This window comes from Kocuria soli, from assembly GCF_003797835.1.
Lineage (GTDB): Bacteria > Actinomycetota > Actinomycetes > Actinomycetales > Micrococcaceae > Kocuria > Kocuria soli.
Genome location: NZ_RKMF01000010.1, coordinates 1 through 56,696, shown reverse-complemented (window position 1 = coordinate 56,696; position 56,696 = coordinate 1). Strand labels below are relative to the sequence as shown.

The 56,696-nt window shown below is 67.0% G+C and carries 56 protein-coding genes and 1 tRNA gene (1 of these 57 running past the window's edge); 42 read left to right on the top strand and 15 right to left on the bottom strand.

The window, feature by feature from the left end; genetic code table 11:
* A protein-coding gene (locus tag EDL96_RS08550; protein WP_123825379.1) for an ATP-binding cassette domain-containing protein crosses the window boundary here: on the top strand, positions 1-384 show its end. 2,064 nt of this gene lie to the left of the window's left edge; only the last 384 of its 2,448 coding nucleotides appear in the window; the start codon falls outside the window, past its left edge; it ends in the stop codon at positions 382-384.
* On the opposite strand, the gene EDL96_RS08545 is transcribed toward EDL96_RS08550, so the two are convergent.
* A complete protein-coding gene (locus EDL96_RS08545) occupies positions 374-700 on the bottom strand; it encodes an ArsR/SmtB family transcription factor (RefSeq protein ID WP_233568785.1) in 327 nt (108 codons plus the stop codon). The genes EDL96_RS08550 and EDL96_RS08545 overlap by 11 nt on opposite strands.
* Positions 701-832: 132 nt before the next feature.
* Here EDL96_RS08545 and EDL96_RS08540 point away from each other — a divergent pair, with 132 nt between their 5' ends.
* From EDL96_RS08540 to EDL96_RS08530, 3 genes are all read left to right on the top strand, one after another.
* Positions 833-1,168, top strand: a complete 336-nt coding sequence (locus tag EDL96_RS08540) for a rhodanese-like domain-containing protein (protein WP_123825378.1) — start codon at positions 833-835, stop codon at positions 1,166-1,168.
* Positions 1,169-1,181: 13 nt separating this feature from the next.
* Positions 1,182-2,108 (top strand): prephenate dehydratase, encoded by a 927-nt coding sequence (gene pheA, locus EDL96_RS08535; RefSeq protein WP_123825377.1) that lies wholly within the window; start codon positions 1,182-1,184, stop codon positions 2,106-2,108.
* Between the two features lie 75 nt (positions 2,109-2,183).
* Entirely contained in the window at positions 2,184-3,584 is a 1,401-nt protein-coding gene (locus EDL96_RS08530; RefSeq protein WP_123825376.1) for a GntP family permease, read from the top strand.
* Positions 3,585-3,649: 65 nt separating this feature from the next.
* On the opposite strand, the gene EDL96_RS08525 is transcribed toward EDL96_RS08530, so the two are convergent.
* Complete coding sequence (locus EDL96_RS08525) at positions 3,650-4,609, bottom strand: diacylglycerol/lipid kinase family protein (protein ID WP_123825375.1); 960 nt, start codon at positions 4,607-4,609, stop codon at positions 3,650-3,652.
* Positions 4,610-4,794: 185 nt separating this feature from the next.
* Here EDL96_RS08525 and serS point away from each other — a divergent pair, with 185 nt between their 5' ends.
* The 6 genes from serS (at position 4,795) to EDL96_RS08495 (ending at position 11,360) form a co-directional block, all read left to right on the top strand.
* Complete coding sequence (gene serS / locus EDL96_RS08520) at positions 4,795-6,096, top strand: serine--tRNA ligase (RefSeq protein ID WP_123825374.1); 1,302 nt, start codon at positions 4,795-4,797, stop codon at positions 6,094-6,096.
* Positions 6,097-6,248: 152 nt separating this feature from the next.
* Complete coding sequence (locus EDL96_RS08515) at positions 6,249-7,250, top strand: HAD family hydrolase (protein ID WP_407656936.1); 1,002 nt, start codon at positions 6,249-6,251, stop codon at positions 7,248-7,250.
* A gap of 296 nt (positions 7,251-7,546) precedes the next feature.
* Entirely contained in the window at positions 7,547-8,185 is a 639-nt protein-coding gene (locus tag EDL96_RS08510; protein ID WP_123825372.1) for an ABC transporter permease, read from the top strand.
* Positions 8,178-9,548, top strand: coding sequence for an ABC transporter ATP-binding protein (locus EDL96_RS08505; RefSeq protein ID WP_123825371.1), 1,371 nt, complete (start codon positions 8,178-8,180; stop codon positions 9,546-9,548). The genes EDL96_RS08510 and EDL96_RS08505 overlap by 8 nt, the downstream gene beginning before the upstream one ends.
* Positions 9,545-10,339: an ABC transporter permease gene (locus EDL96_RS08500; RefSeq protein ID WP_123825370.1), complete on the top strand. Its 795-nt coding sequence runs from the start codon at positions 9,545-9,547 to the stop codon at positions 10,337-10,339. The genes EDL96_RS08505 and EDL96_RS08500 overlap by 4 nt, the downstream gene beginning before the upstream one ends.
* 25 nt (positions 10,340-10,364) lie before the next feature.
* Positions 10,365-11,360, top strand: coding sequence for a glycine betaine ABC transporter substrate-binding protein (locus EDL96_RS08495; protein ID WP_123825369.1), 996 nt, complete (start codon positions 10,365-10,367; stop codon positions 11,358-11,360).
* Between the two features lie 99 nt (positions 11,361-11,459).
* Here EDL96_RS08495 and EDL96_RS08490 read toward each other — a convergent pair whose 3' ends face one another.
* The 3 genes from EDL96_RS08490 to EDL96_RS08480 form a co-directional block, all read right to left on the bottom strand.
* Positions 11,460-12,107, bottom strand: coding sequence for a PIN domain-containing protein (locus tag EDL96_RS08490; RefSeq protein WP_123825368.1), 648 nt, complete (start codon positions 12,105-12,107; stop codon positions 11,460-11,462).
* A 140-nt stretch (positions 12,108-12,247) separates the two neighbouring features.
* The gene (locus tag EDL96_RS08485; protein WP_123825367.1) at positions 12,248-12,949 is read right to left on the bottom strand and encodes a hypothetical protein; all 702 of its coding nucleotides are present in this window, start codon (positions 12,947-12,949) and stop codon (positions 12,248-12,250) included.
* Between the two features lie 183 nt (positions 12,950-13,132).
* Positions 13,133-13,648, bottom strand: a complete 516-nt coding sequence (locus EDL96_RS08480) for an inorganic diphosphatase (RefSeq protein WP_123825366.1) — start codon at positions 13,646-13,648, stop codon at positions 13,133-13,135.
* Positions 13,649-13,840: 192 nt separating this feature from the next.
* Here EDL96_RS08480 and EDL96_RS08475 point away from each other — a divergent pair, with 192 nt between their 5' ends.
* From EDL96_RS08475 to EDL96_RS08385, 19 genes are all read left to right on the top strand, one after another.
* The gene (locus tag EDL96_RS08475; protein WP_158609562.1) at positions 13,841-15,328 is read left to right on the top strand and encodes a D-alanyl-D-alanine carboxypeptidase/D-alanyl-D-alanine-endopeptidase; all 1,488 of its coding nucleotides are present in this window, start codon (positions 13,841-13,843) and stop codon (positions 15,326-15,328) included.
* Between the two features lie 63 nt (positions 15,329-15,391).
* Positions 15,392-16,531, top strand: a complete 1,140-nt coding sequence (locus tag EDL96_RS08470; RefSeq protein ID WP_123825364.1) for a zinc-dependent metalloprotease — start codon at positions 15,392-15,394, stop codon at positions 16,529-16,531.
* 105 nt (positions 16,532-16,636) lie between these two features.
* Positions 16,637-17,098 (top strand): DNA-binding protein, encoded by a 462-nt coding sequence (locus tag EDL96_RS08465; protein ID WP_123825363.1) that lies wholly within the window; start codon positions 16,637-16,639, stop codon positions 17,096-17,098.
* Positions 17,099-17,142: 44 nt separating this feature from the next.
* Positions 17,143-18,249 carry a tRNA lysidine(34) synthetase TilS gene (gene tilS, locus EDL96_RS08460; protein ID WP_123825362.1) on the top strand — a complete coding sequence of 369 codons (1,107 nt, stop codon included), beginning with the start codon at positions 17,143-17,145 and terminating at the stop codon, positions 18,247-18,249.
* 51 nt (positions 18,250-18,300) lie between these two features.
* Positions 18,301-18,852 carry a hypoxanthine phosphoribosyltransferase gene (gene hpt, locus EDL96_RS08455; RefSeq protein ID WP_123825361.1) on the top strand — a complete coding sequence of 184 codons (552 nt, stop codon included), beginning with the start codon at positions 18,301-18,303 and terminating at the stop codon, positions 18,850-18,852.
* A gap of 213 nt (positions 18,853-19,065) precedes the next feature.
* Positions 19,066-21,180, top strand: a complete 2,115-nt coding sequence (gene ftsH, locus EDL96_RS08450) for an ATP-dependent zinc metalloprotease FtsH (protein ID WP_123825360.1) — start codon at positions 19,066-19,068, stop codon at positions 21,178-21,180.
* Positions 21,174-21,734 (top strand): GTP cyclohydrolase I FolE, encoded by a 561-nt coding sequence (folE, locus tag EDL96_RS08445; protein WP_123825359.1) that lies wholly within the window; start codon positions 21,174-21,176, stop codon positions 21,732-21,734. The genes ftsH and folE overlap by 7 nt, the downstream gene beginning before the upstream one ends.
* A 10-nt stretch (positions 21,735-21,744) precedes the next feature.
* The gene (gene folP, locus EDL96_RS08440) at positions 21,745-22,686 is read left to right on the top strand and encodes a dihydropteroate synthase (protein ID WP_123825358.1); all 942 of its coding nucleotides are present in this window, start codon (positions 21,745-21,747) and stop codon (positions 22,684-22,686) included.
* Entirely contained in the window at positions 22,683-23,054 is a 372-nt protein-coding gene (gene folB, locus EDL96_RS08435) for a dihydroneopterin aldolase (RefSeq protein WP_123825357.1), read from the top strand. The genes folP and folB overlap by 4 nt, the downstream gene beginning before the upstream one ends.
* The gene (folK, locus tag EDL96_RS08430; protein WP_123825356.1) at positions 23,051-23,587 is read left to right on the top strand and encodes a 2-amino-4-hydroxy-6-hydroxymethyldihydropteridine diphosphokinase; all 537 of its coding nucleotides are present in this window, start codon (positions 23,051-23,053) and stop codon (positions 23,585-23,587) included. Before folB ends, folK begins: the two co-directional genes overlap by 4 nt.
* A complete protein-coding gene (locus tag EDL96_RS08425) occupies positions 23,584-24,189 on the top strand; it encodes a DUF3180 domain-containing protein (protein WP_123825355.1) in 606 nt (201 codons plus the stop codon). Before folK ends, EDL96_RS08425 begins: the two co-directional genes overlap by 4 nt.
* Positions 24,182-24,754 carry a PH domain-containing protein gene (locus EDL96_RS08420; RefSeq protein ID WP_233568784.1) on the top strand — a complete coding sequence of 191 codons (573 nt, stop codon included), beginning with the start codon at positions 24,182-24,184 and terminating at the stop codon, positions 24,752-24,754. Before EDL96_RS08425 ends, EDL96_RS08420 begins: the two co-directional genes overlap by 8 nt.
* Positions 24,751-26,301 (top strand): PH domain-containing protein, encoded by a 1,551-nt coding sequence (locus tag EDL96_RS08415; protein ID WP_123825354.1) that lies wholly within the window; start codon positions 24,751-24,753, stop codon positions 26,299-26,301. Before EDL96_RS08420 ends, EDL96_RS08415 begins: the two co-directional genes overlap by 4 nt.
* Complete coding sequence (gene panC / locus EDL96_RS14040; protein WP_407656932.1) at positions 26,298-28,169, top strand: pantoate--beta-alanine ligase; 1,872 nt, start codon at positions 26,298-26,300, stop codon at positions 28,167-28,169. Before EDL96_RS08415 ends, panC begins: the two co-directional genes overlap by 4 nt.
* A gap of 183 nt (positions 28,170-28,352) precedes the next feature.
* On the top strand, positions 28,353-29,816 hold the full coding sequence (gene lysS, locus EDL96_RS08405) for a lysine--tRNA ligase (RefSeq protein WP_123825449.1): 1,464 nt from the start codon (positions 28,353-28,355) through the stop codon (positions 29,814-29,816).
* 2 nt (positions 29,817-29,818) lie between these two features.
* Positions 29,819-30,091 (top strand): hypothetical protein, encoded by a 273-nt coding sequence (locus EDL96_RS08400; RefSeq protein ID WP_123825353.1) that lies wholly within the window; start codon positions 29,819-29,821, stop codon positions 30,089-30,091.
* A gap of 230 nt (positions 30,092-30,321) precedes the next feature.
* On the top strand, positions 30,322-30,660 hold the full coding sequence (locus tag EDL96_RS08395) for a histone-like nucleoid-structuring protein Lsr2 (protein WP_123825352.1): 339 nt from the start codon (positions 30,322-30,324) through the stop codon (positions 30,658-30,660).
* Positions 30,661-30,893: 233 nt separating this feature from the next.
* Positions 30,894-33,524, top strand: a complete 2,631-nt coding sequence (locus tag EDL96_RS08390; protein ID WP_123825351.1) for an ATP-dependent Clp protease ATP-binding subunit — start codon at positions 30,894-30,896, stop codon at positions 33,522-33,524.
* A 104-nt stretch (positions 33,525-33,628) separates the two neighbouring features.
* On the top strand, positions 33,629-34,150 hold the full coding sequence (locus EDL96_RS08385) for an amino-acid N-acetyltransferase (protein ID WP_123825350.1): 522 nt from the start codon (positions 33,629-33,631) through the stop codon (positions 34,148-34,150).
* A 76-nt stretch (positions 34,151-34,226) separates the two neighbouring features.
* On the opposite strand, the gene EDL96_RS08380 is transcribed toward EDL96_RS08385, so the two are convergent.
* On the bottom strand, positions 34,227-35,201 hold the full coding sequence (locus tag EDL96_RS08380; protein ID WP_123825349.1) for an HhH-GPD family protein: 975 nt from the start codon (positions 35,199-35,201) through the stop codon (positions 34,227-34,229).
* Positions 35,202-35,225: 24 nt separating this feature from the next.
* On the opposite strand from EDL96_RS08380, the gene EDL96_RS08375 reads away from it, so the two are divergent.
* Positions 35,226-36,104 (top strand): hypothetical protein, encoded by an 879-nt coding sequence (locus EDL96_RS08375; RefSeq protein ID WP_123825348.1) that lies wholly within the window; start codon positions 35,226-35,228, stop codon positions 36,102-36,104.
* Between the two features lie 31 nt (positions 36,105-36,135).
* On the opposite strand, the gene radA is transcribed toward EDL96_RS08375, so the two are convergent.
* The gene (gene radA, locus EDL96_RS08370) at positions 36,136-37,521 is read right to left on the bottom strand and encodes a DNA repair protein RadA (RefSeq protein WP_123825347.1); all 1,386 of its coding nucleotides are present in this window, start codon (positions 37,519-37,521) and stop codon (positions 36,136-36,138) included.
* Positions 37,522-37,581: 60 nt separating this feature from the next.
* On the bottom strand, positions 37,582-38,739 hold the full coding sequence (locus tag EDL96_RS08365; RefSeq protein WP_123825346.1) for an FUSC family protein: 1,158 nt from the start codon (positions 38,737-38,739) through the stop codon (positions 37,582-37,584).
* 290 nt (positions 38,740-39,029) lie between these two features.
* Between EDL96_RS08365 and pstS the strand changes: the two genes are divergently transcribed.
* The 4 genes from pstS (at position 39,030) to pstB (ending at position 43,210) form a co-directional block, all read left to right on the top strand.
* Positions 39,030-40,103: a phosphate ABC transporter substrate-binding protein PstS gene (gene pstS, locus EDL96_RS08360; RefSeq protein ID WP_123825345.1), complete on the top strand. Its 1,074-nt coding sequence runs from the start codon at positions 39,030-39,032 to the stop codon at positions 40,101-40,103.
* Between the two features lie 195 nt (positions 40,104-40,298).
* A complete protein-coding gene (gene pstC, locus EDL96_RS08355) occupies positions 40,299-41,279 on the top strand; it encodes a phosphate ABC transporter permease subunit PstC (RefSeq protein ID WP_123825344.1) in 981 nt (326 codons plus the stop codon).
* Positions 41,279-42,397, top strand: a complete 1,119-nt coding sequence (pstA, locus tag EDL96_RS08350) for a phosphate ABC transporter permease PstA (RefSeq protein WP_123825343.1) — start codon at positions 41,279-41,281, stop codon at positions 42,395-42,397. The genes pstC and pstA overlap by 1 nt, the downstream gene beginning before the upstream one ends.
* Before the next feature lie 33 nt (positions 42,398-42,430).
* On the top strand, positions 42,431-43,210 hold the full coding sequence (pstB, locus tag EDL96_RS08345; RefSeq protein WP_123825342.1) for a phosphate ABC transporter ATP-binding protein PstB: 780 nt from the start codon (positions 42,431-42,433) through the stop codon (positions 43,208-43,210).
* Between the two features lie 91 nt (positions 43,211-43,301).
* On the opposite strand, the gene EDL96_RS08340 is transcribed toward pstB, so the two are convergent.
* The 6 genes from EDL96_RS08340 to EDL96_RS08315 all read right to left on the bottom strand — a co-directional run bounded on the left by EDL96_RS08340 (position 43,302) and on the right by EDL96_RS08315 (position 48,919).
* Positions 43,302-43,502, bottom strand: coding sequence for a hypothetical protein (locus EDL96_RS08340; RefSeq protein ID WP_123825341.1), 201 nt, complete (start codon positions 43,500-43,502; stop codon positions 43,302-43,304).
* 53 nt (positions 43,503-43,555) lie between these two features.
* Positions 43,556-44,581, bottom strand: coding sequence for an inorganic phosphate transporter (locus EDL96_RS08335; protein ID WP_158609561.1), 1,026 nt, complete (start codon positions 44,579-44,581; stop codon positions 43,556-43,558).
* 5 nt (positions 44,582-44,586) lie between these two features.
* On the bottom strand, positions 44,587-45,204 hold the full coding sequence (locus EDL96_RS08330) for a hypothetical protein (protein ID WP_123825339.1): 618 nt from the start codon (positions 45,202-45,204) through the stop codon (positions 44,587-44,589).
* Between the two features lie 351 nt (positions 45,205-45,555).
* Positions 45,556-46,167, bottom strand: coding sequence for a hypothetical protein (locus EDL96_RS08325; RefSeq protein WP_123825338.1), 612 nt, complete (start codon positions 46,165-46,167; stop codon positions 45,556-45,558).
* A gap of 21 nt (positions 46,168-46,188) precedes the next feature.
* Complete coding sequence (gene glsA / locus EDL96_RS08320) at positions 46,189-48,093, bottom strand: glutaminase A (protein ID WP_123825337.1); 1,905 nt, start codon at positions 48,091-48,093, stop codon at positions 46,189-46,191.
* A gap of 55 nt (positions 48,094-48,148) precedes the next feature.
* Entirely contained in the window at positions 48,149-48,919 is a 771-nt protein-coding gene (locus EDL96_RS08315) for an ABC transporter permease (protein WP_123825336.1), read from the bottom strand.
* Between the two features lie 129 nt (positions 48,920-49,048).
* Here EDL96_RS08315 and EDL96_RS08310 point away from each other — a divergent pair.
* The 8 genes from EDL96_RS08310 (at position 49,049) to EDL96_RS08270 (ending at position 55,932) form a co-directional block, all read left to right on the top strand.
* Positions 49,049-49,121 (top strand) — tRNA-Lys (locus tag EDL96_RS08310).
* Between the two features lie 394 nt (positions 49,122-49,515).
* On the top strand, positions 49,516-49,740 hold the full coding sequence (locus EDL96_RS08300) for a helix-turn-helix domain-containing protein (RefSeq protein ID WP_158609559.1): 225 nt from the start codon (positions 49,516-49,518) through the stop codon (positions 49,738-49,740).
* Positions 49,737-50,657: a hypothetical protein gene (locus EDL96_RS08295; protein WP_123825334.1), complete on the top strand. Its 921-nt coding sequence runs from the start codon at positions 49,737-49,739 to the stop codon at positions 50,655-50,657. Before EDL96_RS08300 ends, EDL96_RS08295 begins: the two co-directional genes overlap by 4 nt.
* Before the next feature lie 160 nt (positions 50,658-50,817).
* Positions 50,818-51,675 carry a DUF2637 domain-containing protein gene (locus EDL96_RS08290; RefSeq protein ID WP_158609557.1) on the top strand — a complete coding sequence of 286 codons (858 nt, stop codon included), beginning with the start codon at positions 50,818-50,820 and terminating at the stop codon, positions 51,673-51,675.
* Positions 51,672-52,745 (top strand): helix-turn-helix domain-containing protein, encoded by a 1,074-nt coding sequence (locus EDL96_RS08285; protein ID WP_123825332.1) that lies wholly within the window; start codon positions 51,672-51,674, stop codon positions 52,743-52,745. Before EDL96_RS08290 ends, EDL96_RS08285 begins: the two co-directional genes overlap by 4 nt.
* A gap of 3 nt (positions 52,746-52,748) precedes the next feature.
* On the top strand, positions 52,749-53,666 hold the full coding sequence (locus tag EDL96_RS08280; RefSeq protein ID WP_123825331.1) for an RNA polymerase sigma factor: 918 nt from the start codon (positions 52,749-52,751) through the stop codon (positions 53,664-53,666).
* Positions 53,667-53,684: 18 nt separating this feature from the next.
* Entirely contained in the window at positions 53,685-54,029 is a 345-nt protein-coding gene (locus EDL96_RS08275; RefSeq protein WP_123825330.1) for a hypothetical protein, read from the top strand.
* A gap of 994 nt (positions 54,030-55,023) precedes the next feature.
* Positions 55,024-55,932: a DUF3800 domain-containing protein gene (locus EDL96_RS08270; protein WP_123825329.1), complete on the top strand. Its 909-nt coding sequence runs from the start codon at positions 55,024-55,026 to the stop codon at positions 55,930-55,932.
* A 658-nt stretch (positions 55,933-56,590) separates the two neighbouring features.
* Here the strand turns inward: EDL96_RS08270 and EDL96_RS08265 are convergent.
* The coding region (locus tag EDL96_RS08265; protein WP_148079891.1) for an integrase core domain-containing protein at positions 56,591-56,696 on the bottom strand (106 nt) is incomplete at its 5' end.

Genomic DNA, 56,696 nt, shown 5'->3' with positions numbered 1-56,696 from the left:
CTGGACGACGTGGGGCTGGGGTACATCACCCTGGGCCAGCCGCTGACCACGCTCTCCGGGGGCGAGCGGCAACGCCTCAAACTGGCCACGAACATGGCTGAGAAGGGCGCGATCTACGTCCTGGACGAGCCCACCACGGGTTTGCACTTGGCCGACGTCGAACAACTGCTGGCCCTGCTGGACAAACTCGTGGACTCGGGGAAGTCCGTGATCGTGATCGAGCACCATCAGGCGGTCATGGCCCACGCGGACTGGATCATCGACCTGGGCCCGGGAGCCGGTTCCGACGGCGGGCGGGTGGTGTTCGAAGGCACTCCCACCGACCTGGTCGATTCGGCGCAGACGCTGACCGGTCAGCATCTGGCCGAGTACGTCAGCGGCTGAACGCCGGGGGCGTTTCCGAGTGCTCCTGGGTGTGGTGCAGGGCGTCCAGGAACAGGTGGGTAACGTGCTCGTCCGTGAGCTGGTAGCGGCTCTGCCGCCCCTGCCGGACCGCCTGCACCAGGTGTGCTTCCCGGAGGACCTTGAGGTGCTGGGAGACCAGTGGTTGCGCGAGTTCCAGGTGCTCGACCAACTCGCCCACGAAACACGGCGACTGCGTCAGGCGGTGCACGATGGCCGAACGCGCCGGGTTGGACAGTGCGGAGAACATGGGGGACACCGCGGCGTAGGGTGCAAGGTGCGGGTTGTCGTCGATCACGAATGTTCCTCCGGGGTCAGCTCACACTAGGCTAAGCGCCGCCCCGGTGTATTGCCGCTCATGCGCCACCGAATGCGTACCCTGAGTGCGGTGGGCGAAGCGTTCACCAGATCGATCAGAAGGAGTCTCAGCGTGGACAACGTCGACAACCTCCCCAGCGCCTCCGTGGACGAGGTCCCGGCCGACGCCAAGATCCTGGACGTGCGTGAGGACTTCGAATGGGAAGCGGGGCACATCGACGGCGCCCAACACATCCCGCTGGGTGAGCTCTCCGCCCGCTACGGAGAGGTCCCCGTGGACGAGGACGTCTACGTCATCTGCCGCTCCGGGGGACGATCCCTGCGTGCAACCGCCTTCCTGGCCGGCACGGGATTCGACCCCGTCAACGTGCTGGGCGGCATGGGGGCCTGGGCCGACGCCGAGAAGCCCATGGTCTCCGAGTCCGGCGACGAACCGACCGTGAAGTGACGGCCCGCCGCCCATGACCATCGCCTACCTGGGTCCCGCCGGGACCTTCACCGAGGCTGCCCTGCGCCAGGTCGACCCCGACGGCACCGACCACCTTCCCGCCAGCTCGGTCCCCGCCGCGCTCGCGGCGTTGCGCGACGGGCGTGTGAGTTCCGCCGTCGTACCGATCGAGAACTCCGTGGAGGGTGGGGTTTCCGCCACCCTGGACGCCGTGGCCGTGGGCCCGGAGGTCCGCATCCTCGCCGAGATGCTCGTGCCGATCCGGTTCAACCTGGTGGCCACGCAGGACAAGCCTCTGAGCGAGATCAAGGCCGTGTCCACCCACTCGCACGCCTGGGCCCAGGTCCGGGACTGGGCCGAAACCCACGTTCCGCAGGCCGAGTACATCCCCGCCTCCTCGACCGCGGCCGGTGCCCTGGGACTGCTCGGTGACGAAACGGTGCCCTACGACGCCGCGATCTGCGCACCCACGGTGTGCGAGACGCATCCCGAACTTCTGGTGCTGGCCGAGAACATCGGCGACAACCCGGAAGCCGTGACCCGCTTCGTCCACCTGGGCGGCCCGGAGTCTCCGCTGCCCGAACGGACGGGCGCGGACCGGACCACCCTGGTCATTCCCCTCTGGGAGGACCGCGCCGGCGCCCTGATGGAGATCCTGGAGCAGTTCGCCACCCGCGGGGTCAACCTGAGCCGAATCGAATCCCGGCCCACGGGCAACTACCTGGGGGACTACTTCTTCTCGGTGGACATCGACGGCCACGTCCAGGACGAACGAGTGGCAGAGGCCCTGGTCGGTCTGCGCCGGATCTGCCCCACCACACGCTTCCTGGGCTCATACGCCCGGGCGGACCACAAGCCCGCCGTCGTCGCCGGTCACCACACCGACGGTGCCTTCACCCAAGCCAGGGACTGGGTGGCGGACTTGCGCAACCCGCGATAACGGGTCTGCACCCCCATACGTCCCTGGTGTGCGAGGCGTCCCGGCAACGGAGCCGTGACGCGGAAATGAGTTGCCATGGTTGAACAACTCGAAGGCTGGGAGCAGACACTCACGGCCGGGCCCCTGCTGGGAATCGCGGCGGCGGCCATCGTGGCCCTGCTGGTGTTGATCATCAAGTTCAAGGTCCACGCGTTCGTGGCCCTGATCGTGATCAGCGGGCTCACCGCGGTGGCCGCGGGAATCCCGATGGATGCAGTGGTCCCCGTACTCACGGACGGATTCGGTGGCACCTTGGCCAGCGTGGCCCTCCTGGTCGGGCTCGGCGCCATGCTGGGGCGTCTGCTGGAAACCTCCGGTGGGGCGCAGGTTCTCGCCGACAAGCTCATCAGCGTGTTCGGGGAGAAGCGGGCACCGTTGGCCCTGGGCATCGCGTCCCTGCTGTTCGGCTTCCCGATCTTCTTCGACGCCGGTCTGGTGGTCATGCTCCCCGTGGTGTTCTCCGTGGCGCGGAGGCTGGGCGGGTCCGTACTCCGCTATGCGCTGCCCGCGGTGGGCGCGTTCTCCGTGATGCACATCTTCCTGCCCCCGCACCCGGGCCCCGTGGCCGCCTCGGCGTTCTTCGAAGCCAACGTGGGAATCGTGCTGCTGCTCGGCGTGCTGGTCGCGCTGCCCGCCTGGTACCTGAGCTCCTACCTCTTCGGCCTGAACTCCGGGCGGAGGATCAACCTGCCGGTGCCCACCATCCTGGGCGAGGCGGAGGAGGTGCAGAACCCGCCGAAGACCGGAACCGTGGTCTTCGTCCTGCTGCTGCCGCTGATCCTGATCTTCCTCAACACGGGTCTCACCACGTTGCTGGACTCCGGTGTGATCGCCGAGTCCGTGGGAGACGCGCTGTGGTACCAGATTCTGGTGGCCGTCGGTCAGACTCCGATTGCCTTGACCATCACGCTGATCGTGGCGGCCTTGCTGATCGGGACCGCGCGCGGGGTCAGCGGATCGGCGATCGAGAAGACCTTCGAGTCGGCGCTGGGCCCCGTGTGCTCGGTCATCCTGATCACCGGTGCCGGTGGCATGTTCGGCGGGGTGCTGCGCGCCTCCGGCATCGGGGACGCCCTGGCAGATGTCCTCTCCGACCTGGGTGTTCCGGTGATCCTGGCCGGATTCCTGATCTCCCTGGTCCTGCGCGTCGCCCAGGGCTCGGCCACCGTGGCCCTCACGACGGCGGCAGGCCTGATCGCACCCGCGTTGGCGGCCGGTGACTTCAACCAGGTGCAGGTGGCCGCCCTGGTCCTGGCCGTCGCGGCCGGTTCGGTCGCACTGTCCCACGTCAACGACTCCGGCTTCTGGCTGGTCGGACGCCTCCTGGAGATGGACGTCAAGACCACGTTCCGCACCTGGACCGTTCTGGAGACCCTGATCGGCGTCATCGGCTTCGCCCTCTCGGCCGTGATCTTCGCCCTGGCCGGAGCGTTCTAGCGCGCAACAACAACGAGCCGGCCCGGCAAGGACGCGGGTACGGCGGGTGCGTCGGTACTTGCGGCTCAGGTGAGGATGTCGTGCGCGTCGTCCCCTTGCGACGGCGGGACGCGCAGGGCCAGTGCCTCCGGCATGATGTTGGCCTCGAATGCGGTGATGCGGCCCAGTCCGTCGCCGTCGATCTGCGCCTCGGTCGGCTTGTGGAACTCGGCGCGCAGCTTCTTGCACATGTGGTGTTCCATGGCGGGCAGGTCGTGCCGCTGTTTGAAGATGATCTTGCTGGTCAGGATCACCCAGCCCAGCGGCCCGCGGGGCGCGATGACCACGGCGTCCATCCGCCCGTCGTTCAACTTGGCGCCGGGCACCAGGACCAAACCTCCGGTCAGCACGCCGCAGTTGGCGGCCATGATGGAGCGCAGGCGCTTGGTCTGCCAGGGGCCGTCGTCGATGCTGTACCGCGTCCAGGCGGGTTCCGCGGTCAGGCGGCGCATCCCGGCCTCCGTGTAGGCCATCCACCCGATCTGTCGTTTGAGCTCGTCGCGGGTGTTGGACATGATCTCGGCGTCGAACCCGGCCCCGCCCATTACGCACAGGGCGTGTTCGAAGCGCTCACCCCGCATGTTCTCCGTGCTGAAGGACACCATGTCGATCAGGCGCTGGTCACCGAACAGTGCGATGTCCACGGAATGATGCACGTCGTCCAGGTGGGCACCCAGGTTGCGGGCCAGGAGGTTGCCAGTACCCAGGGGAATCAGGCCGAGGGGGGTGCCCGAATTCGCCAGGACCTCGGCCACGGTGCGCACCGTCCCGTCGCCGCCGGCGGCCAGGACGACGTCGGCCCCCGACTTGAGCGCGGCCTGGGCCATTGAGGTCCCCGGATCGTCCACGGTGGTGGGCAGGAACACGGGGTCCGGCCACCCGGCCTTGCGGCAGGCGACCACGACGGTGTCGCGCGCCGAGTCGGCGTCGTACTTGGAGGGGTTGATCACGACCGCCACGCGTTGTGGGGTTGGCGTTGATGCCACGGTTGGCTCCTAGCCGCGGTGACGGGGGATGTCTGCGGTAGATGACGGGAAAAATCATGGGAAGACCGTCGAGGTCTTCGACGGGATGCGGCGGGCACAGTGTGTTCCGCCCACTCGAGGATAGCCATTACCCGGGCCGCTCCGGGCTGCTCCGGGTGGGGCGGAACCTCGGATACCCTGGCCTGGTGATCGACATCAATCTTCTTCGCGAACATCCTGACCAGTTCCGCGCCTCCCAGACCGCCCGCGGCCTGTCGCCCGAGAGCGTCGACGACGTCCTTGCGGCCGATGCGGCGCGCCGGTCCGCGATCACTGAGTACGAGAACCTTCGTGCGGAGCAGAAGGTGTTCGGCAAGAAGGTGGCTCAGGCGCAGGGCGAGGAGAAACAGCAGCTCCTCTCAGAGGTCAAGGAACTGGCCAACCGCGTCAAGGACGCGGACAACCGCGCAGTCGAGGCGCAGAGCGCGATCGACGAGCTGCTCAAGACCATGCCCAACCTGATCATCGACGGCGTCCCCACCGGCGGCGAGGACGACTACGAAGTGGTCAAGCACGTCGGAACCCCGCGGGACTTCACTGTGGAGGGTTTCGAACCGCGCGACCACCTGGCCATCGGCGAGCTGGTGGACGGCATCGACATGGAACGCGGCGCCAAGGTCGGCGGCTCCCGGTTCTACTTCCTCAAGCGCGACATCGCGCGCCTGGAGACCGCCTTGCTGCGCATGGGCCAGGACCTGGCGGTGGACAACAACTTCATCTCCCTGACCACCCCCACGCTGGTGCGCCCGGAGATCATGGCCGGCACGGGCTTCGACGTCGAACACGACGCCGAGATCTACCGCCTGGAGAAGGACGACCTCTACCTGGTCGGCACGTCCGAGGTGGCGATCGCCGGGTACCACGCCGACGAGATCCTGGACCTGACCACCGGACCCCTGCGCTACGCGGGCTGGTCCTCGTGCTACCGCCGTGAGGCCGGGTCGGCGGGCAAGGACACCCGCGGCATCATCCGCGTGCACCAGTTCAACAAGCTCGAGATGTTCGTCTACTGCGACGTGGACCAGGCCGAGGCCGAGCACGCCCGCATGCTCGAATGGGAAGAGCAGATGCTGCAGGCTTGCGGGCTGGCCTACCGCGTGATCGATACCGCCGCCGGTGACCTGGGGACCTCCGCGGCCCGCAAGTTCGACTGCGAGGCCTGGATCCCCACGCAGGGGCGGTATCGCGAGCTCACCTCGACCTCCAACTGCACCACCTACCAGGCCCGCCGCCTCAACATCCGCGAGCGGCTGGCCGACACCACGGTGGACGGCAAGGTCAAGAAGGGTGGCACCCGCACCGTGGCGACCCTCAACGGCACGTTGGCGACCACCCGCTGGCTGGTCGCGATCCTGGAGACGCACCAGCAGGCCGACGGCTCGGTCATTATCCCCGAGGCCCTCCGCCCGTACATGCGCAACCAGGAACGCATCGACGTCATCGCCTGACCCCATTCCTCCCGCCGAGTTCGGGGTTGTTCCGCCTATTTCGCCGAATAGGCGGAACAACCCCGAACTCGGCGTCAAGGTGTCAGGCGCCGTTCATCTCTCGGTTCGTCTGTGGTCCACCGAACGGAAGCGTGTCGTGGTGGTGTGACAGCATGACGACCATGACGACGCAGAAGAACACCGGCAGCGACGACCGGTTCGAGAACGCAGACCTCTTGGAAGAATTCGACGGCGAGTACAGCGCCGACCGCACCGGCGAATACGACGACGCCGTGGAGACCCCCGAGTTCCTCCAGCCCGGCACCTCGCCCTTCCCGGAACCCGACAGGGATCCGGTGGGCAGCGACTGGGAGCTCGAGAAGGGCGTCAAGTACCTGGTCGCCCTGGACGTGGACGGCACCCTGGTCGACCACGACGGTGCGATGTCCGACGAGGTCAAGGAGGCCGCCCTGGCGGCCGCCGCCGCAGGGCACCACCTGGTCATTTCCACCGGGCGCTCCCGTGGGGCCACGCTGCCCGTGTGCGAACAGCTGGGACTCGAGAGCGGCTTTGCGGTGTGTTCCAACGGCGGCGTGACACTCCAGCTGGACCCGAGCCTGCCGGACTATCACCGCGTGATCGACGCCGTGACCTTCAACCCCGGTGCCGCCCTGGACGCTCTCAAGGACGCGCTGCCCACCGCCAAGTTCGCGCTGGAGACGGCCGACGGGCACTTCTTCGCGACCGAACGCTTCCAAGACCGGTCCTTCGGGATCCAGGCCATCGGCACGGACATCCACCAGCTGGCGGACCTGGATGCCGTCCGCCTGGTGGTCTACAGCTCGGAGGAGACCCCGGAGGACTTCGCCCGGGCCATCGACGCCGCCGGTCTGCACGGTGTCGCCTACTCAGTCGGCTGGACCGCCTGGCTGGACGTGGCCGCTGCCGGCGTGTCCAAGGCCAGCGCGCTCGAACAGGTCCGCCGCTACCTCCACGTGGACCCCGCGCACACGGTGGCCATCGGTGACGGCCGCAACGACGTGGAGATGCTGGACTGGGCCGCGCGAGGCGTGGCCATGGGGCAGGCCCCCGACGAGGTCGTGGCCGTTGCACGGGAAGTCACCACCAGCGTCTACGAAGACGGCGCGGCCAGGATCCTTCGCAGCCTGGTCTGAGCCGACCGGAGCACCCCGCCCGGCCCGTGATCCACTGGACGAGTCGCACTGCGTGCCTGGGGCCACGCCGGTACGCGGTCATTGCTGCGTAATACTCATGCCTGCTCTGGCCAGGTGAAATGTCATTGAAAATCGCCAGTCGGAGGTCGATGCCGACTCATCAGTGAACTGTCGGAGTATGGTGGAGAGTGATCCCGGGCACGTCCCGGGGTGGCCTCCGGGAGTCCCGCCTCGGGCGCTGCATCCGTCCGAATGACGACATCGCCCGATGTCAAGCGACCGAGGGGGCATCGACCATGGACTATGTCACTGACCGGTGGCAACAGATCCTGTTCGCCAGCTGGCAGCACTTCTCACTGGTTGTCCAGTGCCTGCTGCTGGCAACGGTGATCGCCGTGGGACTGGCCATGGTCTCCTACCGCTCCGAAAGGTTGAGCAACCTGGCCAACAGCTTCACGGCCATCGGCTTGACCATCCCGTCCTTCGCGATGATCGGCCTGTTGATCGCGCCGTTGGGCTTCGGTGTGCTGCCCGCCGTCGTGGTGGTGACCTTCTACGCCGTGCTCCCGATCCTGCGCAACGCGGTGGTCGGGCTGAACTCGGTCCCGGGAGGCGTCGTCGAATCCGCCCGAGGCATCGGGATGAGCCGCATGGCCACGTTCTTCCGCGTGGAACTGCCCATGGCCTGGCCCGTGATCCTGACGGGCATGCGGGTCTCGGCCCAGATGGTCATGGGCATCGCGGCCATCGCCGCCTTCGTGCTGGGCCCGGGTCTGGGCGGCTTCATCTTCTCCGGGCTCTCACGTCTGGGCGGTGCCAACTCCCTGGCCTCCGTGATCACGGGCATTGTCGCCGTGATCGTGGTGGCCACCATCCTTGACGCCTTGCTGATCCTGCTGGGCCGACTCACAACCTCGCGAGGTCTCCGTGTCTGAATCCACCACTGCGCCCACAGAGCCCGGACGTATCACGGGCGTCCCCATCCTGCTCGACGGCGTCACCAAGCGTTACGGGTCCAAGTCCGCTCCCGCCGTCGATCACCTCACGCTCGAGATCCCGGCGGGCTCGACCGTCATGTTCGTGGGGCCCTCCGGCTGTGGCAAGACCACGACCATGAAGATGATCAACCGTCTGATCGAACCCACCGAAGGCTCGATCGTGATCGACGGCGAGGACGTGACCACCATGAACGGCGACGACCTGCGCCGCCGGATGGGATACGTGATCCAGGCCGGTGGCCTGTTTCCGCACATGACGGTTGCCGCCAACATCGGGCTGGTGCCCAAGATGCTCGGCTGGGACAAGCAGCGCATCGCGGAACGCGTGGACGAACTGCTCGAACTGGTGTCCCTTGACCCGGACAGCTACCGGGACCGCTACCCCAAGCAGCTCTCGGGTGGTCAGCAGCAGCGTGTGGGCGTTGCCCGCGCCCTGGCCGCGGACCCGCCCGTGCTGCTCATGGACGAACCCTTCGGAGCGGTGGACCCGATCACCCGCCAGCGGTTGCAGGACGAGATGATCTCGATCCAGAACGAACTGCGTAAGACGATCGTGATCGTCACGCACGACATCGACGAGGCCGTGAAGCTCGGCGACTGGGTGGTGGTCTTCGACGAGGGCGCACGGATCCAGCAGTACGACAGCCCCGAACGCATCCTGGCGGAACCGGCCAACGATTTCGTCTCCGACTTCGTGGGAAGTGGCGCAGGGCTGAAGGCGCTCGGTCTGACGCGCGTCAACGAGATGCCGATCCTGGACGCCGTCGTCGTGACCCCGGAGGACTCGCCCACCACTGCCGTGCAGAAGGCGGAAGCGGCCGGGCACGGTCACGTGGTGGTCCTGGACCGCGCCAGGCGGCCGATCGCCTGGCCGAGCGTGGCGCAGTTGCGCCGCGCCACCGCGCTGCCCACCCGCTACGAACCCGACCTGCCGATCGTGGGCATGGGCGCCACCCTGGAGGACGCGCTGGACACCATGCTGGTCTCCCGCGCCGGTGCCGCTCTGGTGGTGGGGCCCCGCGGCCGGTTCGAGGGTGTGGTGGACATCGACACCGTCATGCAGTCCTTGCGTGACAACCGGGGCGCCGCCGACACGGGTCGTTCACCCGTGGGGACCAACGACGCCGAGGCCAGGATCGAGGTGGCACCGGACACCGGCGAGATCACGTTGATCACCCCGGACCAGGTCGGCACCGGTCGCGGCCGCTACGACGACGGCGCCGCTGAACCCTCCCGTTCGGATGCCGACGAGGGATCCGACTCAACCGCGCTGCCGCAGACGAGTGGTGAGCGGCCATGAGCCAGCTGGACACCGAAAAGACACCGACGGAAGCGGCCTCCAAGACCGACACCGGACTCGAGGTCGACCGTGGCGGACGGGCGTCCCTGCTGCTGTATCCGGTCATCCTGCTGGCGATTCTGGGCGCGCTGTTCGCCTGGCTGTACACGCGGGACCTCAGCGACACCGAGATGGTTACCCTGACCCCGGGTGAGTTGTGGTCGATGACCTTGGAACACCTCTACCTGACGGCCATCGCCACGGTCGTGGTCCTGGTGATCGCCATCCCGCTCGGCATCCTGCTCACGCGGCCGCCCATGCGGCGTTTCACCACACCGGTGACGGCCCTGGTCAACTTCGGTCAGGCCGCACCCGCCGTGGGTCTGATCGTGGTGTTCGCGTTCTGGATGGGCTTCGGACCGACCGCGGCCATCGTGGCCCTGGTGGTCTACGCCGTCCTTCCGGTCCTCCGGAACACCATGGCGGGTCTGGACGCCGTGGACCAGTCCTTGGTCGAGGCGGGCCGGGGAATGGGGATGTCCGCGGCCGCGGTTCTATGGCGCGTGGAACTGCCCCTTGCCGTCCCGCTGATCCTGGCCGGGGTGCGAACCGCCCTCGTGTTGGTGGTCGGCACGGCAACGCTCGGGACCTTCATCAACGCGGGCGGGTTGGGGCTGCTAATCACCTCGGGCGTGAACCTGAGTCTGCCGCGCGTCCTGATCACGGGCTCGGTCCTGGTCGCCGTCCTGGCCCTGGCCGTGGACTGGCTGGGGCGCGTCGTCGAACACATTGCCCGCCCCCGTGGCCTGTGACGCCCCGACTGTGAGGAATTGACCCATGAGTGAGCACAAAACCTCCCACCGCGTCACGGCGGTCCTTGCCATGCTGGGCGCGGGCATGCTGACCATCACCGGCTGCGGGTTGCAGTCCTCGACCGCCTACACACCGGAATTCGGCCCGGGCTCCATCCAGGAAATCGACGGCGCCAACGACGAACCCGTCCGCGTGGTCTCCAAGAACTTCACGGAACAGCTCATCCTCGGCAAGATCCTGGTCCTAGCCGTGGACGCCGCGGGATTCAACGCTCAGGACATGACCAACGTCCCCGGATCCCAGCCCGTGCGCCAGATGATGATGAACCACGACGCCGACGTCACGATCGAATACACCGGCACGGCCTGGCTGACCTACATGGGTCAGGAAGAAGGCATCAACGACCCCCAGAAGCAATGGCAGGCCGTGCACGACGAGGACCTGAACAACGGCCTGGTGTGGGGCGAAGCGGGCCCGTTCAACAACACCTACGCGTTCGCCGTTCGGGAGGACTTCGCCAAGGAGCACAACCTGACCAAGGTCTCCGACATCCAGAACCTTCCGGTCGAGGACCGGACCTTCTGCGTGGAGGCGGAGTTCAACTCGCGCGCCGACGGCATGACCCCCATGCTCGAGCACTACGACCTGCCCCGCGGCGAGGAAGTCCCGGACGACAACATCGGTCTCTACGACACTGGTGCGATCTACGCGGCCACTGCGGACGGGTCGTGCAACTTCGGCGAGGTCTTCACCACCGACGGCCGCATCCTTTCCCTGAACCTGACGGTCCTGGAGGACGACAAGCACTACTTCCCGGCCTACAACGGCTCGCCCGTGTTCAACCAGGAATTCTTGGACCAGCACCCCGAGCTGGAGGAAACCCTGGCGCCCGTCATGGCCAAGTTGGACAACGAGACCCTGCAGGAACTCAACGCCCAGGTGGACGTGGAGGGCAAGGACCCCGCGGACGTCGCCTTCGACTGGATGGTGGACGAAGGGTTCATCTCAGAACCGCACTAGTCCACACGCGGTTGGGCAAGAAAAAACCTGGCCCCCAATGGGGACCAGGTGAGTCATGGTTTCAGTGTAGCAGCGCGAGCGGCAAGATCGCACACGTGGTCACCACTGGGCCGGGCGATGGATGTCCCCGACCTGGTCCGGCATCTGGTGCTCCGTGAAGACGTCCAATGGCAGCTTGAAGTACCAACAACCCTTGTTGCCCAGAACGGCATCCTTCAGTTCGCCAGCCACCGGTCGGCCGCTGGGATTCACAACTCCCACGGGAATCCTGTTCGCGGCGACCTCAATTGGCAGTTTGAGGTCAGTGTCGTTGGAGAAGACCACGGCAGCGTCGATCCGAGACTCGAAGGTGTCGTGCAACAAGTGAGTGGCGATGTTCACGTCACTACCCTTTTCCTCATTGTGTAGGTACGAAACGACGAACCGGGCATCGGGCACAGGCTCACCCGCGGCGTCCTGAACCATGAGAGGCCAGTGCGCTGAGACCAGCTGGGGGCCTGACTGCCATTCAGTTGGTTTGATCGCCAACGGGGCATGCTTGACGCGAGCGACGTACCGCCCGAGCTCGAGGTGGTCGATGTAGCCTCCCCGTTTGACGGCCTCGAAGAAGGCGTCCTGGTCTGCAACGGCATGTGGATCACCGTGTGCCGCAATTCGAGCAGAGCAGAAGATCACTCGTGCTATGGAGGCCTTTTCCCAGAGGGTGCGTACCTCGCCGGTATCCGCAACGAAGCCAGTGGCGAGCATCCGGTCCAGAGTCCCCCGAGCTACACCTCGAGGGTCGTACCACTTCCATCCAGATGCGCCCCGTCCCGCCTGACGTCGCCCTCCGTAGTAGACGTTGAAACCATCGAAATAGACCCCTACTCGCATAATCTCCTCATGCCTCAGTCCACGCGCGGCCAGAACCGCGGTTCGATGTCCACGCTGCGGGCGATCAACTCGTCCTCCAGGACCTCACGGCAGATCAGGGGCAGCCGCAGCGAACCGGGCCGTTCGAACTCGTCGAAACAAACACCCAGCTCCCGGAACCCACGGCGGTAGCGGGCAAGGTCCAGGGCCAGCAGGCGTACCTCCACCAAGTCCTCCGTGGAGGCGAGCACCCAGAAGGTCTCCTGGTCCATGAGCTGGAAGAGACCCACCGAACCGGCGTACCGGGACGTGTCGAAACCCGCGAACCCCGGGCTGTGCAGCCACCCGCCGGGCTCCTCGAGCCTGGTGCTCTCCACCGCCGGAAGAACCGGCGCGACGGGGTCGTACTCCCAGCACCGGGCAGCGGCCAGCCAGGCGGGAGGCTCGGGCACGGTCACAGGGGAGTCGTCGGCGGGCCACGGGGCGTCGTCGAATGCGGCGGACTGCACCTGTTCCCAGAACCGGGGGATCGGCAGGTCCACGGACACGCTGTTGAGCAGCACCCCGTCCAACTGGGTGCCACCGGTGCCGGAAACAGTGGTGGTCGTCGAGACGTGGGAGCGGGTCAGCATGCGATCCAGCTCCGCGAGGTGGAACGGTTCGCCCAGGACCACCGTGCGGCCCTGGTACTCCAGGACGTAGGGAACCCGCTGAGGTACCTCGTCAGAGCGGGGCATGGTTACCGGGCACCTCCCGACGTTCTCCAACGTTCATCGCCGTCCGTCGTCGTTGTTCCATCACCGTTTTTCCATGGTCTCACCGCCAACTCAACCACAGGCCGCGGACATCGCAACGCACGAGCAAGGGCCCGCACCGCTTTGCAGCGGTGCGGGCCCTTGAGCAGCGGCGAGCAGGTGCGCTCAGTCCTCCTGCTCCGCCTCGGCAGCGGATTCGTAGTGGGACTGCTTGAAGCGTTCGATCGCCTCGGAGACCAGACGCTCGGCCTCGTCTTTCCCGGCCCAGCCCTCGCCCTTGACCCACTTGTTGGGCTCCAGGTCCTTGTAGCGCTCGAAGAAGTGCTGGATCTCCTTCTGCTTGAACTCGTCGATGTCCTCGAGACCCTGGATGTGGTCGTAACGCTTGTCCGTGGACACGCAGAGGACCTTGGCGTCGCCACCGGCCTCGTCCGTCATGTTGAACACGGCGATGGGGCGGGACTCGACGATCACGCCGGGCATGACGTCGACGTCGAGCAGCACCAGGGCGTCGAGCGGGTCCCCGTCCTCGCCCAGAGTGTCCTCGAAGTAGCCGTAGTGTGTCGGGTAGCCCATCGACGTGAACAGGACACGGTCCAGGCGAATGCGTCCCGTCTCGTGGTCGATCTCGTACTTGACGCGCGATCCCTTGGGGATCTCGATGGTGACGTCCATCTCCATGGCAACTCCTTCGATCTGAGGATGTGGTGCGGGCGGTCCCGCGAGTGCGCCGGTCCGAAGCCCGTGTTCGGTGGCCGGATGCGGCGCATTGTCCGGGGCAAGCCTAGCGGGCGCGGGCTTCTGTGACCTCGATCGTGGTGCGGTGTTCCGTACTTTCGGGGCCGCCTCACGTTTCACGGCACAATGGTCCACGTGGCCAGCCAGGACGCGCCCCGGCCGGAGGGTGATCGAAGCTCCTCCGGAACCGGCGGGTACCCGAGGCGCCCCCGCAGATGGGTGGGGGCGCTCGTCGCCGTCCTGGTGGCGGCCCTGGTCCTGATCCTGGCGTTGGCCCTTCCGAGATTCCTCGGCGATCGGTCCCAGGACCCGGGTGCCGAGCCCGAGGCGGTGGACACCTCCGGCGACCCGGCGACCCCCACACCGACAGCAACCCCGGTGAAATTGCCCGGATCGACCGTGACCGCCATCGACGGTGTGCTGGACGGAGCCCCCGCGCAGAACACCGGTGCCGTCGTGGCCGACCCCGCAACGGGTGACCTGCTCTACGAACGCAACCCCGACCAACCCGTCACCCCCGCCTCCAACCAGAAGATCCTCACGGAACTCTCCCTGTTCCACCACGCGGACGTCGAGGACCGGCTGGCCACCACCGTGGTGGCCGGGAAGACCCCTTCCTCCGTCGTGCTCGTGGCCGGCGGGGACACCTTGCTCTCCCCGGGTGAGAGCAACCCGAAGGCCGTCATGGGCCACGCGGGGGTGGCCACCCTGGCCGAGGAGACGGCGCGGAGCATGGCCCGGGAAACGGACCGGGACGACTTCCCTGACCGGATCGAGGTCGACCTGGACACCAGCGTCTTCGAGGGGCCCGCGACCAACGACGCCTGGCTCCCGGGCGACGTCGCGGCGGGCGAGGTGGGCCCCGTGGCCCCCATAGCCTTCGGGTCACACACCGTTCCCGGCCCGGACGGCCGCCCCACGGACACCCACGACGACGACGCAGCCCGCACCGTGGCCGAGGTTTTCGCCGGCGAGCTCTCCGCCGAACTCTCGGAGCGAACCGGGCAACCGGTCTCGGTCGAGGTGGGGCAACCGGTGAAGGCCGCCGAGGGACGTGAACTCGGGCGCGTTGAATCCGCCACGCTCGAGGAACAGGCAACCGTGATGATGCAGGACTCCGACAACCGCCTGGCGGAGGTCCTGGGGCGGATGGCGGCGGTGAAGTCCGGGCACCCCGGCAGCGTGCAGGGCGCACGGAAGGCCACCGAGGAAGCCCTGCGCGAGGCCCTCGGCCGGGACGTGACCGCGGAGGACGGTGTGGTGGTGGGCGACAACTGCGGCATGGCCCCGACCAACCGGGTCACGGCCCGGGTGCTCGCGGGGATCCTGCTGTTGGGCGAACAAGATGCACCGAACCGGTACACGCCCATGATTTCCACCTTTCCGGTCAGCGGGGACTCCGGGACCCTGGAGGACCGTTTCGACGACCCCACGGAAGCCGCGGGTCGCGGCGTCGTGCGAGCCAAGACGGGCACCCTCAACACGGTGACCGCATTGTCCGGGAGAGTGACCCGGGACGACGGTGAACGGATGATCGCCGTGGTCCTGTTCGACGGGGTTCAGGACACCGGGGTCGCCCGGAACAGGGCCGACGAGTTCTTCGCGACGCTCGCGCAGAGCTGATGGGGGACTGATCGTTGCGGCCTTCGATGCGGTGTACGGCCCGCCCTGTGGTTGCATGGCTTCATGACCACGCCCCACAGCACCCCCGGCACCACGGACTCCGGTCTGATCAAGTGGAGCTTCGCTGCCGCCGTCGCAGCCAGGACCACCCCTGCCGGACCCACCCCTCCCGCGCGGGCGATGCAGGAGGCCGTTGCCTCGATGCGTCATCATGCCGAGACCTCCGTGGACCACGTCCACCGAATCTCCGGTTTGGAGGCCGCGCGTGACCTGCGTGATGCGCCCGTCGTCGTGGTGGACCGTGCCGGATGGGCGAAGGCCAACGCGGCCACCTTCGCAGCGCTGCTGGAACCGGCCATGAACGAGCTGGCAGGAAGGTACCGGGCCCGTGGGCGCGGTTCGAACGAACTCACCCAATGGATCGGCAGCCGCGCGACCGCAGCAGAGGCCGGCGCGATCCTGGCGTTCCTGTCGACCAAGGTCCTGGGCCAGTACGACCCTTACGCGGGGCTCACCTCCCCGGAGGCGGCCAGGCGTAACCCCGGCGGCCGTCTCATGATCGTGGCGCCGAACGTGCTCGAGGTCGAGCGGGAACTCAACGTGGAGCCCGAGGACTTCCGGTTGTGGGTCTGCCTGCACGAACAAACGCACCGGGTCCAGTTCGCGGCCGCGCCCTGGCTGCGTGATCACATGTTGGGCACCATCCAGGAGTTGTCGAGCTCCATGACCGGGGACGTGGACCAGCTCAAGGCGCGGATGGGCCGGGCCGTGGCCGCGGTGGGCGGTCAGGTCAGGGGCCGGCATCGCGAGGACGACCTCCTGGGCCCGATGTCCGTGGTCCTGGGGGACCGGGAACGGGAACTCATGTCCTCGGCCGTGGCCACGATGTCCCTGCTCGAGGGGCACGCCAACTGGGTCATGGACAACGTGGACTCTTCGGTGGTCTCCTCGGTCAAGACCATCCGCCGTCGTTTCGACCGACGCCGTGATCTCCAGAGCCCGGGGCAAAGGGTGATCCGGAAGTTCCTGGGACTGGATGCTAAGGCGAAACAGTACGTTCAGGGGCAGAAGTTCGTCACGGAGGTGATCGAGGCGGCGGGACTGGAAGGCTTCAACCGGGTCTGGGACAACGCGGCGAACCTGCCCACCGAAGCCGAGATCCGTGACCCGCAAACGTGGGTGCATCGAGTGCTCAAGCCCTAATTCACCCCACAACCATCCGTTCTGGGGCGAGTTCTGGGCGTGCTCCCAGTTGAGGTGGCCGTGCAGGGCCCCTCGCAGCCGCACCCGTGTGACACAATTGCAAACGTGACTTCCGAGAACATCGAACAGCAGATCAGGCTTTACGGCCAGCCGCTCTCTGAGCGTTTTGGCGCAGTGGTCAGCGCCTACAACATCACCCAGCGTCGCCTGGCTGAGGTACTCGGACTGTCCGCACCCATGCTCTCCCAGCTCAACTCCGGGCGTCGGATCAAGATCGGCAACCCTGCGGTTTACGAACGCCTGGTCATGTTGGAACAGCGCGCGGGTACGGAGGACATCGACGCGACCCTGAATGACGTCGAGCAGTCCCAGCCCGTGCTGACCACCACCCAGATCCAGGCAGGGATCCATGGTGAGACGAACGCCGTGTCCGCGCTGGCCTCGGTCATCCCGCCGGTCGAACTCAGCCACGCCGTCCAGGCACTGGGTAACTCCGCCCCCACACTGGTCAAGGTCCTGACCCTGGCCCTGCGCGAAACCAACGGCGACCCCAACGGCCGCCAGTGAACCGTGAGTTCCGTTCCTGACCTCCGCCGCCACTGCGTGCACGCATGACGCAGTTCGGTCGCCGAGGGCGGTTGCATCCCCAAGTCGCTGCAGCCCGCCGCGCGGTCGAGAACTGCCTGACTGATTCCCTCGGAAGGCCACCGCAGCCCGAGGACCTGGTGCTCGTCGCGCTGTCAGGCGGCCCCGACTCCTTGGCCCTGGCCGCAGGCGCCGCCCATTTCGCCCGGCGCCGCCACTTCCGGGTGGGCGCCGTCGTCGTCGACCACCAACTCCAACCGGGCTCCGCCCGGGTCGCGGAACGTGCCGCTGAGCAGGCGCGGGCCCTGGGGCTGAACCCGGTGGACGTGCTGCCCGTGACGGTCGAACGCGGTGACGACGGGCCCGAAGCCGCCGCGCGCACCGCCCGGTACGCCGCCCTGCGACGGGCCGCGCGGAACCACGGGGCGCACGCCGTTCTGCTGGGTCACACCCGGGACGACCAGGCCGAGACGGTCCTGCTGGGGCTGGCCCGAGGCTCCGGGACGCGTTCGCTGGGTGGCATGGCGCGGATCTCCACCCGAGACAGTCTGCGTCTGCTCCGCCCCCTGCTGGACATTGCCCGGGAGGCGACGGCGGCCGTGTGCGAGGCCGAACAGCTGGAACCCTGGATCGACCCCACCAACACGGACGAAACCTTCCTCCGCGCCAAGGTGCGGCACACCGTCCTGCCGATGCTCGAACGCGAGCTCGGTCCGGGCGTGGCAGCATCCCTGGCGCGCTCCGCGGCGATCCTGGGACCGGATGCCGAACTCCTGGACCACCAGGCGCAACGCCTGCTGGAAGAGGCGCGGGACCGGGCCCGGGATGAGATGGAGGCGGGGTGTGCCCCACGGCTGGCACCGACATGCGTCGGGCTCTCCCTCGAGGTGCTCCAGGAAGCCCCGGCCCCCCTTGCACGGCGGGCGCTCGCGGCCGCATGCGTGGAAGCCGGAGGCGAGGCCGTGTCCTTCGAGCGGATGGAGGCGTTGGCGGACCTGGCGGCAGGCACCGGCCAGGCAGGTCCCGTCCAGATGGCGGGTAAAGTGGCCGTGTACAGGCGTCGCCCGATCCGCACCGGTCGCAAGGACAACTCATGTGGCCGGGGGATCCTGGAACTTCGCCCCTCGGGTTGAACCCGTCGAGCCCGGAGCTTCCAAGACACAAGCCGAGAACTTAGGAGCATCGTGAAGGCCGAGGACGTTTCAGGCGAACTCAAGGAGATCCTGCATACCAAGGCGGACATCGACCGCCGTGTGGTGGAGCTCGCCGCTGAGATCGACGCCGATTACAAGGACAAGGATGTCCTGTTGGTCGGTGTACTCAAGGGCGCGATCATGGTCATGGCGGACCTCTCCCGTGCCCTGTCCGGGCAGTACCCGATGGACTGGATGGCGGTCTCCTCCTACGGATCGGGGACCAAGTCCTCCGGCGTGGTGCGCATCCTCAAGGACCTGGACACGGACCTCACCGGTCGGGACGTTCTGATCGTGGAGGACATCATCGACTCCGGGCTGACCCTCTCCTGGTTGCTGTCCAACCTCAAGTCACGCGGTGCGAACTCCGTGGAGATCTGCACCCTCCTACGCAAGCCGGAAGCCCTCAAGGTCGAGATCGACGTCAAGTACGTCGGGTGGGACATTCCCAACGAGTTCGTGGTGGGTTACGGGCTGGACTGGGCCGAGCAGTACCGCAACCTGGACTGCATCGCGATCCTGTCCCCGCACGTCTACTCCTGATGCGGTGACTCCCACCCACCCGGGACGTGGTGTTCCCGGGGCGAGGATTCACCGTGTCTGGAGGTTCCCCCGGAATGTTTCCGCCAGGGGGTGAACCGTGGAGCTCGACTCCGACGGATCGTCCGCGGCGCGTTACATTGACCTTTCGACTTCTGCGGCGCTGCGTCATGCGTCGATCTCAGGTTCGTGTCGCGCGAGAGAGGACCATCGGACTTGGCCACCGCTAAAAAGAAACAGGGCTTCTTCGGAGGGCCCTTCTTCTGGATTCTCCTTGCCATGCTCGTGCTGGTGCCCGTGATCACCACGCTGACCTCCGGGGACGGCAGTCGCGTGGACACCAACGTGGGTCTCCAGCTGCTGCAGGACGACAAGGCCACAGAGGCCAAGATCTACGACGGCGAACAGCGGGTGGAACTCACGCTGGCCGATGACTACTCGGCCGACGGCAAGGACTACGGCAAGAATGTCGAGTTCTACTACGTCGAACCGCGCGGCCAACAGGTGGTCAACGCCGTCGACGAGGCAGGCCTGGACAGTTACACGGACCAGCCCGTGCAGAACAACTGGCTGCTGTCCATGATCCAGTTCCTGCTGCCGTTCCTGATCATCCTGGCGATCTTCTGGTTCGTGTTCTCCCGCATGCAGGGCGGCGGGTCCCAGCTCATGAAGTTCGGGCGGTCCAAGGCCAAGCAGTTCGACAAGGACAACCCCCAGGTCACCTTTGCCGACGTCGCCGGCGCGGACGAGGCGGTCCAGGAGCTGGACGAGATCAAGCAGTTCCTGGTCGAACGCGACCGCTTCACCGCACTGGGGGCCTCCGTGCCCAAGGGTGTGCTGCTCTACGGACCTCCCGGCACGGGCAAGACCCTGTTGGCCAAGGCCGTGGCCGGTGAGGCCTCCGTTCCGTTCTTCTCGATCTCGGGTTCCGATTTCGTCGAGATGTTCGTAGGCGTGGGTGCCTCCCGCGTGCGTGACCTGTTCCAGACGGCCAAGGAGAACGCCCCGGCGATCATCTTCGTGGACGAGATCGACGCCGTCGGCCGCCAGCGCGGTGCCGGCATGGGCGGTGGCAACGACGAACGCGAACAGACCCTCAACCAGTTGCTCGTGGAGATGGACGGGTTCGACGCGAACACCAACATCATCCTGATCGCGGCGACCAACCGGCCGGACGTCCTGGACCCGGCCCTGTTGCGCCCGGGGCGCTTCGACCGGCAGATCGGTGTGGAGGCCCCGGACATGAAGGGCCGGGAGCAGATTCTGCGCGTGCACTCCAAGGGCAAGCCGCTGCACGAATCCGTCGACCTGGCCTCCGTGGCCAAGCGGACCCCCGGCTTCACGGGTGCGGAACTGGCCAACGTGATGAACGAGGCCGCCCTGCTCACCGCGCGTTCCCACGCGCAGCTCATCGACGACCGCGCCGTGGACGAAGCGATCGACCGCGTGATCGCGGGCCCGCAGAAGCGATCGCGCCTCATGAAGGAACACGAACGCAAGGTCACTGCCTACCACGAGGGCGGTCACGCGCTGGTGGCGGCGGCCCTGCGGAACACGGACCCGGTCACCAAGATCACGATCCTGCCCCGCGGGCGGGCGCTCGGTTATACGATGGTGATGCCGGCCGACGACAAGTACTCGACCACCCGCAACGAGCTGCTGGACCAGATGGCCTACGCCATGGGTGGGCGCGCGGCCGAGGAGATCGTGTTCAAGGATCCGTCCTCGGGTGCTTCGAACGACATCCAGAAGGCCACGGACACCGCCCGGAACATGGTCACCCAGTTCGGCATGTCCACGCGGGTGGGCTCGGTCAAGCTCGGCGGGGACAACTCGGAGCCGTTCATGGGCCGCGGCGGTGCCCAGGACCGCGGCTACTCTGAGGCCACCGCCGCCGTCGTCGACACCGAGGTGCGCGCCTTGCTGGAGAACGCGCAGGACGAGGCCCACCGCATCCTGATCGAGAACCGCGAGATCCTGGACCGGTTGGCCCTGGAACTGCTCGAGCGGGAGACGTTGAACGAGGCCGAGATCGCGGAGATCTTCAAGGACATCGTCCGTCAGCCCGAGCGTGAGCAGTGGATCTCCGGTGACACCCGGATCCAGTCCGACCTGCCGCCGGTGACGACCAGCCGGGAGAAGGAAGAACTCGCGCAGGCCTCCGAGGCAGAACGCAAGCAGTTCGAGCGCCTCCCCGGCGAAGGCGAACCCGAGGAGAATCCGCAAAGCCCCGAGGACGTCCGACAGGACTCCGGAGAAGAGCAGACGGACGAGCGCGACTCCGATCAGGGCGGGTCCACCCGGTACGAGGGGGGAAACACCCCGTGGTAGACCAGCCTCGCATCGAAGCCGCGGTCCGAGAGATCCTGGCGGCCATCGGGGAGGACCCCGAACGGGAAGGTCTCCGGGACACCCCGCAGCGCGTCGCCCGGGCCTATGAAGAGGTCTTCTCGGGCATGACCATGGGCCCCGAGGACGTCCTGGCCACCACGTTCGACATCGGTCATTCGGAGATGGTCCTGGTCAAGGACATCCCGTTCTACTCGACCTGTGAACACCACCTGGTGCCCTTCCACGGGCAGGCCCACATCGGCTACATCCCCGGCAAGGGTGGACGCGTGACGGGGCTCTCCAAGCTGGCGCGGCTGGTGGACGTGTACGCCAAACGCCCCCAGGTGCAGGAGCGGCTGACCACACAGATCGTGGAGGCGCTGGTCGAGCACCTCCAGGCGGACGGGGCCATCGTGGTCCTCGAGTGCGAACACCTGTGCATGTCCATGCGGGGCGTGCGCAAGCCCGGGTCCAAGACCGTGACCTCCGCGGTCCGCGGTCAGTTGCACGACCCCGCGACCCGGTCCGAAGCGATGAGCCTGGTCCTCGGATGATAATCGGAGCATGACGGGAGCGGAACGGACGGACGTGGAACCCAAGCGCACTGCACTCGGTTGGCAACGGTGGGAGAACCTGCCCACGGGCCGCACCCTGGTCATGGGCATCCTCAACGTCACCCCCGATTCCTTCTCCGACGGCGGACAGCACGACACCCACCGGGCCGCCGTCGAACACGGGCGGTTGTTGGCCGAGCAGGGTGCGGACATGGTCGACGTCGGCGGTGAGTCCACCCGTCCGGGGTCGATTCGGGTGGACCCCGCAGAGGAACGACGCCGGATCCTCCCCGTGATCCGTGAACTGACCGACGCGGGGATCCTGGTCACGGTGGACACCATCAACGCCTCGACGGCCGAGGCCGCCCTGGACGCGGGGGCGCACTGCGTCAACGACGTGTCCGGCGTCTCGACGAGTCAGGACATGGTCGACCTCGTGGCCGAACGGCAGGTGCCCTACATCCTGATGCATTCCCGGGGCAATCCCGGGACCATGGACGCCCTGGCCGTCTACGAGGACCTGGTGACCGACGTCCTGCGCGAATCCGCCGAGGTCGCGGAGCGGTTCCTGACCGCAGGCCTGGATCCCTCCAAGCTCATCCTCGATCCCGGTCTGGGCTTCGCCAAGGGCGGGCAACAGGACTGGGACCTGCTCCGGGCCCTGCCGCAGTTCATCGCCACGGGATACCCGATCCTGGTCGCCGCCTCCCGCAAGCGATTCGTGGGCAACCTCCTGGCCACGGACGGGGCTCCGCGGGCGGTGGGGGAGCGCGACGTCGCAACCGCCGCCATCTCGGCGCTCGCCGCGGATCGTGGGGCCTGGGCGGTGCGGGTGCACGACGTGCCGACCACGCGGGACGCCGTCGCCGTCGCCCACGCCTGGGCAGGCGTGAACCCGCCCGTGCTGTCCCCGTCACCCCTCGGGACCGAAGAAACCGGGGAGCGGCCATGACGAACGACCGGATCGCCCTCACCGGGATCAAAGGCTTCGGCCACCACGGCGTGCTCGAGGAGGAGAAGCGCAACGGGCAACCGTTCGTCGTCGACGCCGTGCTGCACCTGGACCTTGCCCCCGCCGCGCGCACCGACGAGCTGACCGAGACGGTGCACTACGGCGAGATCGCCGAGCTGATCCACGCCGAGATCGAATCGAAACCCGTGGACCTGATCGAGACCTTGGCCGATCGCACGGCACGGCTCATCCTGGAAAGGTACCCGGCGATCCAGCTCGTCGAGCTCACCGTCAACAAGCCTCAGGCGCCGATCACCGTGCCGTTCGGCAACGTCGCCGTCACGGTCACCAGGGAGCGAACACCATGAGACAAGCCGTCATCGCCCTCGGATCCAATCTGGGTGACCGCGCCGAATTGTTGCGGGCGGCGTTGGCCGACCTGCAGGCCAGCGACGGCATTGAGGTCCTTGGCGCCTCACCCGTGGTGGTCACCCGACCCGTAGGCGGGCCCGAAGGACAACCGGACTTCCTCAACGCCGTGCTCAAGGTGCAGACCACCCTGGGACCGTTCGAACTGCTCCGCACCTGCCAACGGATCGAGGACGCCCACGACCGCGTTCGCGAGGTCCAGTGGGGCCCGCGCACGCTGGACGTGGACATCATCGACTTCGGCGGGCTCAGCATGGACGAACCGACCCTGACGCTGCCGCACCCCCGCGCGCGGGAGCGTGCCTTCGTGCTGGTCCCGTGGTCGATGATCGACCCGGACGCCACCTTGGCCGGGGAACCCGTGCGCGAACTCGCCCAGCGGGCCCCCGATCTCCCGGGAATCGCTCCCCGCAGCTACCCGTTGCTGACCGATACCGCGGCACCGGGTCCCTCGGACGTGGAGTTGCCGTGAAGTACCTGACCCTGCGGCTCCTGATCCTGGTGGCCGCACTGTCCTTCACGGCAGGCTGGGCCGCCGACCTCCTGGCCGGGCGCCTGGGCGGGCCGCTGTTGTCGCTGCCGTGGGCAGCGGGCATTGCGCTGCTGGTCGAATCCCTGGTCCTCCTGGTCGTGGGTTTTCAGGTCCGCAAGATTCGCGACGGCGACCGTGAGATCACCCTTGATCGCACCTGGGGTGCGGTGACCGCTGCTCTGGCGCAGGCCAATGCCGTGGCCGGTGCCATGATCGCCGGTTGGCACGGGCTGTTGGTCATCGACCAGCTCACCCTGGTGGGCGTCCGCTCGGACCAGGGGCCGTTGTGGCAGGTCGCTGGAATCACGGCGATCGGCGTACTGCTCACGGTGATCGGGTGGGTCGTGGAGAACTTCTGCCGACTGCCCCCCGATGATCCGGAGGAAGACAACGGCTCCGGACGGGAGGCGGACGGGAAGTCCACGCGCTCCCGTCCCCGCCCGGCCCAGGAGGGTGGAATGGCGCGCGCGGAGCACAACCGGAACATCCGAGGACGCAGACCCAACCGGCCGAGCACCCCGAAGGGACCCGCGGATGACTGAGCACCCGGACCTCATGGAACCGCTGCGGGCCGAGGACCCTGCCACCCGTCCCGAGGCAGGTGGCGCGAACGGCGCCGAACCCGGCCGATGGCGCGGTGTCAGCCGCCGGTACGTCACCGTGAGCCTGATCAGCCTCGGGATCTGGGCCGTGATTCTGCTGGCCGCCATGGGATGGCCCGTCCTCCTCAAGGTGATCGGACCCTTCGAGGGGACCTCCTGGTGGTGGCTCCTGCCGTGGCCTGCGACGGTCGTCGTCGTGTTCGGTGCCCTGATGGCGACCACGCCCCGCCGGGTGCGCGCGCGCTGCTACCGCGAGGACGCGGAGGAGTTCCTGGTCCGCAAGGGTCTGTGGTTCCGCAACTTGGTTGTGATCCCATACGGGCGGATGCAGTACGTGGACGTCACCTCCGGGCCGCTGCTGCGGGCCTTCGGGCTGGCCGCCATCACCATGCACACCGCCTCCCCGCAGACGGATGCCACGCTGCCCGGCATTTCGGCGGAGGAGGCGGGCCGGCTGCGGGAACACCTCACGGAACGCGGCGAAGACCGCTTGATCGAGCTGTGAGCACCGGCCAGGTCCCGTGGGCGCAGGGGACCGACGACTGGCGGCGCATGCACCCCCTCAGTCCCCTGGCACGCGGGTGGATCGCGTTCGTCGTGGTCATCGGTGCGTGGCTCAACACCGTGTTCAACGGTTTCCTCGAGGACCTCACCGGAACCGCCGAGAATTCCCCGTCCCCGGAGGACGTCCCCCAGGTCACCGAGTTCTTCGTGACCCTCCCGGCCTGGTTGCTCTACACGGGATTCGGGCTGGCCGGGGCCTTGTTGGCAGCCGCGGGCGGAGCCTACGTGTGGTGGTTCACGCGTTACCAGATCACGCCCACGCACGTGCGGCTCAGGAGCGGGCTTGTTTTCCGTCAGGACCGACAGACCCGCTTGGACCGGGTCCAGGCCCTGGACATCCAACGCCCCTTGGTTCCTCGGCTCCTTGGGCTGGCCGAGCTGCGCTTCGAGGTGGCGGACGCGGGGGAGACCTCCGTTGCGCTGCGCTATCTCAAACACGACGACGCCCGAGACCTCCGCCGCCAGCTGCTCGGCGCCACGGGACCACAGGTCGGTTCCTCGCCGGCGGCTGATTCCGAACCCGTCGACGGATTGGTGGAGGCCGCGGAACAGGGCGACCGGACGGACGAGGTCGAGATTCTCTCCGTTCCCATCGGCCGGGCTCTGGCCGCGCGGGTCTTGAGCATCCCGTTCATCCTCTTGGTCCTGGTTCTGGCCGTCGCCGGTCTGGTGTCGTTGTTCAACCCCCACGCGATCGGCGGGATCCTGGCCGGTGCCGTCCCCGCCGTCCTGCCGCTCGCGGGCTCGGTGCTGCAGGCGCTGGAGGTCAGCTGGGGTTTCAGGATGTACCGGACACCCGATGGCTTGCGGTTGCGCTACGGGTTGCTCAACAAGACCTCACAGACCGTCCCGTCCGGGCGTGTGCAGGCCATGGCGGTGCATCGCGCCCCGTTGTGGCGTCCTTTCAGCTGGTCTCTGGTCAAGGTCAACGTCGCCGGTTACGGCACGGAGACGGGCAACGAATCGGCGGGGAACCGCTCCGTGCTGCTGCCCGTGGGCACCGACGCGCAGCTCGACCTGCTGTTCCGCGAAGGTCTGGACCTGCCCGCCGACCTCACGGCGCTCGTGATCGAAGGGCTGGTCGGAGCGGCGAAGGACGGGTCCCCGTTCTCCAGCGCGCCGCACCGGGCCGTGTGGGCCTCCCCGGTGGTCCGACGTCGACACGGTTACGCGGTGACCCCGCGGGCACTACTGTCTCGGACAGGAAGACTGCACCGCACCTGCCACGTGGTGCCGCACGACAAGGTGCAGTCCATCGGCCTCGGCCGCGGACCCGTTCTGTGGCGACTGAACCTTGCCACGGTCTCCTTGCACTCGATCTCCGGCGCGGTCCAGCCGACCATCGAGTGCATGGACTTCGCCGAGGCGCAACAGTTCATTTCCGACCAGCTGCGTCGCGGACGCCCCACCCCGTCGGCCATCCCGCAACCAACCAGCAGCCCAACCAGACCAACCAGCCCAACCAGACCAGCAGGAGCACACAGGTGAGCGCACCAACCAATAGGCCCGGAAGGCTCGGGGTCGGCGTGATCGGCGCGGGTCGGGTCGGGGCGGTGCTCGGTGCCGCTCTCCGGGCAGCGGGGCACGCCGTCGTCGGTGTCACGGCGGTTTCCCAGGCCTCCCGGGACCGGGCGGAGATCCTGCTGCCGGAGGTCCCCGTCCTCACGGTGCCCGAGGTCGTGGAACGTTCCGAACTGGTGCTGTTGGCTGTGCCCGACGATCAGCTGCCGGGACTGGTGAGCGGGCTCGCGGAGGCCGGGCACTGGCAGGCGGGTCAGATCGTGATCCACGTGGCCGGGAGGTGGGGAACCTCCGTGCTGGAACCGGCCCGGGCAGCCGGGGCGATTCCCCTGGCCATTCACCCGGCGATGACCTTCACAGGCATGTCTCTGGACCTGGACCGGCTGGCCGACTGCTCGTTCGGGGTCACGGCCCCGGCTGCGGTCCTCCCGATCGCCCAAGCTCTCGTGGTGGAGATGGGCGGGGAACCGGTGGTGGTGCCGGAGGCGGACCGGGTGCTCTACCACGCGGGCCTCACCCACGGCGCCAACCACCTGAGCACGCTGGTGGGTCAGGCCACCCAGGTCCTGCGTGAGATCGGTGTGGAGCAGCCCGATCGCGTCCTGGGCGCATTGACCCGCGCGAGCCTGGACAACGCGCTGAGTTCGGGCGAGGCCGCGTTGACCGGCCCCGTGGCGCGCGGCGACGCCGGAACCGTTCGGGAGCACCGTCTGGCCCTGGCCGAGGCCGCACTGGCCTCCGGGCGCGACGACGTGCTGCGCGCCTACGTGTCGATGGGGCGGATCACGGCGGAACGCGCCCAGGAACGCGGCACGCTGGACAGCACCGCCCACGCGGCCGTGCTCCAGGCTCTGGGCCCGGCCGACCACGTGCTCCCGACCGTCACGGACGAGATCGCCGATCTCGATCTCCCCGGCGAATCCCCTGTCGCGGCCGACACCGAGGCCGATACCGAGGCCGGATCCGGTGCGGGGTCGGCACCCGTGGTGGTCACGGACCCGGAGGAGTTCCGCGCACTCCTGCGCGAGCGCGCTCAGGCCGCTGGTCCCGAGGGCACCGTGGGTCTGGTCCCGACCATGGGCGCCCTCCACGACGGCCACTCGCACCTGGTCGAACAGGCCAGGGCCGAGAACGACGTCCTCGCGGTGTCGATCTTCCTGAATCCGCTGCAGTTCGGCCCCACGGAGGACCTTTCGCGCTACCCGGCTGATCTCGACGGGGACCTCGCGCGCCTCACGGACCTGGGCGTGGACATCGTGTTCGCACCGGGCGTCGAACAGATGTACCCCGGGGGACTCCCTCTGATTCGGGTCGGTTCGGGAGACCTCGGCACCCAGCTGGAGGGGGCCTCGCGTCCCGGTCACTTCGACGGTGTGCTCACCGTCGTCGCCAAACTCTTCGTCCTGGCCACGGGCACGGGCCGCCCGCTGCAGGCGTACTTCGGCCAGAAGGACGCCCAACAACTGCTCATCGTCCAACGGATGGTGCGGGACCTGAACCTGGACGTCCGGATCCGTCCCGTCCCGATCGTGCGCGCGCCCGACGGCCTGGCGCTGTCCTCCCGCAACGCCTACCTGAACGACGACGAACGGGCGGCCGCGCTCGTGCTCTCGCGCACTCTTCAGGCCCTGGCGGCGCGCGAGGTGGACCTGGACCAGGCGCGGCACCTGATCGACACCGAAAGCATCGGCCAGGGGCCGCAGACGGTCGAACTCGACTACCTGACGGTCGTCGATCCGTCGACACTCGCACCGGCGGACGTGGCACCGGGCAACCTCGCGCTCGTGGCCGCCAGGGTCGGGACCACTCGACTGATCGACAACTGGACGCTGTGACCCATCCGTACCGCCGCAGCGCTACGGATCTGCCGGACACGACCGTTATCCTGGATCATCGTGACCACCCCTGAGAATCCCCAGAACACCGAAGCCACCGAGCCCGCCCCGGCGGCGGGTACCGCCGTCGTCACCGAGGGTGCCGCGGCGCCCGGTTCGAAGAACACCGTGGTGGACGAACAGATGGAGTTCCGTCTGGCTAAGCGGCAGGCACTGCTGGATTCGGGCCGGGAGGCCTACCCCGTCGGTGTCCCGCGAACCCACTCGCTGGTGCAGGTCCGCAACACCTGGGGTCATCTGGAAGCGGGGGAGGAGACCCAGGAGACGGTCTCCGTGACCGGCCGCGTGGTCTTCGTGCGGAACACCGGGAAACTGTGTTTTGCAACCGTCCAGGACGGTGACGGCGTGCAGCTCCAGCTCATGCTCTCCCTGGCGGTCGTGGGCGAAGAGGCCCTGACCGACTGGAAGAACCTGGTCGACCTGGGGGATTTCGTCTCCGCCACGGGGCGGGTGATCTGCTCACGGCGCGGTGAGCTGTCGATCATGGTCGATCGGTGGGAGATGGCCGCCAAGGCCCTGCGGCCCCTGCCCAACCTCTACGAGGGCAGTGAACTCAACGAGGAGACCCGGGTCCGTCAGCGCTACCTCGACCTGCTCGTGCGGCAGCAGGCCCGCGACGTCGTCCGGACCCGCGCCACGATCATCAAGACCGTGCGTCGCACGCTCGAGGACCAGGGGTACCTGGAGATCGAGACCCCGGTCCTGCAGCTGGTCCACGGCGGCGCGACCGCGCGACCGTTCGACACCCACCTGAATGCCTTTGACCAGCCCATGACCCTGCGCATCGCCACGGAGCTGTTCCTCAAGCGGGCGGTTGTCGGTGGTGTGGAGCAGGTCTTCGAAATCGGCCGGGTGTTCCGCAACGAGGGCGTGGATTCGACTCACAGTCCGGAATTCACCACGCTCGAGGCCTACCAGGCCTGGGGCGACCAGTTCACGATGGCCCGGCTCATCCAGGACATCATCGTCGCCTGCGCCGACGCCCTGGGAATCGAGGGCCCGATCCCAACGGCCAAGGGGGACATCAACCTCCGCGGCGAATGGGCCTGGCTGGGTGTCTATCCGGGGCTGTCACAGGCCGTGGGGCGCACGGTCACACCGGAAACTTCTGCTGAGGAGCTGCGCGAGATCGCCGCGGCGCACGAGGTCCAGGTCAAGCCGGACTGGGGTGCCGAAAAGCTCGTGATCGAACTGTTCGGGGAAATTGTTGAACCCACATTGATCCAACCGACATTTGTCTACGACTACCCGCCCGCGGCCCAGCCTCTCTCCCGTCCGCACCGTTCCGAGCCCGGGGTCATCGAGGCCTGGGATTTGATTATCGGCGGTATGGAGCGCGGGACGGCATTCTCCGAACTCATCGATCCCGTAATTCAGCGTGAGCGTCTGACCGAACAGTCCAAAATGGCGGCCGCCGGTGACGACGAAGCCATGCAGTTGGATGAAGATTTCCTGCGGGCGCTGGAACACGGTGCCCCGCCAATGGGTGGCCTGGGACTTGGCCTGGACCGATTGATCATGTTGTTCACCGATCTGGGTATTCGCGAAACCATCCTGTTTCCGCTCATGAAGCCCGAGAGGGACTGACCGTGACTGAGTATCTTGCCGTTCTCCTGCCCTCGATCGGTGTGGGCCTCATCTTCTGGTTCGTGATGCGTGCCATCATGCGGGCCGACCGTGGTGAACGGGAGGCGGAGAAGGCCGCGCGCTCGGACGCCGAACAGTGGTACCAGCAGGTGCGCGCCCGGGAGGGGCACGACATCGCCCAGAACCCCGGTGCCGAACCGGGCCCCGACGGCGGGAAACGTCAGAGAGCGGAGGGTGGACACAACCCTTCTGGAACCTCGCGGGAAACCGGATAGCCGATCGGCGATACCCCTTTTTTCGTGGTGCACGCCACGTGAAGAACCAGATGTTCATGTGAATCCCCTGAAAACTGGTCATGCGGTAGCCATTGCCTAATTGCACTGCCTCCGAATGGGGTTTAATGTGTGCGTTAACGAGGGGATCGGTGCAAGGCATTCCACGGAAACCGTTCCGGACGGATCGTGTCACCCCTCAACCGCAATCAGCTACGGGAGAGTTCCAGGCAATGGCACAGACAGTGAAGATCATCCTCGAGGACGACCTCGACGGCGGTCCGGCGGACGAAACCGTGCGTTTCGGTCTGGACGGAAACTCCTACGAGATCGACCTTTCCAGCGCCAACGCCGACAAGCTGCGCGGTGCGATTCGCCCCTTCGTGTCGAAGGCCCGTCGGTCCTCTGCCGGCAAGGGGCGGGGAACCGCTCGGACGGCGACCACGCGCGGCAGCGGAAACCCGGACACCCCGAAGATCCGCGAATGGGCAAAGGCCAACGGCTACAACGTTTCCGACCGCGGCCGGATCCACCAGGAAGTCCAGGACGCTTACTACGCGGCCAACAAGTGACGGACTGACCCTAAGCCCGCGGGACGACCACGGGTGAGGGTTCGGAAAGCCGGGGGAACAGGTACCTGTTCCCCCGGCTTTCGTCATGCCCGGGTGACGTCCGAGGCGACCCGAAGTCGGCCTCCCGGGACCGCAGGATCTTGCCGCGGCATCCGTCTCGCCGGTGGCGAACAGCCCCGGAAACACGCACCCGCGTGCGTAGCATCGTCGTGACGATCAACTGAGGAGTATCCATGTTCGAACGCTTCACCGACAGGGCCCGACGGGTCGTGGTGCTGGCCCAGGAAGAGGCCAGGATGCTCAACCACAACTACATCGGCACCGAGCACCTGCTGCTCGGCCTGATTCACGAGAACGAGGGCGTGGCCGCAAAGGCCCTCGACTCCCTGGGCATCACGCTGAACGCTGCGCGTGAGCAGGTCCAGGACATCATCGGTCCGGGCCAGCAGGCCCCCTCCGGCCACATCCCCTTCACGCCGCGAGCCAAGAAGGTCCTTGAGCTCTCCCTGCGCGAAGCTCTGCAACTTGGCCACAACTACATCGGCACGGAGCACATCCTGCTCGGCATCATCCGCGCCGGAGAAGGCGTGGCGGCCCAGGTCCTGACCAAGCTCGGCACCGAACCGCAGAAGGTCCGCTCCACCGTGCTCGATCTCATCTCGGGCTACCAGGGTGGTGGCCAGGGCGAGGAGAAGGAGACCGCCGGCACCGGTGGCCGCAGCTCCGGGGAGGGCACTCCTGCGGGCTCCGCCGTCCTGGACCAGTTCGGCCGCAACCTGACCGCTGCCGCCCGGGAGGGCAAGCTCGATCCCGTGATCGGGCGCGCGCGGGAGATGGAACGCGTCATGCAGGTCCTGTCCCGCCGCACCAAGAACAACCCGGTTCTCATCGGTGAACCCGGCGTCGGCAAGACCGCCGTCGTCGAGGGTCTTGCCCAGGCCATCGTGCGCGGAGACGTGCCCGAGACCCTGAAGGACAAGCACCTCTACACCCTGGACCTGGGCTCGCTGGTGGCCGGTTCCCGGTACCGCGGTGACTTCGAGGAGCGCCTCAAGAAGGTGCTCAAGGAGATCCGTACCCGCGGCGACATCATCCTGTTCATCGACGAGATCCACACCCTGGTCGGTGCGGGTGCCGCCGAGGGCGCGATCGACGCCGCGTCGATCCTGAAGCCCATGCTGGCCCGTGGCGAGTTGCAGACCATCGGTGCGACCACCCTGGACGAGTACCGCAAGCACATCGAGAAGGATGCTGCCCTGGAGCGCCGGTTCCAGCCGATCCAGGTGGACGAGCCCTCCGAGGCGCACGCCGTCGAGATCCTCAAGGGCCTGCGGGACAAGTACGAGGCACACCACCGCGTTTCGATCTCGGACGAGGCCCTCGAGGCCGCCGTGCACCAGGCCGCCCGATACATCTCCGACCGTTTCCTGCCGGACAAGGCGATCGACCTGATCGACGAGGCCGGTGCGCGCCTGCGCATCAAGCGCATGACCGCGCCGCCGGAGATCAAGGACCTCGACGAGCAGATCGCCGAGCTCAAGAAGGCCAAGGAAGACGCCATCGAGGGACAGGACTACGAGAAGGCCGCCTCCCTGCGCGATCGCGAGCAGAAGCTGATCGCCGAGCGCGACGAGAAGGACAAGGCGTGGCGTGAGGGCGGCGACCAGGTCGCCGAGGTGACCCCGGACGTGATCGCGGACGTCCTCTCGGCCGCCACCGGTGTGCCCGTCTACAAGCTCTCCGACGAGGAGTCGGGCCGCCTGCTGCGCATGGAGGAGGAGCTGCACAAGCGTGTGGTCGGCCAGGAGGACGCCATCAAGGCGCTATCCCGTTCGATCCGTCGTACCCGGGCCGGGCTCAAGGACCCGAAGCGTCCCGGTGGGTCGTTCATCTTCGCCGGGCCCACGGGCGTCGGCAAGACCGAGCTGGCCAAGGCTCTTGCGGAGTTCCTGTTCGGCGACGAGGACGCCCTGATCACCCTGGACATGTCCGAGTACCAGGAGAAGCACACGGTCTCGCGGCTGTTCGGTGCCCCTCCCGGTTACGTGGGCTTCGAGGAGGGTGGCCAGCTGACCGAGAAGGTGCGGCGCAAGCCGTTCTCCGTGGTGCTCTTCGACGAGGTCGAGAAGGCTCACCAGGACCTGTTCAACTCCCTGCTGCAGATCCTGGAGGACGGTCGTCTGACCGACTCGCAGGGGCGCGTGGTGGACTTCAAGAACACCGTGATCATCATGACCACCAACCTGGGGACGAAGGACATCTCGCGTTCCGTCCCGGTCGGCTTCCAGGCGGGTACCGACACGGCGACGAACTACGAGCGCATGCAGGCCAAGGTGCAGGAGGAGCTCAAGGAGCACTTCCGCCCCGAGTTCCTGAACCGTGTGGACGAGATCATCGTGTTCCCGCAGCTCTCCGAGCAGGAGATCGTCCAGATCGTCGATCTGTTCGTGGCCCGGCTCCAGGAGCGTCTGCGCGAACAGGACATGTCCATCGTGGTCTCGGACGCGGCCAAGAAGGCTTTGGCCACCCGCGGTTACGACCCCGCCATGGGTGCCCGTCCGCTGCGTCGAACCATCCAGCGCGACATCGAGGACCAGCTCTCGGAGAAGATCCTCTTCGGTGAGATCTCCTCGGGCGAGCGCGTCTACGTGGATGTCGAGGGCGAGGGGGATGAGCAGAAGTTCACCTTCGTCGGCACCCCGATGTCCGAGCTGCCGGACACCGCGTTCGAGGACGACTCCTCCCAGGACCCGGATCTGGTCCCGGGTGAAGAGCCTTCCGGGACCGATGTTCCCCACAGTGGTGACGGTGACTCCGCGGCGTCCTCCTCCGAGGGCCCCGGATCGGGGCAGGCCACGGCCTGACCGAGCCGCCGCGCTCCGAATGATGCCCAGGAGGGGCCGTGTTCCTGTGACGGAATGCGGCCCCTCCTCGCGTTGTACGGGGCTTGCGTGCCTACACTGACCGAATGACCTCTGAGCTGCACCTGCGCCCCGCCACCACCGCCGACGTCTCCGGCATCAAGGCTCTGGTGGGCCCGCTCGCGGCCGCCGGGGTACTGGTCATCAAGGAGACGGTGGCCTACTACGAAGGCATCCAGGAGTTCGTGGTCGCCGAGCTCGTCGACGACGACGGCAGCACGCGCCTTGTCGGGTGCGGTGCCCTGCACGTGATGTGGCAGGACCTGGCCGAGATCCGCACCCTGGCCACCGATCCCACCGTGCGCGGCCGGGGCATCGGGGGGAAACTGGTCGCCGAGCTGCTGGCCCGGGCGCGCAGGCTGGGCGTGGAGCGGGTGTTCTGCCTGACCTTCGAGGTCACGTTCTTCCGGGGGCACGGGTTCGAGGTCATGCCCAACCAGGACCAGATTGACCCGCAGATCTTCTCGGAACTCCTGCGCTCCCAGGATGAGGGCGTGGCGGAGTATCTGGACCTGGCACGGGTCAAGCCGAACACCTTGGGCAACACCCGGATGATCCTCACCCTGTGAACTGCCGCTCACCTCGAGCCGGGTGACGGCTCCGGGTACGGTCTGCGACGCACTTCCCGTTCTGGCCTGCGATCCGTCAGGGCAGGGTGAGACCTGCGGCGGTCCGGACGGCCAGTCCGTCGGACACCAACCCGTCCACCGCGCGTCGTCGTTGGTCCTCCGGAGCCTCCAACGCCAGCAGTTTTTCCAGCGGACGGTCCACCCCCGGATCCGATCCGGGCGGCATGTTGACCTCGCGAGCAACCGTGAGCCACTCCTCGGGGACGGCGGACTGCGCCGAACGGAGTACGGCCATGACGGCACCGCGGACCTGTCGGTCCGTGCCGTGCCAGCGCTGGCCCGTCGGGGAGTCGACCGGGGGAGGGGAGCCGGCAGCAAGCCACGCGCAGTCCGTGGCCACCGGGCACTCCCCACACTTGGGTGAGCGGGCGGTGCACACCAGGGCCCCCAACTCCATGACGGCCTGGTTCCAGCGGACCGAGAGCTCGCGGTCCCGGGGCATGAGCTGGTCGGCCAACCTGGTCTGCGCCGCGGTCAGGGTCTTGCCCGGGAGAGCCGTCCCCGTGACCGCTCGGGCGTGGACCCGGCGGATGTTGGTGTCGATGACCGTCTGCCGATCCCCGAAGGCGAAGACCGCGACCGCTGCGGCGGTGTAGGCCCCGATTCCCGGGAGGTCCAACAGGGTGCCGTGATCCGCGGGAACCCGACCGTCGTGTTGGTCCACGATCGCTCGGGCCGCTGCCTGCAGTCGCAGCGCGCGTCGCGGGTAGCCGAGGCTGTCCCAGGCTCGTAGGACGTCAGCGACGGGCGCACGGGCCAGATCGGCCGGGCCCGGCCACCGGCTCATCCACTCCGACCACCGCGGTAGCACCCGCACCACCGGAGTCTGTTGCAGCATGATCTCGGACACAAGGACACCCCACGGTGAACAGTCAGGGCGTCGCCAGGGGAGGTCGCGCTGCGCGTCGTCGTACCAAGTTGTGATCTCGCGGTGGAGCTTGCGCGCCAGGGCGGGGGACACCGGAGCGGGTGAGGCGTACGCGGGGGTCATCGCCCTCACTGTAGCCTGGAGGTCATGGCACGGGACGACGCGAACGGGAGTGGGGGCAACGGCCCCTGGGACTTCGACCTACCCGATCTGGGCGCATCCACCACCCCGGGCCACCATCGCACGGGCGCCTCGGAATCCGACGTGAACTCCGGCCGCGAACGGCGCGACCAGGAACCCGCAGCTCCTCGGAACGCGCACCGCGGCAAGGACCGAGAGGGCGAACGGGACGAGGTCTTCGACGTTCACCAGGACCGTTACGAAGAGCCGGAATTCGACCGGGAGCCCCGTGAACCGCGACGCCACTCGCCAGAGGTCTATCGACGTCGGCGGCTCGTGGCGGGAGTGCTTGCGCTGCTTCTGGTGGTCGGCCTCGGTTTCGGGCTGTCGAAACTGATCGGCGGGGGAGACGCGGAGTCGGATCCGGTGGTGGCTGCGGAGCCCACCAACTCGGATCCGTTCGCCGGGTACAGTGCCCGGCCCGAGTCCCAGGCCAGCGACGGCGCCAGTGGGCCCGCAGCCATGGCCTGCGGCGACGACCTCAAGGTCACCGCCTCCACCGATGAGAAGACGTATTCCGGCAAGGACAACCCCGTCCTGATCATGACCCTGGAAAACACGGGCAAGGACGAGTGCATGGTCAACGCCGGGACGGCCCGCATGGACTTCACCGTCAACAGCGGTCAGGACAAGGTCTTTGATTCCGCCCATTGTCAGATCGACGGTCAGGACCGTCCCATCACGTTGGATGCCGGGGAGAAGGAATCTGCGCGCTTCGAATGGGACCGGCACCGCTCCGTCCCCGACTGCGCCACCGAGGGCAGTGCTGTGCAGGCGGGAACCTACCGCTTGACCGTGACCCTGGGGGAGGACAGCAGTGAAGGCGTGGAGTTCACCCTCGAATAGCGGAAACTTGCCTGCGACCGTGTGATGCGGGTCAGGCAGGGAAGAAGGTTTCCAGCGCCTCGTTCAACGTGGTGACCTCTTTGACTTTGAACCCTTTGGGTACCGGCCCGGGGCCTTGCGGGCTGGCGGGTACCACCGCGTGGGTGAAGCCCAGCCGGGACACTTCGTGGATTCGCCGTCCGATCCCGGGTACGGGCCGTACCTCCCCGGCCAGACCGACCTCACCGAAACACACCAGGCGTTGCGGCAGCGGCTTGTCCTGAGCGGCCGAGGCCAAGGCCAGGGCTACCGCGAGGTCGGCCGCTGGTTCAGCCAGTCGAACCCCGCCCACCGTGGACACGTAGGCGTCCATGGTGCCCAGGCTCAGACCCGCGCGGCGTTGCAGAACGGCCAGCAGCATGGCCACCCGCGAGGAGTCCAAGCCGGCCGTGGCCCGGCGTGGCTGGGAGGTCTGCGACCGGTCGAGCAGGGCCTGCACCTCCGCCAGCAAGGGCCGTCTGCCCTCCATGGTCACGGTCAGGCACGTCCCGGAGACCGCCTGGGCCGTACGGGAGACGAACAGGCCGGAGGGGTCGTCCACGGAGCGGATTCCCGCTTCCTGGAGCTCGAAACAGCCAACCTCGTCCGTGGGCCCGTACCGGTTCTTGACCGCGCGCAGGAGCCTGATGCTCGAGTGCTTGTCACCTTCGAACTGGCACACCACGTCCACCAGGTGTTCGAGCAACCGGGGGCCTGCGATGGTGCCTTCTTTGGTCACATGACCCACGAGCAGGACCGTCATCCCGCGGGACTTGGCCGCTGCGATCAGCGAACCCGCGACCTCGCGCACCTGGGTCACCCCGCCCGCCGAACCGTCCACCTCTGCGCTGCTCAGAGTCTGTACGGAGTCGACCACCAGGACGTCGGGTTCCACGCCCTCGACCTGTCCCAGTGCCGTTGCCAGGTCCGTCTCCGCCGTGAGGTAGAGGGAGTCCGCCAGCGCCCCCACGCGGTCCGCGCGCAGCTTGACCTGGGCGGCCGATTCCTCGCCGGTCACGTAGAGGACCTTGCGGGAAGGCAGCGATACGCCTCCGCGGGCAACGCGTGCCGCCGCATCGATCAGCAGGGTCGACTTGCCGACCCCGGGTTCGCCCGCGAGCAGGACCACGGCGCCGGGGACCAGACCGCCGCCCAGCACGCGGTCGAGTTCAGCGACACCTGTGGGGACGAATGCGGCCTGGGTCGCGTCGACGTCGGCAATGAGCTGCGCGGGGGTTTCCACGGTCCGTGCGGGAGTGGTCCGCACCTTGGCCGCGCCCACTTCCTCGACCGTGCCCCAGGACTGGCACTCGCCGCATCGACCGACCCACTTGGCGGTCGCCCAGCCGCACTCCGTGCAGCGGTACCCCGGGGTGGCGCGTTTGGTCTTGGAACTCATGAGGTCAACCTACCCAGGGCCGCGGACAGCACAGGACCGCGGGTGACCGGGCGCACCACGTCAGAGCCGGTCCCAGTCGTCCAGGCGCGGCAGGTGGCTCAAGGCCTCCTCGTGGCTGGCCCCCGTGGCTTCCAGCAGATCGACCACCATGGGCCGCAGCAGCAGGACCAGCCCCTGCCCCTCCATGGTTTCGATGCCCATGGTGTCCGGGTGCAGCTGAGCGGCCACGGAGTGCAACTGGTTGCGGGCCTGACGCATGTAGGACCGACGCGCGCCCGGCTGGGCCACGGCGAGTGCATTACCCACGGTGTTGATCACGTCCGCCAAGGAGTCCAGGCAGTCCGAGATCGAATCGACCGCTTCGGCGGACAGTGTGATGTGGTTGATGATGCTGGCCACCCTGCGCGCCAGTACTCGGGTGTTGCGGGCCACCAGGTCCAGGTAGCGGATGGCGTTGGAGATCGCCTCGACCTCCGACCGGTGACGGCGGTGCAGGGGCGCGGCCACGGCGATTTCGTGCGAGGACTTCAGGGACGTGGTCACGGCGTCCACGATCGGCTGGGTGCGTCGTGCCCTGACCAGGCAGTGCCACGCCTTCTGGGAGTCGTCCTGCCGGACCGCGTCGGCGGCCTCGCGCATGACGTCCGAGAGTTCGGTGGTCAGTTTGCGCAGCTGCTCGCGAGGTTGCCGTCGCGGATCGGTGGGCACCAGGTAGACCAGGACCAAGGCGAAGAGGCCACCGACCATCGCGTCGATGGACCGGGTGAGTGTCCCGTCCACGGGGGCGGGAAGCATGATTACCAACAGGGACTGCAACGCCATCTGGGTGGTGAACAGAACCCCGCTGTCCAGGAACTGCGCCAGCAGGGCGGAGACCAGCATGACGACGGCGGCCTGCCAGATCCCGCGGCCGATCAAGTGCGTCAGGGATTCGGCCAACAGGATGCCCAACGTGCAACCGATCGCCACTTCGAGCACGCGGCGATAGCGGATACCGCCCTTGGAGAAGCCCAGTGCCACGGTGGCCGCCGTCGCTGCGAAGATCGGACCGTGGTGCCCCAGTACCCGTTCGGCGAAGACGAAGGCACCCACGGCGGCGATCGTCAGTTGCAGTGCCTGGAAGATTCCCCCACGAACTCGGGCCAGCCCCTCTCGCATGCGATCTTGGAGCAGGCCGAGGACCCCGGTGGAGGTCTGCGCAGGGGTCTCGGCACTCATACGGCCATCTTAGAGGGGCGACAAGTCGCGTTTTGCGCCGTCTCCGTCCCGTGGCTTGGACTTGCGCTGCGTGAGCTTCTCCCGGTGTGACTGGGATCGCATGACCGCTCATACTGTTCACTTTCCGTTCATGCACTCCGGGAGCACCGGCCACGTGCCAGCCCTACGATCTTGGAGCGTGGGAGAAACCGGGCAACTCCAACTCCCCGTCACGCCGGACCTCACCGGCGTCGAACATCCCAAGCCCCGCAGAGAGCCGGGGCCTTGATCTCAAGTTTGAAGGGACAATTGTGAAGGCTTCCCTCCTTGGCCGTACCACCGCAGTGCTCGCCCTGGGCGCGCTCACTCTGTCCGCCTGTGGCGGCGGTGGCGGTGACAGCTTGACCACCCTGACTGGCGCCGGTGCTTCCTCCCAGGAAGCCGCCATGACCGCCTGGACCAACGGCGTTTCCGAAGCAAAGGACCTGGAAGTCCGCTACTCCCCGGACGGTTCGGGTGCGGGCCGTGAGGCCTTCCTGGCCGGCGGTGCCGACTTCGCCGGCTCCGACGCCGTGATGGACGACGAGGAGTACGAGTCCTCCAAGGAGATCTGCGGACCTGACGGCGCCTTCCACATCCCCGCCTACATCTCCCCGATCGCGGTTGCCTACAACCTGCCCGGCGTGGACAAGGTCAACATGGACGCGGAGACCATCGCGAAGGTCTTCAAGGGTGAGATCAAGACCTGGAACGATCCCGCGATCGCCGACCAGAACCCGGATGCCGACCTCCCGGACACCAAGATCACCGTGGTGCACCGTTCGGACGAATCCGGCACCACCGAGAACTTCACCGAGTACCTCAACGCCACCGCCCCCGACGTCTGGTCGGACAAGGCCGCTGAGTCCTGGCCCGTCTCCGGCCAGGAGAACGCACAGGGCACCTCCGGTGTGGTCTCCACCGTGAGCGGCACCGAAGGTGCGATCACCTACGCGGACGCCTCCGCCGTCGCCGAGAGCGACGAGCTGGGCACCGTGTCCGTGGGCGTCGGCGAGGAATACGTCGACCTGTCCTCCGAGGCTGCTGCCACCGCCGTGGAGGCATCCAAGACCCTCGAGGGTCGCTCCGACGCCGAAATGGCCATGGAACTCGAGCGCGACACCACGGAGTCGGGCGCCTACCCGATCGTGCTGGTCAGCTACCACATCTTCTGCAACGAGTACCAGGACGCGGACAAGGCCGAGAGCGCCAAGGCGTTCGGCGAGTACGTGGTCTCCGAGGACGGCCAGAAGGCCGCCGAGGAAGCCGCCGGCTCCGCCCCGCTGTCCGAGGGCCTCCGGAAGAAGGCTGAAGAGTCCATCGGCGGCATCTCCGCTGCCGAGTGATCGTCTGAACGATCTGAAGCAAGGTCCAATCGGTCGATAACCGAGACCGCACACGGTCCGTCCGGCCCCGCGTTCATCCGTACCGGGCACCGGACGGACCTGTGCTGTGACCACCGGAAGCCGACGACGGATCCATCGGCTCCGGGTCCCGGTCACCCGAGTACCACTTGACCCTCGACACAAGGGACATGAGCAATGTCAACAAATCTCTCCGACACCGAGCGGGGGCAGGACGACAAGCAGCAGACCAGCTCGCTGGCTTCCGCGGCTTCGGCGGGCGGACGCGCTGGGGACAAGATCTTCTCCGGGCTGAGCCTGGGCGCGGGCATCGTGATCTTCGTGATGCTGGCTGCGGTCGCCGCATTCCTGACCTGGCAGGCAGCACCCGTGGTGGGGATCCCCGCGAGCTCCGTCACGGGTGGTAACGGGTTCTTCAGCTACGTCTACCCCCTCGTCCTGGGCACTCTGATGGCTGCGGTGATCGCGCTGTTGATCGCCACTCCCATCGGCATCCTGGTCGCCCTCTACATTTCGCACTACGCACCCGCCAAGGTGGCCAAGCCGGTCGGTTATGTCATCGACCTGCTCGCCGCCATCCCGTCGGTCGTCTACGGCGCCTGGGGCATGACCGTGCTCTCGCCGGCGCTCGCACCCTTCTACAACTGGCTCTCGGAAACCTTCGGGTTCATCCCGCTGTTCGCCGGACCGGCCTCGGCCACCGGCCGCACGATGATGACCGCGGGTGTGGTGCTGGCCATCATGATCCTGCCCATCATCACGTCGCTGTGCCGGGAGATCTTCATCCAGACCCCCCAGCTGCACGAGGAAGCGTCCTTGGCGCTGGGGGCCACCCGGTTGGAGATGATCCGCCAGGCGGTGCTGCCCTTCGCCCGCACCGGCATCATCTCCGCGATCATGCTGGCTCTCGGTCGCGCCCTGGGCGAGACCATGGCCGTTGCGCTCGTGCTCTCAACGGGCGGACTCCAGTGGTCGCTGTTGACGTCGGGCAACAACACGATTGCCGCTGAGATCGCGCTCAACTACCCGGAGGCCTTCGGCAACCGTTTGGCCGAACTGATTGCGGCCGGTCTGATGCTGTTCATCATCACCTTGATCGTGAACCTGATCGCCCGGACCATCATTGCTCGCTACCAGGAATTCTCGGGGGCCAACTGATGTCCACCAACACTCTTCAGTCCTCGACCTCCCCCGCCCGCAAGAACACCCTGACTTCGGGGCAGCGCCCCAAGTGGTTGGTGCCCGTGGTGATGGTGGGGGCAGTCATTGTCGGTGCGGCGCTGTCCGCGCTGCTCGGTTTCAACATCGCCCTCTGGGCCATCTTCGCGGCCGTGATCTTCCTGATCGCCGCACCCATCGCGGTCACCGTGATCGAAGGTGGGCGCAAGGGCTCGGACGCCGCCTTGACCTATGTGGTGTACGCGGCGTTCATCTTGGCCGTGATCCCCCTGATCTCGGTGATCTGGACCGTGCTCGCCCGCGGTCTGCCCACCATGTCCGTCGAGTTCCTGACGGAAACCATGGGCGGCATCACGGGCATGGTCGACCAGCGAGCGGCCGATTCCGGGGAGCACCCGCCCGGAGGCGCCCTTCAGGCAGTTCTGGGAACCGTGATCGTGACCTTCTGGGCCACGCTGTTCTCCGTCCCGATCGGCCTGCTGACCGCGATCTACCTGGTCGAGTACTCCAACGACAACTGGCTGGGCAAAATCATCACCTTCCTGGTGGACGTCATGACCGGTGTGCCCTCGATCGTCGCGGGTCTGTTCGCCTCCGCGTTGTTCGGCCTGATGCTCGGCCCGAACACCCGCATGGGCATCATCGGTGCGATCGCGTTGACCGTGCTCATGATCCCCACGGTGGTCAAGGCAACGGAGGAAATGCTCAAGATCGTCCCCAACGAACTGCGCGAGGCCTCCTACGCCTTGGGTGTTCGCAAGTGGCGCACCATCCTCAAGGTCGTCATCCCCACCTCGATCTCGGGCATCGCCTCCGGTGTGACGCTCGCAATCGCTCGTGTGATCGGTGAAACTGCACCGTTGCTGGTGACTGTCGGATACTTTGAGCGTGTGAACCTGAACGCCTTCAACGACTGGATGGCCACGTTGCCGACGTTCATCTACCAGCAACTGATGCGACCCGTCGCTCCGACCGCACCCGACCCTTCGACCGATCGCGCCTGGGGCGCAGCACTGATCCTGATCGTGTTCGTGATGCTGCTCAACCTGATCGCTCGTTTGATCGCCCGGGCATTCGCCCCGAAGACCGGCCGCTGATCGGCCAGAAGACTAGAGAGAAGCTGAGGATCCATGTCGAAGCGAATCGACGTCGAGCACCTGAACGTGTACTACGGCGACTTCCTGGCCGTTGAGGACGTCAACATCAACATCGAGCCCCGCTCGGTCACCGCGTTCATCGGCCCGTCCGGCTGTGGCAAGTCGACCTTCCTGCGCACGCTGAACCGCATGCACGAGGTCATCCCCGGTGCCTACGCCCAGGGCAAGGTCATGCTGGACGGTGAGGACCTGTACGGGCGCGGTGTGGACCCCGTGACCGTGCGCTCCATGGTGGGCATGGTCTTCCAGCGCCCCAACCCGTTCCCCACCATGTCCATCCGGGACAACGTCCTGGCCGGCGTGAAGCTCAACAACAAGAAGATCTCCAAGTCGGATTCGGATGCTCTGGTCGAGTCCTCGCTGAAGGGCGCGAACCTCTGGAACGAGGTCAAGGACCGCCTGGACAAGCCCGGCTCCGGCCTCTCCGGTGGTCAGCAGCAGCGTCTGTGCATCGCCCGCACCATGGCGGTCAAGCCCGACGTCGTGCTCATGGACGAGCCCTGCTCCGCCCTGGACCCGATCTCCACGATTGCGATCGAGGACCTGATCCACGAACTCAAGGAGCAGTTCACCGTGGTGATCGTGACGCACAACATGCAGCAGGCGCAGCGCGTGGCGGACAAGACCGCGTTCTTCAACATCGAGGGCACCGGCAAGCCGGGCAAGCTCGTGGAGTACGACGACACCGCGACCATCTTCCAGAACCCGCGCGAGAAGGCCACCGAGGACTACGTCTCCGGCCGCTTCGGCTGATCTCGGAGCGAGGCATTCGCCGCGGCCCGCCTCGCGGACTTTGAACACGGAAAAGTGCCCGTCCAGGCCCTGGACGGGCACTTTTCCGTGTTCAAAGTTGCTCTTGGCGGGTTTCCAGCGCGCGTTTGAGTGAGGTCGTCAGCGCTGTTCGTCGCCCATGGCGGGCCAGGTCTTCCAGGACGACGACGAACACCTCCCAACCCGCTCGTCTGAGACGAGCCAGGCGATGCATCTCGTCCCCGTAGGCCTGCCGGTCCTGGTAGTGCACTGCGCCGTTGTACTCGGCTGCCACCTTGCTCCCGGGCCATGCGAGATCAAGGTAAGCCGTGCCGCCGTCGGACAGGCTCAGCCCAGGAAGGGGGAGGCAGCGAGCACCAGCGTGCCGGACGTGACGGCGCAGACCACGGGGGTCACCAACCAGCACAGCAGCACCTTGCCGACCAGGCGGTGGTTGGTCGACCGGTATTTCTGGTTGGTGCCGGCTCCAAACACCGCGGCCGCCGTCGTCTGCGAGGTCGACAGGCTCACCCCGCTGGTCACGCCCCCCACGAACAGCAGCACACCGGAGACCCCCTGCGCCACACCACCGCGGAGGGCATCCGTGCCGACCATGCGGGTGGACACCGTTTGGGCGATCCGCCACGCTCCCATCAGGCTGCCCGCGGCGAAAGCCAGGGCGGTGACCAAGGCGGCCCAGGGGATCGCGCTGCTCATCGGGGCGGCGGTCAGGCCGCCGACGGCCGGGATGGTGATGAGCAGGAGCACCACGCGCTGCCCGTGGAAGAGCCCGTGCCCCACGTTCGTGCCCGTGGAGCCGACCACCATTCCCACTCGGGCCAGGAGTCTGACCTGATCAGCCTCCACATGGCGCAGGCCCCGTACGCTGGGAATCACCAACAGCCACGCGATGACGAAGGCGATGGCGGGAGCCAGCAACACCGGAACGATCAGGTGTGCGAACGTCTCGAAGGCCTTGGGCAGGTTCGAGGAGAGGCCGACCCAACCCAGCGCGATGGTGGCACCCAGGGACGCCCCCGCGAAAGCGGCGCTCGACGACGACGGCATCCCCCACCACCACGTCAGCAGATCCCACCCGATGGTCGTCAGCAGCGCACAGATGATGACGGCGAGGGCCGGCTCGGGGTCGATCGACTCCACCAGGATGAGTTCCAGCTCGGCCAGCGGCAGCATGATCGCCGCAGCGGCCACTCCCACCGCGTTGAGAACGGCCGCCAGGATCAAAGCTGCCCGGGGCGTGAGGGCGCGGTGACGGACGGGGATTGCGCTTGCGTTGGGAACGTCGTGGAAGGAGTTCACCAGGGCGTATCCCACGGTCAGGATCAGCGCGAGGACGACGAGCAGGAGGGTCACGCCGATCAGGTCTCCGCAACCACGATGCGACCGACTTCTGTTGCCACCTGGCTGAGCGCGGTGGCGGCACTGTGCAGGTGCTCGACCATGATGGTGCGCTGCAGGGCAACAGTCGGTTTGTGCCGGTCCAACAGGTCCAGGCGGTGGCGCTCAAAGGTGCGGTCGGCCTGCTTGCGGAGACGGAACATGTCGTACCAGTACTCGTCCAGGCCTTTGAGTCCCGAGAGGTTGTGCATCGCGCGTTGGCTCAGGCCAGCCATGCGGCCGATGGTGTTCAGCTGTTCCGCGGTGTGTTTGGACTGTCGGCGCATGCTCGGCTCGGACATGGCTTCGGCCGCCAGCAGGAGCGAGTCGCAGGCCCGTGCCAACCAGCCGCTCAGGACGTAGACGTCCGAGCGGGGGATGGGCAGCACGTAGGAGGATCGGGAGGTGGTCATCGCGGAGAAGTAGAGGTCTGCAGTGCGTGCGTCCAGGCCGCGTGCCTCCGTGAGGATCTCCTCCACACGGTCCTCCTCACAGCCCAGGAGTTCGGAGCAGCAACGTGTGGATTCGGAGACCTGTCCCGCCATGTCGGCCAACAGGTCGAGAACGCGATCATCCTCGGGGAAGATCCGCAACGGCATGGGAGTGCTGCACCTCGCTGGTCTGGCGTTTGGACGCCGCGCAGAACCCGGAGCGTACCTACCGGTGGTTGCGCTGGCAAGGGCACCCTACCGGGTGAAAGTGAACACATCGGCCGGTTGCCGTGGGGTGCAGCATCGGGCAAGGCCACTCGTGGATTTTGGGGTGCCGGACCGGGAGCGCCTCTCGGCGGAAGGCCGCTCGAAGCGGCTAAATGATGGAGCCCGGGGCTACCTGCGGCCCGACACCTGCAGACATCGTACGAGCAGTCCCGGTCCCACGGTCAACCCGATCCCCGGCCGTTCGCTCTCCGGGGACGGGCGGGACGACGACGGCACGCCCGCGCGTCGTTGTCAGTCCAGCGTGCCCGCACGCCAGGCGTTGGCCGCTTCCTCCAGGTCCTCGGCGGTGCGTTCGAGCTTGCGGGCTCCGCGTACCGCGTCCAGCCCCTCGTGGTCCTCGAGCTTGATGCGCCCCAGGGCTGTCACCCGGCAGAAGGCCGCGAAGCGTTCCAGCGCGACGTCGAAGTCCCCGGTCCAGGCGCCGTTGAGGATCGTGTCGGCCATGGTCCGGATCTCCTCGGCCCCTGGCGGGTCTGCCACGCCCGCCACCACGTGGGCGACCTGAGCGGTGCCCCGTCCGGCCACGAACCAACGGCTGAGCCGGACCGGGTCGGCCTGGACCGCGGAGCGCAGGGCGTACAACCGCCACAGAGCTCCGGGCAGACTGACCGGGGGAGCGTCGGACCACAGGGCGGCGAGCCCGTCCAGCCCCTCCGTGTCCGTGAACTCGACCAGTCGCCGGTGGACGTCGGGATCCTCGACCGCGCGCCCACGGCTGACCACGGCCGCAGCGGTCACGTGGGCGACCTCCGCGGCCAGGGCGGGGTCCATGCCGCCTTCCTGCTGGTCGAAGATCTCCGGGGAGAACTTGACCGGCTTGTGGTGCTGACGTGGTTCGGACATGTCGTCCACCTTACGACTGACTTACGACTGGTCGTCCCAGTGGTTCCCGGGCTCCCAGCCCACGGCTTCCTGGAGGGAAGCCACGATGTCCTCGGCTTCCACCCAGGCCAGGGCCTTCCACAGGGCCAGGGCAGCTTCCGGGTCCTCGGATTCGAGTTCGCTCAGCGCGTCAGCGGAGAGGACACCGAGTTTCAGGTCCGTGGCGGCCCGGACGTTCATCGCCTGCGCCTGCCCGTTGGGGCCCGCCGGCTCCTGGGCGTCCGGGATTTCCTCCTCGCGGGGGTCCATGACCACGGTGCCCGGGCGGAGGCCGCGGATCGGGCGTTCGTCGGCATCCTTGGTGTTGGCGATGATCTGGGCCGTGCCCTCCAGAACCCACTGCACGGTTCCCCCACGGCTGTAGCGCGGCGGCAGGTATTCGCCCTTGGGAACCGTGACCACGGTGGAGCGCTTCCAGATCCGTTCGGCCGCCTCCTCACCCATGCGCCGCAGGGCGTCGCTGTGCAGCAGGACGTCGTGATCGGACGCTTGGCGGTCGGCGGAGGAACCCGCCAGAACCGAGTCCTCCACGTGCACCAGGGCCTTTTCCCGGGTCTTGAACAGCGGGGTCTCACCCAGGGACCCCTGCCAGTTCTCCCCGCCCACCACCACGACGTCGCAGTCGGCCTGTTGAATGCCGTTGGCGGCGTTGGCCAGCATGCGGGGCACGAAGTCCGCCACCTGGTCCACGGCGGTGAGGTCCAGGATCAAGGACTCCGCGGTTTCGGCGACGTCGCGCATGGCCCGCACGGTCTCCTCCGCACCGGGGAACAGCAGGTCGCCCTGGATCTCCAGGATCGCGATGTCCCGGCACGAGTTGGCCAGGTACTCCCGCGCCTCCTGGTCCCGGCGCATGAGCGACGGCGAGGTGGCCAGCGAGTTGATCGACCGCACCGTCTGACGTGAGGCCCGCGGCCCACGCGCGAAGTGCAGATCCAAGGCCTGGGACAGGCGCTCACACGCGGCCACGCCCCGCACCGAGTTCCCGTGCTGGTCCAGCGGCGGGGAGAAGGTGGCCACCGCCAGCTGCCCGGGGACGACGGCGATGATCCCGCCGCCCACACCCGACTTGCCGGGAAGGCCGACGCGAACGAACCACTCCCCGGCGTCGTCGTACATGCCGCAGGAGTTCATCACGGACAGCATGCGCTGCACGGTGGCCGGTTCCAGAACGCGCTCGCCGGTGCGCGGATTCAATCCGCCGGCGGCCAGGGTGGCGCCCATCCTGGCCAGGTCCCGGGCATCGAGCATGACCGAGCACTGGGCGAAGTAGTCCTCCAAGGCCTGGGTCGGCTCCTCCTCGATGATGTCCACGGAGCGCAGCATCCAGCCCAGTGCCCGGTTGCGGTGGCCTTCGGCGCTCTCCTGGCGTTGGACGTCGTCGTCGATGCTCAGCTCACGGTCCGCGCACGCGGAGTAGAGCCGGCGGATGCGCTCGCGGCGGGGTGTGCCGTCCTTGTCCGCGACCATCCAGGTGCTGGTGATGGCCCCGGCGTTGATCATGGGGTTGGCCGGGCGGTGGGTGACGGGGTCCAGGGAGATTTCGTTGAAGGCGTCCCCGCTGGGTTCGACGTCGATTTTGGAGTCCACGTACTCGAAGCCGCGGTCCTCCAACGCCAGTCCGTAGGTGAAGGCCTTGGAGATGGACTGGATGGAGAACGGTACGCGGGTGTCACCGGTCTCGTAGACATGGCCGTCCGCGGTGGCGATCACGATGCCGAAGTGATCCGGGTCCGCGTTGGCCAGCGCGGGGATGGACGGGGAGGGCTCGCCGTCGGTGATGCCCTTGAGGTCCTGGTGTATGGCGAGCAGGGCCAGGTCCACGGGGGAGGGGCCGAAGGCTTCTCGATCGTGCTTGGGCTGCTGGCTGCGGGAGTCGGAGGACATGCCTGCCTTTCCGGGCTGTCGACGGCGGCTGTGGGCCACATCCTGCCAGGTTCGCTCAGTCCTGGTCCGCGACCAACTGAGGATTGCGGGACAGGACCATGGTCACTGCCGTGGTGCACACCGTCTGGACCAGGAGGATGCCGACCAGGACCACCAGCTGGAACATGGCGGCCTCGGCCGGGGATGCACCCCCGAACAGCGCCCCGACGAAGGCGCCGGGCAGGGTGACCAGGCCGGTGGCGCGGGTCTGGTCGACATTGGGGATCACGGCATCGCGGGCGGCCCTCCGGGCGATGTACGAGTAGGCGACCGCCGGGGTGGCACCCAGCGAGAACCAGGCCTCCACCTCTTGCTTGCGGGTCACCGCCGATTCGCGGAAAGCCCGGCCCGCCAAGGTCGCAGCCGTCATGGCGTTGCCGATCAGGATGCCGGCGACGGCGATCAGGTTCTGCGTGGTCCAGTCCACCAGGTGCAGGCCGAAGACGGCCGCGATGCCCGCCAGCCCGCCTGCGATGACGCCGATCAGCACGGCTTGGCGCGCGTACGGGAGGCCTTTGAGGCGGCCGATGGAGGTCAATGATGCCGTGGTCAGCATCAGAGCGACGAAGAACACTACCGTCCACGGGACGCTCAGGATCCCGCGCAACACCACCGCGATGATGCTCAGTTGCAGGCCCGCCCTGAGGACGCCCGTGACCATCTGGCAACCCAGACCCATGCCGCTGCGGCGTTGGATGAGGACGGCCACGGCGGTGAGCAACAGGAGCCCGACGACGAACCACGCGAACTCGACCGGGGTTCGTCCGCCGATGGTGGTCACTGTCATGGCAGCCGTGGTGTGCACGTTCTTGACGGTACTCCCGGTTCGTGCCGCCCCTGGCCGCTGGGCTACGATGGACGCCGTCGCTCGAGGCGTTCCTCCCGGTCTTACTGGTCGGTGGACAGCGAGCGACCGGGGCCTTTAGCTCAGTTGGTAGAGCAGTGGACTTTTAATCCATGGGTCGTGGGTTCGAGCCCCACAGGGCCCACCCCTTCTCTGAAGCCCCTGCGGTGACCATGTCGCCACGGGGGCCTTTCTGTGCCCGCAGGATGTCGGGACCCAGTAGCTGCTCCAAGGAGATGTCGAGCCACCACGAGATCTCGATCAACTCGGTGATGGCGAATGGATACTCACCACGCACGCGCCGGGTAATTGCGCTCTTTGCCAGGCCTAGGTGGTCGGCCAGTTGGGCCTGTGAATGACGTGACCGCGCCAGCCAGGCCCGGACCTCGTCGCCTACTGCGGCTGCCCATTCTTTCTGTTCGTCTCGCACGGATCGAGTGTACCGCGACACGGCCACGAGTCCTCCGGCGCAGACAGAAGTTCCGCGAAACAGAATGCAATACTTGCGAAGCGTTCTGCCACATGGAACGATCAGCGTCATGACGACACACAAGCAGCTCGCACTCTCCATCCGGTCCCGGATGGCTCTGCGAGACATGACGCAGGCAGGCCTGGCGGACGCGATCGGGATGGGGCGCTCTGCGCTGTCGGCCCGGATGGGTGGGTCCCGTGAATTCACGTTCTCTGAGCTTCAAGCAATCGCAGCGGCCCTAGGCGTGAGCCTTCGTGACCTGCTGCCGGCAACCGAGGAGGAGCAGCGATGAACACCGAACTGACGACGAACCCGGCTGCGCTGAACGAAGCGGATGCTCGGGAGCTGACGGACCAGATCGCGGAAGGGCTGGCCGACGTCCACTCCCTGATCGTGCAGGCCTGGGAGGGCCGCGTGTGGGAGGCCCTGGGGTACGAGACCTGGGACGCCTGGATCGATGCGAACTTCCGTGGGCTCCAGCTGCGCCCGCCGCGCGAGCAGCGCGAGGAGGTCGTGCAGTCAATGCGCGAGGCCGGGATGAGCGTCCGGGCGATCTCGCAGGCCACTGATCTGTCCTACGGCACGGTCCAGCGTTCAACGTCAGGTGATCCAAATGGATCACCTGAGGGGTCCTCGAACGTGGTGGGGCTGGATGGCAAGTCCTACTCCCCGCCCAAGCGAACGAGTCAGCCGGAGTCCGAGTCCGAGGACTACAGGTCGATGTCGCTGACGGATCTGGGGGTCCAGCCGATCGATCAGACCAAGCTGAACCCCGCGGCCAGCACGACAGAGGAGCCCTGGGATGAGGTCATCTCGGGTGATGTGGTCCTGCCTGAGCCCGAGCAGGGCCCTGAGCCTGAGGCGGTCTCGGACGACGATTCCACTGAGAACGAGGACGAGGACGTGGCGTCGTGGTGGGAAGGTCCGCGTGCCGCGCTGGTCTATGCGGAGGCCCGCTGCGTAGAGCTGCTGAAGCAGCGCAAGGAGCAGCCGCGTCTGGTGGAGGACCCGCAGGATCCGGGGCCGTCCCAGCTGACGATGACCGCGGCGCGCACGGTGCTCGCCGCCGGTGGAGTGATCGTCGATCTCGGCGTGGACGACCTCGATGACGAGTCTCAGGCCGCGCTGCGCAAGGTCCTCGGCACGGTGATCGAGTCCCTGGACGGTGTGATCGGCGACCTGGAGGAGGCCGACGATGATGAGGCCTGAGCGCGCAGAAAATGATGCGCGCCCGGGGGCAGCCGGACGCGCATCGCATCAGCAGGAGTCCCAGGGGTCATCAGGATCAACGCTGGTACGGGACACGGTAGCACCCGTTGCCACTAGCGGGAATGGCGCGACGTCGCGCATTGACCCGGACACGAAGGGCGTGCAGTGGACGGTCGTGGTCCTGGTCGGTCTGCTCGGGCTGACGTCGTTCATCGTCTCCTTCCGTGCCCTGCATGACGTCGCGGCGTGGGCCGGTATCGGCCCGGGACTCCAGTGGGCGGTCCCCGTGTTCGTCGACGGCGCGATCCTGACCTACGCGCTGGCGGTGCTGGTGCATCGTTCGCGCGGTGAGCCCGTGTGGCCGTCCTGGACATCCCTGGGGGTGTTCACGGCGATGTCGGTGGCAGCGAATGCCGCCCACGCTGTGGCGGTTCCGCAGGAGCAGTGGTGGCAGACGCTGACCGGTGCCGTCCTGGCTGCGCTGGCTCCGCTGGGAGTCTTCGCTGCCACGGAGCAGATGGCTCGTCTGGTGGTGCTGCGTCCGCAGGACCGGCAGGTTCCGGGCCCTGTGCTGGAGCCTGCCGCCGAGGTCGAGTCGCTGCCGGCAACTACTCCGGCATCGGCAAATGTGGCCGGCATCGCCCCGGCAACGGAACCGTGGCCATCGACTCCGCAGCCGGAGCCGGTCGTTGAGCTGGCCGAGCCAGAGCCGGAGGAGCGGCACGACAGCGCCCCGGAACCAGTCACCAAGGAGATGACCGCGCCGATCGCGGAGCGGGTCGCAGACTCCGCTGCTGACCCGGATCCGCAGACGTCGCCAGGTGTAGTCGAGCAGGCCGCTGAGGAGCGCGCCGATGAGGACTTCGTGGCCTGGGTGCAGGAGCGTCGACGTCAGGGTGATCCGATCACGGGGCCGACGGCCGGGGCCTTCCTGGGTGTGTCTGAGCGGACGGGACGTAACCGAATCAAGGAGCTGCGCACGTCGCGGCCTGAGCTGTTCGAGGAGGACGCAGCATGAGCATCGAGGCGATGCGCTGGGCGTGGACGCAGCAGGTCAAGTCCTCGCACAAGCTCGTTCTGATGGCGATCGCTGATGGAGCGGATTCCTTCGGCGAGGCGCGACTCTCGCAGGGTTTCCTGGCCTACCAAACGGAGCTCACGACGAGGTCCGTTAGCTCGGCGTTGAGCGCGCTGGAGCAGGCAGGACTGGTCCAACGGCTGCGCAGCTCCCGTGTCAACGGGCAGCGCGGGGTCGATCAGATCGTGCTGAACCTGGAGAAGCCCTCCAACAAGACCACCTGGAAGGGCCTGGGAGAGGTTCGCCGGCAGCTGGCCGAGCGCGTGGAGCGCGACGGGATCGCTCCGGGAGAGGACTTCGGGCCCGATCTGGTACCCGAACGCCCCGAGGACGAGCAGGACATCACGCCTGGTCAGAGCCACCAGAAGAATCTTCCGGTAGTCGATCGTGAACCTGTGGATAACGGCGAAGCGCCTAGTCAGAGCCACCGGAAAAATCTTCCGGTTGGTGGGCCTTCCGGAAAATCCTTCCGGTGGTCACCGGAAAATTCTTCTGGTGGTGACCCTCGCGGACACTCACCCTCTACGCGCGCGCCCGTCTTTTATCCATCATCATCATCCGTCGGCGCGGCCGCGCCTGTGGACAGCGACGATGACGACGAGACGACGATCGACGAGCAGCAGTCCGAGTCCCAGATCGCCAGAATCCACCGCGGGGTGAACCTCAACCGGCTCGCCGCGGAGTGCTCGCACGCCACCGGCCCGTGGCCGGCCCCGGTGTGGGCCGCTGCCGTGGATCTGATCCTGGGCCGAGCGAAGTCCCGGGTCGCCCGGCCGCAGCGCTACGTGACCGGCTCAATCACCAACGAACCGGCCGTGATGCTCGACGCCGCCAGCCAGTGGGCCGGCTCCGATGACGCGCTGGCCGTGTCCCTGATGGCCGAGAACGAGCTTTCCCAGCCGCCGGTGCGGCGCGTGACCTGTCCGACCCATCACATCGATCACCGAGATGACCGCGAATGCGGCGGCTGCCGAGCCGATCGCCTGGCACAGCGCCCTCAGGAGGGCTGAACGATGAAGACGCACACCACCAACACCCAGAAGACCCTCAATGCTCCGCAGGAGGCCGCGCAGAGCGGCCTGGAGGCCAACTCGGAGCAGGCCTGGCTGGCTGTGGCGGAGACGATGCCGGCCGTCGCCCCGGTGATCCGCTCGATGCTCGCCCCGGCAGGACTGGTGGCTGATGCCGAGGACATCGCTCAGGAAGCGATCATCTCCGCTGTGCGCAGCATCCATCGGTGGAACCCGGCCGGCGGGCCGCTGGTGTCGTGGGTGACCGCGATCGGCAAGCGCCGCGCGATCGACCACCTGCGCCGAGCGAGCCGGCAGGCCACGACGGCGGTCGTGTTCGCCGGCCAGGCCGGCGAGGACGAGACCGTGACCGTGATCGATGTCCCTGAGGCGTCGTTCGAGGATGAGCTGCTGGACCGTGATGAGGCCTGGGGTCTGGTCAAGGCCGTGCTGGGGCAGGTGAAGGTCGTGCTGCGCAACGACGAGATCCTGCGCCGGGCAGTGGTCGTGCTGGCCGACTGCGACGGCGAGATCGCCGAGGCGTCCCGCCGGCTGGGGATCTCTGCCCCGGTGGCGCGCGAGGCCCGCCGGCAGGTCGTGCGCATGGCGATTGTGGTCCACCAGGCGCAGCGGCTGCACCGGCAGCGCGTCACGGAGGTCCGGATCGATGCTGCGCTGGATTGCCTGCCGGATGAGGCCGGGTCTTGGCCACGGCTGGTGCTGGAGGCCATCGCCCGACACGGGAACCTGCGCACGTTCGGGCCGGCGGATCTCGTCGGGGCGACCGGCTGGGGGATGTCCACGTGCCGGCAGCGCTTCGAAGACGTGTCCTGGCTGCTGTCGGTCATCAACGCGATCGCCTTGCATGGAGAGATCGCGACCGTGCCGGCGACACCTCGGACCGCATCGGTAGCCATCTGAGAGATCAAGGAGTCAGTCATGATGACGACCAATCCGACGGCCTGTCTCACCTGCCGGCCCGACCCGCTCACGGCGGCGATCTGCCAGGCGTGCGCGCTCTCGCCCGGGGCGAATGACGACATGTCCTGCTCGCCGGGACATCCGCGGCAGCTGTGCCTGTGGTGCGCCGCAGTGGCTCCGGCAGTGGCGGCCCACGCTGGAAAGAAGCCCCGTTCCGGTGAAGCGCTCACCGCGGCGGACTACACCCGGTGGGCGGAAGCAACGATCGATACCGACGACGGCGAGATCGCCTGGCAGTATCTCGCCAACTGGCACGCCCGAGATTCCTATGCACCGTTGCCGGCGCTGGGGCTGTCGGCTTAACCGGTTTTGCGAATGATCGTTCTTCACGAGGAGGAGGGCACCATGTCCCGCAACGCGAAATTACCGGCGCAGACCGAGTGGCGCGCATCCGCGCACCACCCCGGAGGACGTGGAGAGATTCGTGGACTCCAAGGATCGTGTGGAGGAGGCCTGGCGAATGCGGGACTCGATGTGGTCAACCGCTCCCGAACGGATCAGTTCGCCCGCTACCTCTTCAGCCCAGCAGAGGGCCAGTGGGTCGACGTCGATCTCGGTGTGGACTGGCCGGGCCAAAGAGCCCGTGCAGATGGGCGTGGGGCCGGTGCCCGACCTGGAGGACGCCGTCGCCAAAAAGACCCTGGCGCTCTACGGTCGTGGCGCCGCCCGTGACTTCCTGGGCGTCGATGCGATCCGATGCTCCGGACGTTTCAGCGACAAGCAGCTGCTGCGGATGCGCGCCAAGCACGGTCCCGGCTTCGCGGCAAGCTGTTCGCGCAATAGATACAGGTCGCACAGGACGTGGACAGCCTCCACGTCGCCTCGTACGGCGTCGGACCGGAGGAGGAACGGGCTTCGGTGCGTCAAACCTGTCTGAGTGGTCACAGTAGATCCTGAATCCGAGGTCACGGACCAGGCCTGTTTTGAGAACCCCGAAGCCGACTCGGCTGCCCCCCAATGGGCCCGGGGATCGACGAGGTCTCGGCGATGCCTCCGGGCGGGCCATAGGGCCGAGCATGGAGGCCCTCCATGGAGGGCGTACCTGTGACGTCGGAACGCGCAACGCCTGGAGCCCCGCCATCGGGGTGGGCATGGACCGGTGCAGTTGGCTGGCGCCCAAGGAGCGGCCCGCCGAAGCCTTGCGCCCGCGCGGAGGGATCCAGTAGGCTCACTAGTGGTAGCGGGAATGAAACAGTTTCCAGAGCGCCACTTCGAGAAACCCACGTCTCCGGACGTGGGTTTCTGCGTTGCCGGGACCCTACGAGACGCTGGCGGTCCGTGCTGGCACAATGAGGGCATGTACCTGGCTTACATCGACGAAATCGGCGAGACGGGAGCTTTCGTCTGTAGATCCGATCCGCAATATAATACGAGTCCAGCGTTCGGATATGCCGGATTTCTAATACCATCCCATAATGCACGGCGTTTTGGGGCTGAATTTCAGGCGCAGAAGAAAAAGCTTTTCGCGAGCTCCACGTCGCATGACGCAAATTCGGGACGGTGGGAGATTAAGGGGTCGGATGTGTTTCGAAAAAAGACCCCGGAGCAGGCGCCTTCTAACTTGAGGGTCTTTGACCATCTCACAAAAATTTGCCGCGATTTCGGTGGAAATCTATTCTACTATGCCGCTGAAAAGAATATTGGGACTCCGAGGCAGACTAGTCTCGACAAAGATATCCGTGAGATGGATGCAATGCGGGAAACTCTAAACCGTCTGGCTTCACATTCGGGACATCGGGATTCAGATATAATGGTTCTCATTGATCAGATTAACGAGAAAGAGCGAAAGAGGCGACTTCCTAAGATGTACAGCCACATCTTAGGTCGGTCGACGCAGCACCGCGAGATGCGTCGATTGATTGAGCCTCCAATGCATCTGGATAGTCAGCTTAGCGCCAATATTCAGTTTGCTGATTGGGTGGCAGCGTGCGTGACGCGCGCTATTGACTATCAGCTACTGGTGGATAGTCCATTTGGATGGGTCGCAGATTCTTCAAAGCTAAAGCAGATGAATGGCACGTTCACGCACGATTCGAAGCTCCACCTCTACGGACGTAGCGTGGACGATATAAATCATTCCAAAATATTTCACAGGGAACGCCCCCTCTATCCCAAGGTGGATGGGCATACAATATCCAGCCAAACGGACCCGAAAACGCTGCGGAGGCTTCGTGCCATGGCAGGTAGTTCTGCTAATCGGAAGTAAGCAAGTGCACGGAGGCGGGAGGGCATTTGGGGTCTCGGTGCTCACAGGATTAAATGCGCAACGATTTCAAGAAGAAGAAGCTGCGTGAAGCAAGTGTCGACGGCTAGTTGTACTGACAGGACACGTTGATCGAGCGATTGGCCCGACCTCGTGGGCATGTCAGAGGTGAGTCCTAGGCTGTAGGTGACATCGGAAATGGTGCGCGTGTGGGAGGGTGCATGTTTCATCACGAGGCTGGCTACCCAATTGCAGTTACCAGCAAGGACGACGAAGGCGTCAGGGCGGGAATCCGCTGGTGCTTTGACCGCATGGAGTGGGGCGACCGCCTCAGTGTGTGGACGCACCTCAAGGGAAACTTGGCGAATAGTCCGCTCCTCGCACAGCTCGTGGCTCAGTCCGCGGACGTCGATCACGTGACCGCTCGTGGAGGGGCCTTCATCAGGGGCCGGGGACCTGCACTAATGGCTTGGGCAGATCCGAACGACATCGCGAAGTTCGCGGGCCGCAACGGAAACAGCATTACTGCATTGTGTGTCGTGTCGTGGAACGAGCGAAAGCTCCGGCCCTGGGTCAGTGCGGCCGGGCCGGAGCTACTCGGTGACACCGATGCGTGGCGGACAACCACGCCGCCCCTAGATGTACTCGGCCACGACGTTGGTTACAGGCGGCTGGTCGGAGGTAGTCCGTCGAGTGCGCTGTGGCGGCGTTGAGTGTTGTAGATGTTCAGCCAGGGGTCAAGCGCCTCTTTACGCGCCTGGTTGCTG

What these genes read in the sequence shown, in the direction of transcription:
- EDL96_RS08395 (WP_123825352.1), top strand. Translation starts at nt 30,322, where the DNA reads ATGGCACAGACAGTGAAGATCATCCTCGAGGACGACCTCGACGGCGGT.
- EDL96_RS08380 (WP_123825349.1), bottom strand. Translation starts at nt 35,201, where the DNA reads ATGACCCCCGCGTACGCCTCACCCGCTCCGGTGTCCCCCGCCCTGGCG.
- pstC (WP_123825344.1), top strand. Translation starts at nt 40,299, where the DNA reads ATGTCAACAAATCTCTCCGACACCGAGCGGGGGCAGGACGACAAGCAG.
- EDL96_RS08295 (WP_123825334.1), top strand. Translation starts at nt 49,737, where the DNA reads ATGAACACCGAACTGACGACGAACCCGGCTGCGCTGAACGAAGCGGAT.
- lysS (WP_123825449.1), top strand. Translation starts at nt 28,353, where the DNA reads ATGGAGTTCCGTCTGGCTAAGCGGCAGGCACTGCTGGATTCGGGCCGG.
- EDL96_RS08330 (WP_123825339.1), bottom strand. Translation starts at nt 45,204, where the DNA reads ATGCCGTTGCGGATCTTCCCCGAGGATGATCGCGTTCTCGACCTGTTG.
- EDL96_RS08375 (WP_123825348.1), top strand. Translation starts at nt 35,226, where the DNA reads ATGGCACGGGACGACGCGAACGGGAGTGGGGGCAACGGCCCCTGGGAC.
- EDL96_RS08480 (WP_123825366.1), bottom strand. Translation starts at nt 13,648, where the DNA reads ATGGAGATGGACGTCACCATCGAGATCCCCAAGGGATCGCGCGTCAAG.
- EDL96_RS08390 (WP_123825351.1), top strand. Translation starts at nt 30,894, where the DNA reads ATGTTCGAACGCTTCACCGACAGGGCCCGACGGGTCGTGGTGCTGGCC.
- EDL96_RS08470 (WP_123825364.1), top strand. Translation starts at nt 15,392, where the DNA reads ATGACCACGCCCCACAGCACCCCCGGCACCACGGACTCCGGTCTGATC.
- pheA (WP_123825377.1), top strand. Translation starts at nt 1,182, where the DNA reads ATGACCATCGCCTACCTGGGTCCCGCCGGGACCTTCACCGAGGCTGCC.
- EDL96_RS08490 (WP_123825368.1), bottom strand. Translation starts at nt 12,107, where the DNA reads ATGCTCGCCACTGGCTTCGTTGCGGATACCGGCGAGGTACGCACCCTC.
- folB (WP_123825357.1), top strand. Translation starts at nt 22,683, where the DNA reads ATGACGAACGACCGGATCGCCCTCACCGGGATCAAAGGCTTCGGCCAC.
- EDL96_RS08275 (WP_123825330.1), top strand. Translation starts at nt 53,685, where the DNA reads ATGATGACGACCAATCCGACGGCCTGTCTCACCTGCCGGCCCGACCCG.
- EDL96_RS08285 (WP_123825332.1), top strand. Translation starts at nt 51,672, where the DNA reads ATGAGCATCGAGGCGATGCGCTGGGCGTGGACGCAGCAGGTCAAGTCC.
- radA (WP_123825347.1), bottom strand. Translation starts at nt 37,521, where the DNA reads ATGAGTTCCAAGACCAAACGCGCCACCCCGGGGTACCGCTGCACGGAG.
- EDL96_RS08485 (WP_123825367.1), bottom strand. Translation starts at nt 12,949, where the DNA reads ATGCCCCGCTCTGACGAGGTACCTCAGCGGGTTCCCTACGTCCTGGAG.
- pstA (WP_123825343.1), top strand. Translation starts at nt 41,279, where the DNA reads ATGTCCACCAACACTCTTCAGTCCTCGACCTCCCCCGCCCGCAAGAAC.
- EDL96_RS08270 (WP_123825329.1), top strand. Translation starts at nt 55,024, where the DNA reads ATGTACCTGGCTTACATCGACGAAATCGGCGAGACGGGAGCTTTCGTC.
- EDL96_RS08515 (WP_407656936.1), top strand. Translation starts at nt 6,249, where the DNA reads ATGACGACCATGACGACGCAGAAGAACACCGGCAGCGACGACCGGTTC.
- EDL96_RS08300 (WP_158609559.1), top strand. Translation starts at nt 49,516, where the DNA reads ATGACGACACACAAGCAGCTCGCACTCTCCATCCGGTCCCGGATGGCT.
- EDL96_RS08530 (WP_123825376.1), top strand. Translation starts at nt 2,184, where the DNA reads ATGGTTGAACAACTCGAAGGCTGGGAGCAGACACTCACGGCCGGGCCC.
- glsA (WP_123825337.1), bottom strand. Translation starts at nt 48,093, where the DNA reads ATGTCCTCCGACTCCCGCAGCCAGCAGCCCAAGCACGATCGAGAAGCC.
- pstB (WP_123825342.1), top strand. Translation starts at nt 42,431, where the DNA reads ATGTCGAAGCGAATCGACGTCGAGCACCTGAACGTGTACTACGGCGAC.
- EDL96_RS08325 (WP_123825338.1), bottom strand. Translation starts at nt 46,167, where the DNA reads ATGTCCGAACCACGTCAGCACCACAAGCCGGTCAAGTTCTCCCCGGAG.
- tilS (WP_123825362.1), top strand. Translation starts at nt 17,143, where the DNA reads ATGACGCAGTTCGGTCGCCGAGGGCGGTTGCATCCCCAAGTCGCTGCA.
- EDL96_RS08500 (WP_123825370.1), top strand. Translation starts at nt 9,545, where the DNA reads ATGAGCCAGCTGGACACCGAAAAGACACCGACGGAAGCGGCCTCCAAG.
- EDL96_RS08280 (WP_123825331.1), top strand. Translation starts at nt 52,749, where the DNA reads ATGAAGACGCACACCACCAACACCCAGAAGACCCTCAATGCTCCGCAG.
- EDL96_RS08365 (WP_123825346.1), bottom strand. Translation starts at nt 38,739, where the DNA reads ATGAGTGCCGAGACCCCTGCGCAGACCTCCACCGGGGTCCTCGGCCTG.
- EDL96_RS08495 (WP_123825369.1), top strand. Translation starts at nt 10,365, where the DNA reads ATGAGTGAGCACAAAACCTCCCACCGCGTCACGGCGGTCCTTGCCATG.
- EDL96_RS08385 (WP_123825350.1), top strand. Translation starts at nt 33,629, where the DNA reads ATGACCTCTGAGCTGCACCTGCGCCCCGCCACCACCGCCGACGTCTCC.
- folK (WP_123825356.1), top strand. Translation starts at nt 23,051, where the DNA reads ATGAGACAAGCCGTCATCGCCCTCGGATCCAATCTGGGTGACCGCGCC.
- EDL96_RS08420 (WP_233568784.1), top strand. Translation starts at nt 24,182, where the DNA reads ATGACTGAGCACCCGGACCTCATGGAACCGCTGCGGGCCGAGGACCCT.
- EDL96_RS08510 (WP_123825372.1), top strand. Translation starts at nt 7,547, where the DNA reads ATGGACTATGTCACTGACCGGTGGCAACAGATCCTGTTCGCCAGCTGG.
- folP (WP_123825358.1), top strand. Translation starts at nt 21,745, where the DNA reads ATGACGGGAGCGGAACGGACGGACGTGGAACCCAAGCGCACTGCACTC.
- EDL96_RS08315 (WP_123825336.1), bottom strand. Translation starts at nt 48,919, where the DNA reads ATGACAGTGACCACCATCGGCGGACGAACCCCGGTCGAGTTCGCGTGG.